This window comes from Lactiplantibacillus daoliensis, from assembly GCF_005405005.1.
GTDB classification, from domain to species: domain Bacteria; phylum Bacillota; class Bacilli; order Lactobacillales; family Lactobacillaceae; genus Lactiplantibacillus; species Lactiplantibacillus daoliensis.
The window spans coordinates 1-57,671 of record NZ_BJDH01000003.1; the positions used below are offsets into that span (position 1 = coordinate 1).

At 43.1% G+C, this 57,671-nt stretch carries 46 protein-coding genes, 1 tRNA gene, 1 pseudogene, 2 CRISPR repeat arrays and 1 riboswitch (1 of these 51 running past the window's edge); of the genes and pseudogenes, 11 read left to right on the top strand and 37 right to left on the bottom strand.

Translation table 11 applies throughout. The features are described 5' to 3' along the window. Nucleotides 1-99 precede the first annotated feature (99 nt). Nucleotides 100-1,461, bottom strand: a complete 1,362-nt coding sequence (locus tag FFM64_RS04370) for an amino acid permease (RefSeq protein ID WP_137606796.1) — start codon at nucleotides 1,459-1,461, stop codon at nucleotides 100-102. Nucleotides 1,462-1,690: 229 nt separating this feature from the next. Here FFM64_RS04370 and FFM64_RS04375 point away from each other — a divergent pair, with 229 nt between their 5' ends. Next, a complete protein-coding gene (locus FFM64_RS04375) occupies nucleotides 1,691-2,149 on the top strand; it encodes an NUDIX hydrolase (RefSeq protein WP_137606797.1) in 459 nt (152 codons plus the stop codon). Between the two features lie 44 nt (nucleotides 2,150-2,193). Here the strand turns inward: FFM64_RS04375 and FFM64_RS12375 are convergent, their stop codons facing one another. From FFM64_RS12375 to thiM, 8 genes are all read right to left on the bottom strand, one after another. Next, nucleotides 2,194-2,718 (bottom strand): hypothetical protein, encoded by a 525-nt coding sequence (locus FFM64_RS12375; RefSeq protein WP_223876887.1) that lies wholly within the window; start codon nucleotides 2,716-2,718, stop codon nucleotides 2,194-2,196. Nucleotides 2,719-2,751: 33 nt separating this feature from the next. Continuing rightward, the gene (locus FFM64_RS04380) at nucleotides 2,752-3,789 is read right to left on the bottom strand and encodes an HIRAN domain-containing protein (protein WP_223876888.1); all 1,038 of its coding nucleotides are present in this window, start codon (nucleotides 3,787-3,789) and stop codon (nucleotides 2,752-2,754) included. Nucleotides 3,790-3,914: 125 nt separating this feature from the next. After that, on the bottom strand, nucleotides 3,915-5,312 hold the full coding sequence (locus FFM64_RS04385; RefSeq protein WP_137607056.1) for a flavocytochrome c: 1,398 nt from the start codon (nucleotides 5,310-5,312) through the stop codon (nucleotides 3,915-3,917). Between the two features lie 158 nt (nucleotides 5,313-5,470). Continuing rightward, nucleotides 5,471-7,102 carry a peptide ABC transporter substrate-binding protein gene (locus FFM64_RS04390; protein WP_137606798.1) on the bottom strand — a complete coding sequence of 544 codons (1,632 nt, stop codon included), beginning with the start codon at nucleotides 7,100-7,102 and terminating at the stop codon, nucleotides 5,471-5,473. A gap of 19 nt (nucleotides 7,103-7,121) precedes the next feature. Continuing rightward, a complete protein-coding gene (locus tag FFM64_RS04395; protein WP_137606799.1) occupies nucleotides 7,122-7,856 on the bottom strand; it encodes a gamma-glutamyl-gamma-aminobutyrate hydrolase family protein in 735 nt (244 codons plus the stop codon). Nucleotides 7,857-8,460: 604 nt separating this feature from the next. Then, the gene (gene thiE / locus FFM64_RS04400; protein ID WP_137606800.1) at nucleotides 8,461-9,111 is read right to left on the bottom strand and encodes a thiamine phosphate synthase; all 651 of its coding nucleotides are present in this window, start codon (nucleotides 9,109-9,111) and stop codon (nucleotides 8,461-8,463) included. Continuing rightward, nucleotides 9,101-9,925: a bifunctional hydroxymethylpyrimidine kinase/phosphomethylpyrimidine kinase gene (gene thiD, locus FFM64_RS04405; RefSeq protein ID WP_137606801.1), complete on the bottom strand. Its 825-nt coding sequence runs from the start codon at nucleotides 9,923-9,925 to the stop codon at nucleotides 9,101-9,103. Before thiD ends, thiE begins: the two co-directional genes overlap by 11 nt. A 17-nt stretch (nucleotides 9,926-9,942) precedes the next feature. Further along, complete coding sequence (gene thiM / locus FFM64_RS04410) at nucleotides 9,943-10,734, bottom strand: hydroxyethylthiazole kinase (RefSeq protein WP_137606802.1); 792 nt, start codon at nucleotides 10,732-10,734, stop codon at nucleotides 9,943-9,945. A gap of 68 nt (nucleotides 10,735-10,802) precedes the next feature. Continuing rightward, nucleotides 10,803-10,909, bottom strand: a riboswitch (TPP riboswitch). Nucleotides 10,910-11,136: 227 nt separating this feature from the next. On the opposite strand from thiM, the gene FFM64_RS04415 reads away from it, so the two are divergent. Beyond that, the gene (locus tag FFM64_RS04415; RefSeq protein ID WP_137606803.1) at nucleotides 11,137-11,370 is read left to right on the top strand and encodes a hypothetical protein; all 234 of its coding nucleotides are present in this window, start codon (nucleotides 11,137-11,139) and stop codon (nucleotides 11,368-11,370) included. Nucleotides 11,371-11,457: 87 nt separating this feature from the next. Here the strand turns inward: FFM64_RS04415 and FFM64_RS04420 are convergent, their stop codons facing one another. From FFM64_RS04420 to pepI, 7 genes are all read right to left on the bottom strand, one after another. Then, complete coding sequence (locus tag FFM64_RS04420) at nucleotides 11,458-11,889, bottom strand: pyridoxamine 5'-phosphate oxidase (protein WP_137606804.1); 432 nt, start codon at nucleotides 11,887-11,889, stop codon at nucleotides 11,458-11,460. A gap of 51 nt (nucleotides 11,890-11,940) precedes the next feature. Continuing rightward, entirely contained in the window at nucleotides 11,941-12,837 is an 897-nt protein-coding gene (locus FFM64_RS04425) for a LysR family transcriptional regulator (protein ID WP_171000284.1), read from the bottom strand. A 187-nt stretch (nucleotides 12,838-13,024) separates the two neighbouring features. Beyond that, nucleotides 13,025-13,843, bottom strand: a complete 819-nt coding sequence (locus tag FFM64_RS04430) for an ABC transporter permease (protein WP_137606806.1) — start codon at nucleotides 13,841-13,843, stop codon at nucleotides 13,025-13,027. Next, nucleotides 13,843-14,931, bottom strand: coding sequence for an ABC transporter ATP-binding protein (locus tag FFM64_RS04435; RefSeq protein WP_137606807.1), 1,089 nt, complete (start codon nucleotides 14,929-14,931; stop codon nucleotides 13,843-13,845). The genes FFM64_RS04430 and FFM64_RS04435 overlap by 1 nt, the downstream gene beginning before the upstream one ends. A 176-nt stretch (nucleotides 14,932-15,107) precedes the next feature. Continuing rightward, the gene (tagD, locus tag FFM64_RS04440) at nucleotides 15,108-15,503 is read right to left on the bottom strand and encodes a glycerol-3-phosphate cytidylyltransferase (RefSeq protein ID WP_137606808.1); all 396 of its coding nucleotides are present in this window, start codon (nucleotides 15,501-15,503) and stop codon (nucleotides 15,108-15,110) included. 218 nt (nucleotides 15,504-15,721) lie between these two features. Further along, nucleotides 15,722-18,082 carry a CDP-glycerol glycerophosphotransferase family protein gene (locus tag FFM64_RS04445; RefSeq protein WP_137606809.1) on the bottom strand — a complete coding sequence of 787 codons (2,361 nt, stop codon included), beginning with the start codon at nucleotides 18,080-18,082 and terminating at the stop codon, nucleotides 15,722-15,724. A gap of 651 nt (nucleotides 18,083-18,733) precedes the next feature. After that, nucleotides 18,734-19,624 (bottom strand): proline iminopeptidase, encoded by an 891-nt coding sequence (pepI, locus tag FFM64_RS04450; protein ID WP_137606810.1) that lies wholly within the window; start codon nucleotides 19,622-19,624, stop codon nucleotides 18,734-18,736. 101 nt (nucleotides 19,625-19,725) lie between these two features. Here pepI and yaaA point away from each other — a divergent pair, with 101 nt between their 5' ends. After that, nucleotides 19,726-20,472 carry a peroxide stress protein YaaA gene (yaaA, locus tag FFM64_RS04455; RefSeq protein WP_137606811.1) on the top strand — a complete coding sequence of 249 codons (747 nt, stop codon included), beginning with the start codon at nucleotides 19,726-19,728 and terminating at the stop codon, nucleotides 20,470-20,472. Between the two features lie 30 nt (nucleotides 20,473-20,502). Here the strand turns inward: yaaA and FFM64_RS04460 are convergent, their stop codons facing one another. Next, complete coding sequence (locus tag FFM64_RS04460) at nucleotides 20,503-21,543, bottom strand: zinc-dependent alcohol dehydrogenase family protein (RefSeq protein WP_137606812.1); 1,041 nt, start codon at nucleotides 21,541-21,543, stop codon at nucleotides 20,503-20,505. A 184-nt stretch (nucleotides 21,544-21,727) separates the two neighbouring features. Here FFM64_RS04460 and FFM64_RS04465 point away from each other — a divergent pair, with 184 nt between their 5' ends. Then, the gene (locus tag FFM64_RS04465; RefSeq protein WP_137606813.1) at nucleotides 21,728-22,129 is read left to right on the top strand and encodes an ASCH domain-containing protein; all 402 of its coding nucleotides are present in this window, start codon (nucleotides 21,728-21,730) and stop codon (nucleotides 22,127-22,129) included. A 36-nt stretch (nucleotides 22,130-22,165) separates the two neighbouring features. Here the strand turns inward: FFM64_RS04465 and FFM64_RS04470 are convergent, their stop codons facing one another. Genes FFM64_RS04470 through FFM64_RS04480 form a run of 3 tightly spaced genes read right to left on the bottom strand, consistent with a single transcriptional unit; the run spans nucleotide 22,166 to nucleotide 26,288 of the window. After that, on the bottom strand, nucleotides 22,166-24,127 hold the full coding sequence (locus tag FFM64_RS04470; RefSeq protein WP_137606814.1) for an elongation factor G: 1,962 nt from the start codon (nucleotides 24,125-24,127) through the stop codon (nucleotides 22,166-22,168). A gap of 14 nt (nucleotides 24,128-24,141) precedes the next feature. Continuing rightward, nucleotides 24,142-25,689 carry a hypothetical protein gene (locus FFM64_RS04475; RefSeq protein WP_137606815.1) on the bottom strand — a complete coding sequence of 516 codons (1,548 nt, stop codon included), beginning with the start codon at nucleotides 25,687-25,689 and terminating at the stop codon, nucleotides 24,142-24,144. Continuing rightward, on the bottom strand, nucleotides 25,686-26,288 hold the full coding sequence (locus FFM64_RS04480; RefSeq protein WP_137606816.1) for a uracil-DNA glycosylase family protein: 603 nt from the start codon (nucleotides 26,286-26,288) through the stop codon (nucleotides 25,686-25,688). Before FFM64_RS04480 ends, FFM64_RS04475 begins: the two co-directional genes overlap by 4 nt. Before the next feature lie 184 nt (nucleotides 26,289-26,472). Between FFM64_RS04480 and FFM64_RS04485 the strand changes: the two genes are divergently transcribed. Beyond that, complete coding sequence (locus tag FFM64_RS04485; RefSeq protein ID WP_171000286.1) at nucleotides 26,473-27,888, top strand: 4-hydroxyphenylacetate 3-hydroxylase N-terminal domain-containing protein; 1,416 nt, start codon at nucleotides 26,473-26,475, stop codon at nucleotides 27,886-27,888. 270 nt (nucleotides 27,889-28,158) lie between these two features. Further along, nucleotides 28,159-28,818 (top strand): FusB/FusC family EF-G-binding protein, encoded by a 660-nt coding sequence (locus FFM64_RS04490; protein ID WP_137606817.1) that lies wholly within the window; start codon nucleotides 28,159-28,161, stop codon nucleotides 28,816-28,818. Between the two features lie 189 nt (nucleotides 28,819-29,007). Continuing rightward, nucleotides 29,008-29,889: direct repeats of the CRISPR family, unit length 28 nt; unit sequence GGATCATCCCTACATACGTGGGGAATAC. A gap of 29 nt (nucleotides 29,890-29,918) precedes the next feature. Here FFM64_RS04490 and cas2e read toward each other — a convergent pair. The 10 genes and pseudogenes from cas2e to FFM64_RS04540 form a co-directional block, all read right to left on the bottom strand. Then, on the bottom strand, nucleotides 29,919-30,815 hold the full coding sequence (cas2e, locus tag FFM64_RS04495) for a type I-E CRISPR-associated endoribonuclease Cas2e (RefSeq protein WP_137606818.1): 897 nt from the start codon (nucleotides 30,813-30,815) through the stop codon (nucleotides 29,919-29,921). Next, nucleotides 30,812-31,765 carry a type I-E CRISPR-associated endonuclease Cas1e gene (gene cas1e, locus FFM64_RS04500; protein WP_137606819.1) on the bottom strand — a complete coding sequence of 318 codons (954 nt, stop codon included), beginning with the start codon at nucleotides 31,763-31,765 and terminating at the stop codon, nucleotides 30,812-30,814. Before cas1e ends, cas2e begins: the two co-directional genes overlap by 4 nt. A gap of 4 nt (nucleotides 31,766-31,769) precedes the next feature. Then, nucleotides 31,770-32,441 (bottom strand): type I-E CRISPR-associated protein Cas6/Cse3/CasE, encoded by a 672-nt coding sequence (gene cas6e / locus FFM64_RS04505; protein WP_137606820.1) that lies wholly within the window; start codon nucleotides 32,439-32,441, stop codon nucleotides 31,770-31,772. Nucleotides 32,442-32,455: 14 nt separating this feature from the next. Beyond that, nucleotides 32,456-33,157: a type I-E CRISPR-associated protein Cas5/CasD gene (cas5e, locus tag FFM64_RS04510; RefSeq protein ID WP_137606821.1), complete on the bottom strand. Its 702-nt coding sequence runs from the start codon at nucleotides 33,155-33,157 to the stop codon at nucleotides 32,456-32,458. Continuing rightward, the gene (gene cas7e, locus FFM64_RS04515; RefSeq protein WP_137606822.1) at nucleotides 33,138-34,211 is read right to left on the bottom strand and encodes a type I-E CRISPR-associated protein Cas7/Cse4/CasC; all 1,074 of its coding nucleotides are present in this window, start codon (nucleotides 34,209-34,211) and stop codon (nucleotides 33,138-33,140) included. Before cas7e ends, cas5e begins: the two co-directional genes overlap by 20 nt. Beyond that, nucleotides 34,211-34,813, bottom strand: coding sequence for a type I-E CRISPR-associated protein Cse2/CasB (gene casB / locus FFM64_RS04520; protein ID WP_137606823.1), 603 nt, complete (start codon nucleotides 34,811-34,813; stop codon nucleotides 34,211-34,213). The genes cas7e and casB overlap by 1 nt, the downstream gene beginning before the upstream one ends. 9 nt (nucleotides 34,814-34,822) lie before the next feature. After that, nucleotides 34,823-36,523 carry a type I-E CRISPR-associated protein Cse1/CasA gene (locus FFM64_RS04525; protein WP_137606824.1) on the bottom strand — a complete coding sequence of 567 codons (1,701 nt, stop codon included), beginning with the start codon at nucleotides 36,521-36,523 and terminating at the stop codon, nucleotides 34,823-34,825. After that, on the bottom strand, nucleotides 36,513-39,278 hold the full coding sequence (gene cas3 / locus FFM64_RS04530; RefSeq protein ID WP_137606825.1) for a CRISPR-associated helicase Cas3': 2,766 nt from the start codon (nucleotides 39,276-39,278) through the stop codon (nucleotides 36,513-36,515). Before cas3 ends, FFM64_RS04525 begins: the two co-directional genes overlap by 11 nt. A gap of 494 nt (nucleotides 39,279-39,772) precedes the next feature. Then, nucleotides 39,773-41,754: a CRISPR direct-repeat array (repeat unit 29 nt; unit sequence AGGATCATCCCTACGTATGTGGGGAGCAC). Nucleotides 41,755-42,254: 500 nt separating this feature from the next. Beyond that, a pseudogene (tnpA, locus tag FFM64_RS04535) lies at nucleotides 42,255-42,527 on the bottom strand (IS200/IS605 family transposase); the annotation flags it as partial. A gap of 1,021 nt (nucleotides 42,528-43,548) precedes the next feature. Continuing rightward, entirely contained in the window at nucleotides 43,549-44,262 is a 714-nt protein-coding gene (locus tag FFM64_RS04540) for an SDR family NAD(P)-dependent oxidoreductase (RefSeq protein ID WP_137606826.1), read from the bottom strand. A 70-nt stretch (nucleotides 44,263-44,332) separates the two neighbouring features. Here FFM64_RS04540 and FFM64_RS04545 point away from each other — a divergent pair, with 70 nt between their 5' ends. Continuing rightward, a complete protein-coding gene (locus tag FFM64_RS04545; RefSeq protein WP_171000288.1) occupies nucleotides 44,333-44,713 on the top strand; it encodes a MerR family transcriptional regulator in 381 nt (126 codons plus the stop codon). Nucleotides 44,714-44,826: 113 nt separating this feature from the next. On the opposite strand, the gene rlmH is transcribed toward FFM64_RS04545, so the two are convergent. From rlmH to yycF, 7 genes are all read right to left on the bottom strand, one after another. Beyond that, nucleotides 44,827-45,306: a 23S rRNA (pseudouridine(1915)-N(3))-methyltransferase RlmH gene (gene rlmH, locus FFM64_RS04550; protein ID WP_137606828.1), complete on the bottom strand. Its 480-nt coding sequence runs from the start codon at nucleotides 45,304-45,306 to the stop codon at nucleotides 44,827-44,829. Between the two features lie 547 nt (nucleotides 45,307-45,853). Then, nucleotides 45,854-47,116, bottom strand: coding sequence for a S1C family serine protease (locus tag FFM64_RS04555; RefSeq protein ID WP_137606829.1), 1,263 nt, complete (start codon nucleotides 47,114-47,116; stop codon nucleotides 45,854-45,856). A gap of 115 nt (nucleotides 47,117-47,231) precedes the next feature. Then, entirely contained in the window at nucleotides 47,232-48,047 is an 816-nt protein-coding gene (locus FFM64_RS04560; protein ID WP_137606830.1) for an MBL fold metallo-hydrolase, read from the bottom strand. Nucleotides 48,048-48,210: 163 nt separating this feature from the next. Beyond that, nucleotides 48,211-49,077 (bottom strand): two-component system regulatory protein YycI, encoded by an 867-nt coding sequence (locus FFM64_RS04565; RefSeq protein WP_137606831.1) that lies wholly within the window; start codon nucleotides 49,075-49,077, stop codon nucleotides 48,211-48,213. Nucleotides 49,078-49,090: 13 nt separating this feature from the next. Then, nucleotides 49,091-50,416 carry a YycH family regulatory protein gene (locus FFM64_RS04570; RefSeq protein ID WP_137606832.1) on the bottom strand — a complete coding sequence of 442 codons (1,326 nt, stop codon included), beginning with the start codon at nucleotides 50,414-50,416 and terminating at the stop codon, nucleotides 49,091-49,093. Continuing rightward, entirely contained in the window at nucleotides 50,397-52,271 is a 1,875-nt protein-coding gene (gene walK / locus FFM64_RS04575) for a cell wall metabolism sensor histidine kinase WalK (RefSeq protein ID WP_137606833.1), read from the bottom strand. The genes FFM64_RS04570 and walK overlap by 20 nt, the downstream gene beginning before the upstream one ends. A gap of 13 nt (nucleotides 52,272-52,284) precedes the next feature. Continuing rightward, nucleotides 52,285-52,992, bottom strand: coding sequence for a response regulator YycF (gene yycF, locus FFM64_RS04580; RefSeq protein WP_137606834.1), 708 nt, complete (start codon nucleotides 52,990-52,992; stop codon nucleotides 52,285-52,287). A gap of 319 nt (nucleotides 52,993-53,311) precedes the next feature. On the opposite strand from yycF, the gene FFM64_RS04585 reads away from it, so the two are divergent. The 4 genes from FFM64_RS04585 to pgmB all read left to right on the top strand — a co-directional run. Further along, a tRNA-Lys gene (locus FFM64_RS04585) sits at nucleotides 53,312-53,384 on the top strand. 93 nt (nucleotides 53,385-53,477) lie between these two features. Then, entirely contained in the window at nucleotides 53,478-53,963 is a 486-nt protein-coding gene (locus tag FFM64_RS04590; RefSeq protein WP_223876890.1) for a pyridoxamine 5'-phosphate oxidase family protein, read from the top strand. An 823-nt stretch (nucleotides 53,964-54,786) separates the two neighbouring features. Further along, the gene (locus tag FFM64_RS04595; protein ID WP_137606835.1) at nucleotides 54,787-57,510 is read left to right on the top strand and encodes a glycoside hydrolase family 65 protein; all 2,724 of its coding nucleotides are present in this window, start codon (nucleotides 54,787-54,789) and stop codon (nucleotides 57,508-57,510) included. A gap of 13 nt (nucleotides 57,511-57,523) precedes the next feature. Next, a protein-coding gene (gene pgmB, locus FFM64_RS04600) for a beta-phosphoglucomutase (protein WP_137606836.1) crosses the window boundary here: on the top strand, nucleotides 57,524-57,671 show its 5' portion. 524 nt of this gene lie beyond the right edge of the window; only the first 148 of its 672 coding nucleotides appear in the window; its start codon is at nucleotides 57,524-57,526; the stop codon falls past the right edge of the window.

A 57,671-nucleotide genomic window follows, 5' to 3' on the forward strand; every position in this document is an offset into this window, starting at 1 on the left:
AGGCATAATAAAATCCCCTTAAGCATTGATAGATGAATTATTGTTTTTCATCTGTCAACCTTAAAGGGACTATAGCAATTTCACTGGTAAGTGCTGATTCTAGTTGTCAGCTTTAGGCTGACGGTATTTGTGGAAATAAATCACGGTCATAATCACCAGGAAGACCACCCCAACCAAAATTGAATAGCGGGTTTCCGGGTTGATGAACATGAAGACTAACGTTAACGCTAAAAATGCCAACGTTAAATAATTAGAATATGGCGATAATGGCATTTTAAATGGGTGATCAACCATCTTATCGGCATTTTGCTTGCGGAACTCAATCTGACTAATTAGGATAACAACCCACGGTACCATCCCTGGTAACACACTTGAGCTATAAACCATTACGAAAATTTCGCTAGCATCCTTGAAGAACATTGGCAAAATCACATTCAAAACGACACCAATTAGAATTCCGGCCGAAATTGAAATCACCGCGTAGAACGGTACGCCGTGGCGATTTAATAGTGTCATCCGATGCGGCAACTGTTCATTTTCAGCCAAAGTATACGTCATCCGACTAGCACTATAAATACCAGAATTGGTCCCGGACAATGACGCCGTAATAACGACGAAATTAATAATTGAGGCCGCCGCAGTGATCCCGATTTTAGCAAAAGTTTGGACAAATGGTGATCCGATTTGACTCAACTGATCCCAAGGGTAGATGCTGACAATCACAAAAATGGCGCCAACGTAAAAAATCAATATGCGCGCAACCGTTGACCGAATGGCTTTGACCAAGGTACTCTGTGGATTTTCAGCTTCACCAGCCGTTACCCCAATGAGTTCGATGCCTTGATAAGAAGCTAACACAATCGACAAGGCGAAGACGAAGCCTTTTACCCCACCGGTAAAGAAGCCGCCATGCGACCATAAATTGCTGATCCCAATGGGTTGACCATGATTCCCAAAGCCAAATAGAATCAGTCCTAATCCGGCAATAATCATCAACACAATCGTGACGACTTTAATCAATGAGAACCACGTCTCCAGCGTCCCAAACATTTTAACCGAGATTAGATTGGCCACCGCCAAGAAAACAATGGCAATCAATCCCGGAATCCAGTCCGGCAAATTCGGCCACCAGTATCGACAATAGCCACCTAAGGCAATCATTTCACTCATCCCAACGACGACGAACTGGAAAATATTGCTCCAAGCCGTTAAATAACCAAAAACAGGATGTATGTATTCGGAAGCAAACTTAGCAAACGATCCGGTATTAGGATCCACATACAGCATTTCGCCAAGCGCTCGCATAATCAGATATAGAAATGCACCTGAAACGACGTACGCGATTAAAACTGACGGTCCGGTCCACTTGATGGTCGAGCTAGACCCCATAAAGAGCCCTACCCCAATCGTGCCACCCAATGCAATCATCTGCATCTGGCCCGTACTTAATTTTCTCTGCATAACTTTCTCTCTTTTCATTAATTCAAAGAACAACTTGTGACCTGTCACAAGTGTTAACTTACATCTTAGCTAAAATTTCACTGTGGTGCAAATGATAGTTTTCTAATAAAGTGTCACTAACACCTATTCTGACTGTGATTCTGGTAACTATGTAGAAGTTCATTAACATAGGATTTTGTCGCTGTAACCGTTATACTAGTAAAAATAAGTCAAAGTGAGGTTAAGCATCATGGCGAATTACATCAAAGAGTTACGTGAATTGGTCGGGCATAAACCGTTGATCTTAAACACTGCCGCGGGAATTTTAGTCAATGAGCAGCAACAAGTCTTGTTAAATCTTAGAACGGATACCCATAATTGGAGTCTTCCTGGCGGTTATTTGGAATATGGCGAGACCTATGCTACCGCCTGTGTTCGCGAATATAAGGAAGACAGTGGCATCGACGTCAAAATCGTCGCTCCGATCGGGATCTTCGATCAGGGTGAAACCGTCTATCCGAACGGTGATGTGGTCCAAACGATTACTGAATTGTTCTTAGTTGAAGCAATCGGAGGCCAACCGCTCCAAACTGCCACCGATGAGACTCTTAAACTAGCTTACTTCGACTTTGACAATTTGCCACCCTTACTGAATCAGCAGACCGCGGACACATTAATTGCCGCAAAAGAATTTCTAAAGCATCATTAAAAAAGCCGTGGCCTTCACTGGTCACAGCTTTTTAATTTGACTAATTAGTCCATATCATTCCAACTATTTAAAAACAACGGTAACCAATCCAATTCTTCCGGCGCCATCAGCCGTTGGGGATGTTCTGGATTTTCAATGATTGCAACACTTGAAATCGCCGTTAACGGGACTTGTTGAACCTCAAAACTCTCGAAATTGTAAAAGGCTAACCAGCCGATTTCCTGCGACTCATGCTCGCCTAAAGTTGCGCTAAAAATCTGACAAGGATAAACTGGCAAACTGATAATGCCAAGATCTGGCGAGAAGTAACGCAGCGTGCTAATTTCGTGATAGATCGTTGCATGAATAAGCGTCTGGAGCAGCCCTGCGTCCACGTTGGCCAAACTACCCTCGACTAACTGGACCCGATCTTGATAACTGGCTAAAGCATGATACGCCTGATCGCCCAAAACGGAACGTAATTTGGCGACAGTAACCTCACTCACACTTGGCGCCAGCTCTTGGCCGCCTTGAATATTCGGCCGTGGTGAAACCAGCAATGTCGCAAGCTCCGCACGTGTCAAGCTCAATTGTGACTGCTCAGCTACTTGGGCTGCGTATGGTCACCACGCCGGGATGCTCGGGTAATGTAACGCTTGCTGCATCGTTGTTTTTACCTGCAAGGCACCAAAAGAGACCCAACTCACGACAAAACCAGCCGCTTGATGCGCGGCAACTTGACCAACTCGATAGAAAGCCTTGGGAACCGTAGCATCCGTAATAAAGTTATCATTATCAGCAGTATACGTCTTCGCGCTCAGCCCAACCACATAAAAGCTGTCACTATTGGCGAGCACAACTGCCTGTTCCGTGGCGTTTTGCCAAGTTTCGATCACACTAGTTTCAGCACTCAATTCACAAGTAACCAAACTCTGGTCCGTGACCGACGTCCAGTCCGGCGTCACCAAATAACGCCGAGTCACTGCCAATCGATCATCTGGCGTCAGCCAAGGCGTCAACTCGGTTAGTTGATATTTCAACGGACGCTCGTTACTCTTAACGATTAGATTTCCCAGCGGCGTGTTCAATAACGACTGTGGCAACGCTGCGGGACCAGTCATCGGCATTTGCGCTAAGCGCTGTTGAATTCTAATAGCCGGATTTTCTGCGATGCCTGTTACGCGAAATAACGTCACTTTTAATTTTTGTGCTTTCTGATCAAGATGACAGACTTGCCCATATAAATAGGCCCCTTGATCCAACAACGCCGCATATGGCGCATTTTGATAGCGAGATAGATAGCCTAAACGCGCATGCGCTAGGTTCCAGACAGAAATTGCCTGATCATCGTATTGGTTATTTGCTTCACGTTGTAGTAAGACCGTCGTACCATCAACCAGTGTGGCTAAGTTTCGGTCAATATCGTCAATGTATCGTTCACCGACAACGTCAACCATAGCTAATTCTTGATCTCCAGTTGCTTTTTCTGTCCTCAGGCCTTGTTCAGTTATCTGAACGATATCAGCTGTTGCAATAATATCGACCACTGCATCAGCTTGTAGTTGTTTAGCCAAGCAGTGTTTTCCCTGATCAATTACAGCCAATATCTGATAACTGACTCCAGTTGACAATAATACTTGCATGCCACTTTGAAGAGACATACCGCCTCACCGCCTTTTAATTGTTTTAATTATAGCTTACTTGCAGCCCCTAATGAAAGCCTTCCCATAAAGCAAGTCAAAAAAACGTTGATGCCAATGATACTCAGCTTCAACGTTTTATTCAGCTAATTTAATGCTGTTAAATATCGATAAACTTGCTGACCTGCTTGACGCCCAAATACCACTGTTTCAGCAATGGAATTACCACCAATACGATTGTTACCATGCAGACCGCCAGCGATTTCACCCGCTGCGTATAGCCCTGGAATCACTTGACCAGTTGTTGCAAGCACTTGCGTTGTGGGTTTAATCTTGACCCCGCCCATGGTGTAATGCACTGCCGGCGCAATGTGAATCGCATAGAAGGGACCAGTCGCTAGCTTATGACCCATCCCAGTCGTACGACCATACTGTTTGTCTGTCTGAGTCGTCACAGCCGTATTCCAGTCTGTCACCGTTGTCATTAACTGTTCAGCCGGAACTTCAATTTTATCTGCAAGTTCTACTAACGTTGATCCCGTCACGACTAAACCAACTGAGTCATAAAAATTGATTGCTGGCACTCGTTCACGTACGGCTGCATCCAAAATTAAATAAGCATGTTTTGTCGGTAACTGGTCAATAGCGGCAGTGACGGCCTTGCGGGTGGTCAACTCATTCACAAAACGGTTCCCGTCTTCATTGACTAAGATTGCCCCTTCACCACGAACTGCCTCTCCAATCAAAAAGGCATGTGCCGTATCTTGTTGAACGGTCGGATGTACCTGAATCTGTGCCATATCCACTAATTCGGCGCCTGCTTTAGTGGCCAAACTAATCCCATCACCGGTAGCACCCGGTTGATTAGTCGTGCGATAATCCTTTAGATCTGGCCGATATTTGGCAATTAAATCAGGATTGGCCCCAAAGCCACCGGTAGCGAGGATAACTGCCGGTGCAGCTAACTGCCGCTGCTGCCCCGTCGGTAACTTAACAGACACACCTGTGACTTTCCCATCAGATTTTGCTAACTCGGTTACCGTGACTTCCGTGAATAATGGAATCTCTTCAGCAGCCACTACTTTCAGTAATTGTGTCACCAGAAAGCCACCAATTGGTGCCAAACTGCTAGGCCGATGCGTTCGTTGCACCCGCATCCCACCAGTAATCGTCAATTCATCTAATTCAATCCCATGAGCGGCCAACCAATCAATGGCAAGCGCGCCATGTGATGCAAAATAATCCAACATTGCGGGGTCGTTTTGCTCACCGCCCCCCACCAACGTTTCATGATAGAAATCAGCGTAACTGTCCACCACGTGTTGTTTTAACTGAACCAAAGTTTCCGCCGCATTCATCCCCGATGACGCGCGTGTTGTGTTACCACCAATCTTTGGCATTTTTTCTAAAATAACCGGCTTTAGCCCTAACTCATGCGCCTGAACAGCACTTACTAAACCAGTACTCCCAGAGCCGATAATAATCACATCATATTGATCATGTAAAGCAGCCAACGGTGTTGCTTCAAATTGAAATTTAGCCATGTACTTCCCCATCCCTTCACCAAATCCGTGTGACATATCGCATGTTTCACGTGAAACATTTTTTGTTAAGTTCTATTTTACTGGTTCAGTCTTAAAATAAACAGTGCAAACTCAAAAACGGTTCCGACAAGTTATCAGAACCGTTTTAATAACACTATTTATTTCCAATAAGCGTATCGATACAAAGCATCCCGCAACAAAGTGAAATGGACCCCGCCGACTTTATTGCTAATTAAATGGGCCGCTGCTGTTTGATACAACGGTGTAACACCTTGTTGTTCTGCAACCAACTTAGCCGCCTGTTGCATACTTTGATAACGAGCAGTTTTGGTCTGGTCGCCAGCAGTGATTGTGGCAATCAGCTTTTCATAGCTAGCATCTTGAAATTTCCCAAAATCAACCGAATTAGTGACCGAAGCTTTATTTAAGAAATCAATTGGATCTTGAAAATCGCTGGACCAAGACAACGTGGCAAAATCAAAATTACCCTTGCTTAACGTTGAGATTTCATTTGTCAGTGGTACGGATTTGACATTGACTTTAACACCATCTAAATGTTTCTCAATTGCGGCTTGAATATATTCGGCAACCGATTTATTCACATCATCATCACTAGTCAGTAGTTGCAGTGCCAGCGTCTTTTTACCCAAGCTCGCCTGTGCCTTTTCCCAATAAGTTTTCGCCTTGGTTGGACTATACGGATACAGATCTCCCGTGTCCTGATTAAAATCCTGTCCAGTACTTGGATTCTTAGTATTACCCGTCGGCACTAGTGACGTGGCCGCGAGGGAGCCATCCTTCAAAACGTTCTTGATCAGTGATTGGCGATCTAAAGCGTAGCTCACTGCACGACGCAGATCAACATTTTTCGTCGCCGACCGCCGAGTGTTCCACGGCATAAAGTAAAGCTGATTGAGTTTCGTCACTGTTAACTCTTTTTTCAAAGCCCCTTGCTTGGCATCCGCCACTTGGGTTCCTGTAACTTGAGTCACTTGAACTGCTTTGCTTTCAAATAAATTTTGGGCCGTGCTATTCGTCTTAACGGTTTCAACTTTAATGTTGTTAATATGAACATTTTTTTGATCATAATAATTAGGATTTTTGACGTATTTCCAAGTATCGCTGGTGCCATCCCAATCTTTGAGCATATATGGCCCATTCGACAACGTTTTGGCTGCCGTCGTCCCATATTTATTCCCATACTTTTGCGTAAAAGTTGGATTAAGTGGGTATAGTTCAGTCGCTAACCGATAATTAAAATACGGCGTCTTTTGAGATAAGGTAATTTGTAACTTATATTTTCCCAGTGCCTTAATCCCTAACGACTTAACTGGCTTCTTTCCAGCCGTGATAGCGGTAGCATTTTGAACTTCCGTTAGATGTCCGATTTCTTGTGACTTCGTTGTTGGATCAACTTGTCGCTGGAAAGCATAGACAAAATCTGCCGCCGTCACCTTCTGACCATTGGACCATTTAGCATTATGTCGCAACGTAAAAGTGTATCGTTTGCCACCATTCGTGGGTTTCACAACCTTTGTCGCGATGGCCGGAATGACTTTCCCCTTGGTATTGGTCGTATATAGTCCTTCCATAAACTGTGCAATGGCGGCCTCACTGACGACATCATCAGCTTTATTGGGATCAGCCGTTGCAATTGCTTGTGAAGCCGTGACTGTCAATGTTTTGTTACTAGCCTTAGACTTTGAATGCGTTTGTGTGCCACAACTAGCTAATACTAAGCCCAATGCCATAATTCCTAGACCACTTAACCACTTTTTTGTTGCTTTCATACGCTATTCCCCGTCAATCTTAACTGTGACTGGTTGCAATAAATTTGGCAAATAAGCGTGCCATGACTGGATTAACTGCCTGCATTTCTTCTGGATGCCATTGAACGGCTATCTGTAAGCCGCCAGTGGTCGATTCAATCGCTTCAACGACTTCATCTGGTGCGGTTGCGACAACTTGAAATCCCGGTGCAATTTGGTGCAACGTTTGATGATGGAATGAATTCACCGCTAACTTAGTTTCACCTAAGAAGTCGGCCAATACTGATTTTTCTGCCACTTGGACGTGGTGCATACCATACGCGGGCAATTGTGCTTGTAAATGCTTGATAGTTCCTTGGTTAGCCGGCATATAGGCTAAATCTTGATAAATCGTGCCACCATAACAAGCATTCAGGATTTGTAACCCACGACAAATACCAAAAATCGGCTTATGCGCGCCATGAACAGCTTTGATTAAAGCAATTTCATAAGCATCTCGTTGCGGATCAATCCCGCCGAGCTTTTCTAATGGTTCTTCCCCATAAATTAATGGATCCACATCTTGACCACCACAGAGCAATAACCCATCAATCAGGCTCACATAACGCGCGATCGTAGTAGCATCCGTGGTTACTGGCAAGACTAGTGGTATCCCCCCATTATCAGTAATCGAGCGCAAGTAAACCCGATTGACGTAGTCGCGTTGCCGACCAGGAAACATCTGACTATCAACAGCCAGCGTCCCAGGTGCTACCCCAATAATTGGTTTTGTCATCTTCAACAACTTCTTTCTTCGCTATTTATTGCAAAAGTCTCCATACGCATTGCATACAAAAACAATTGATTTCGTACCACCACCCCGATTTTACGGCAATAACTGGCACAGAGCCATATGAATCTATCTGATTAACACTTTCTATTCATTACCTTTGATGGTTAATTAGAAAATAATGGCAATTAGATTAATATAAGATTAGGTTTCTTCATACAAAAAGTCAACTGCTAAGTTAGTGAAAAAACTATCCACAATTATAGCAGTCTATAATTGATTCATATTAAATGCGATCTGGTTATCATTAGTCTTCAAAGAAAAAAGCTATGGTCACATTTTGATTGTGAGCACAGCTTTTTAATCTATTTCGTATCGTCTTTTTACAGTTAATGATAAAAAAGTGTTTTAAGATAGTCTTCCAAATCGTTCCGGTGATTTTTCCGATTTTCAGTTTGTCTCTTTCTTCACAGCAGGTCTGATACTAAAGTATTGGAATGCAACTTTAGTATACGGCCGGTTAATTATTTTACAAGCTGAAAACTAGAACAATGTTCAGTCATTTCATGAGTTCACGGCCACTGATTATGTTATTTCCCGGGAAATCATTTTACGCTATCGTCACTGCTAACATCTTTTGTACCGTTGCAACCATATTATCGCTCTGCGCTAGTAAAGAAATTACAGCGGAGCCCCGTGCACCTGTTCCGACAACGGCCGCCAATTGTGTCGTCGCGATACCACCGATCGCCACAACTGGTCGCCGAGAAAGGCTGACTAACGTTGCTAACCCCCGCAAGCCGATGACTGGATCAGCATCCGACTTAGACGTCGTTGGGAAAACTGGCCCGCTGCCTAAGTAAGCAATCCCAGCTAACTGATTGGCCGCTTCAACTTCGGCTGGTGTCGAGCAAGACAGTCCAACAAACATTTTCCCTCGCACCTGGTCTAAAACCTGCTGAATTTGTTGGTCACTCTGGCCAACGTGAATCCCATCTGCATGCAAGGCTAATGCTAACGCAACATCATCATCAACAATAAATGGCACACGATAGGCTGCACATAACTGGTGTAATCTTTGACCCAATTGTCGTCGTTCTAAACCAGTTAACCGACTGCTCCCTTTGTCTCGAAATTGAAAGGCGGTAATGCCAGCTTGCAACGCGGATTCGACAACAGCTACTAAGTCACGGTCACCAACATCTTGGGACCCGCAAACAAAATATGCACGTAATTGCGTTGGTGAGAAATCAAGCGTCATAGCGACTCACCTCGTCATTTGGATTGACCCAATGATTTAGTGGGCCATGCCCATGACCAACTTGAATCGTATTTTTGATTGCCGCGGTCACATAAGCCTTAGCTGTTTGAATCGCAGTAGCCATCGAAACTCCCTTGGCTAATTCAGCGGTTAAACAAGCGGACAGCGTATCGCCGGTCCCGTGAGTCCGAACTGTCTCTATCCAAGGCGCAGACAACCAGAATGCCGAGCCATCTGCCAGGATCACATAATCAGCCGCAGTAGTCTGATTATGCCCATGCCCACCTTTAATGATGACATTTTTAGCTCCTAATGCCTGCATCGCTTGCCCAGCGGCAACCATATCATCAGTGGTCGTGATTCCCAACCCAGTTAACCGTTCTGCTTCTGGCAAATTAGGTGTCACCACCGTTGCTAGTGGCAATAATTCGTCACGAACGGTCTGAATCGCATCATCCGCTAACAAGGGTGCGCCACCCTTAGCAATCATTACTGGATCAACCGTCAACGGGCCAAAATCATATTTCTTTAACGCTTCAACAACCACATGAACATGTTCCGCATCGGCCAACATGCCAGTCTTGCAAGCACGAATACTAAAGTCAGCCGCCAATGACGCAAATTGTTCATTAATCAGCTTCTCTGGCAATGCCATAAAGTCTTGAACCCCTAATGTGTTTTGAGCCGTTACCGCGACGACCACTGCCGTGCCAAATACATGGCGCATCTGCATCGTTTTCAGATCTGCCATAATGCCGGCACCACCGACGCTATCCGTGCCAGCAATCGTTAAAACTTGTGGATAATCAACCATTTGTGTCAACCTTCTTTTCAACGAACTGAGGCGATTTTATTAATTTCCTTAACCGTAATTAAATGTAATTTGTCTTGTAAGTCAATCCCAAAGGTCCCAGGACGATCAGCTGTCATTTGTTTGGCCACCAATTGACCAGTCGCCGCTAAGACCAAGCATGCCGTTTGAGCAGCTTCAAAATAGTCATCTGGCGCGACTGCCGTAAATGCCGCAACTAAACTAGAGAGCAGATCTCCCGAACCAACATGTAATTGGAACAACTGGGTCCCATTGTTAACTTGACCCATGCGCTGCCCATCGGTAATCAAGTCAGTCGGCCCCGAAAGCACCACGATACAGTGATACTTCACAGCGCAGGCTTGCGCGATACTGACTAGATCACCCGTGCCAGTTCCGGCGTCAATTCCCTTGGCTTGCCAAGCACTACCAACAAGTGCGGCAATTTCACCAGCATTCCCTCGAATAACCGCAACCTGAAAGCCAGTCAATAATGCTTCCGCCACACTCTGACGATATGAACTGGCGCCAACTGCGACTGGATCGAAAACAATCGGCTTTTTCTGCTCATTAGCTAGTTGACCGACAACTTTCATCTGTTCAATTTGTAGCGCCGTTAAAGTCCCTAGATTCAGACAAACTGCACTCGAAATCTTAACCATATCCGATGCTTCTTGAATTTCCGCAGACATAATCGGCAACGCACCAATCGCGTTTAAGCCGTTAGCAACATCCTGTGCGGTGACAAAATTAGCAATATTGAACACGATTGGATTTTCTGACCGTAACTGTTTTAACAAGTCTAGCTTCATTACAAACACCCCCAAAAAGGACAAAAAAAGACCGACTCAACTTTCATTGAACCGGTGGTCGCCAATTTGACTCAGCTTCGACACTTTCCCTACGCGAGTCTGAACTCACAGGTTCAAAGGGATTAGTAAGTACATTACCATCTCAGCCCATCTATGGACACCCCTAGTGTTTATTTTAATTACTCTAAGTGTAATAGTTGAAAGCGCTACCGTCAACTAACCGTTGCAATAATCTAATAAGACTTGTCATTGATTATTCTAACCAAACTTTGCTATGATTAAGTGTGAGCTTAATTTGGTTAATTCTGTTGCTCCTTTTATTAGAATTAGCTAACACTGTCCATCAAGGTGACATTACTTATGATAATGCAATTGATGACTTCAAAGTGAGGAGTGAAGAATTTGATTAATCCAAATGGTGCTGTTCATCGTGGTTGGAATCGTCGAGTCGTTACTGGTAAGACTTTGGCTGAATGTGACGAACGTCTTGTCACTTATTTAAATGATCAAGACTACGGTTCTGGTGAATTTGTCGTTTTACATGAAAACGATGGTTCTAACCAAAATACTGGTTATGATTTACCTGATGGCGATAACTGCTATATTAGTTTCTTAATTTATAATAGCCGTCTATAATCATGAAAAGACCCAACTGAGCTGTCTAACTCGGTTGGGTCTTTCTTTTTCAAAAAAGCACGATATTACTGGATCAAGCCAATTCGTTTAAAAATGCAAGGTTCCTTTTTCCTGACCAAGACCTGGATCAACATATAATGTTTTAGGCTTTAGTTCAAAAACGACTAACTTCGGGCCAATCAAATCCCAGACTTTTTGGTAATTTGGCACGGTTTCTAAGTACCGTGGCAATAAATCAGCCATCGTTTTATCAGAACGCACCAATTGCACATGTTGCGCTCGAATATAAGGATTACCCACTGCGCCATCACTAGGAACAGAGATAAAGGCAACATCGGGTTGCTGAGCATACGTCGTCAAGGCTGCACTATCCTTAACAGACGAGAAAAATAACGTCTCCGGTGATTCTGGAAACCAAACGAAGTTAACAATCTTCACATCTGCCTGGCTATCTAAGGCCGTCCCCAGGGCAATTTTATTAGATGTTGCGATCACTTGTTGCAGTGTTTCAAGATTCATTTTCCGCACCCTCTTGCTAATTGATAGCCCTAATTATACGCTACTTCACCGTTAAATCAAACGTACGTTCGGTTTAATTTCGATTTTTTGTGCCTGAATCAATTCAACAAAGTTTCGCGCAGCTAACGATAGCTTCTCAGTTTGCCAAATAACAGCTGTCGGTCGGGTCAATTCCGGTGCGGCTAAGATTTGAACCTGACGTTGCCGAGACTGAACTAAATCCAGCCAATCCTGTGGAATTAAGGCCGTTCCTAGCCCCTGATTAGCCAATCTTAAAAGTGTCAGTGGATCGTCAACCTGCGCTAAAAAGTTAGGCTCAAACCCAGCCGCGTGACAGAGCTTCGCAATCAAATTAGCATGGTAGCGATGCACTAATAAAGGTTGACCTTTTAGGACAATGATTGGCACCCCTTTATCTTCAGCAGTTGTTGCTAATTGATGCCCGACCATCACAATTGGCACGCTAGGTAACTTCAACATTTGAAAGCCTGCGATGGGACCAGTTGCCCGAATAATCCCTAAATCAATACGCTGTTGTGCTAACATTGCCGGCATCTCACTACCAGACTGTTCCTCAATAATAAATTGTACTTTAGGATACTGTTGATAATACTGTGCCAGCCACGCGGGAACTAGCCCATTGTTAATTGAGGCCGTGACCCCAATCTTCAAGGTACCTAGTTGACCATCCGCAACCGCTGTCAATTCTTGTAGTGATTGTTGTCGTAACTCGAGTAACTCTTGTGCCCGTTGTTGTAGTACCCGACCGGCCGCAGTTAGTTGCATTTCACGGGTCGTCCGTTTCAAAAGAGTGACTCCTAAGTCATCCTCTAGTTGTTTTAACTGGCGACTCAGGTAAGGCTGGGCAACATGCAACTCGGCCGCCGCTTTAGTCATACTTTTTAATTTCGCAATCATTAAATAATATTCCATCTGTTTGAAGTCCACGATGTTAACCCCCTTCATAAACGATATTCGATTAGTTAACACATAATACCGTATTTTCATTGCGATAACATCAAATCCGCTCAAGCGTTTTCATTGACGAATTGACCTAGTTCTGGCTCATTTCACGTGAAACATCTCTAATATATGAAAAAAGCAGCCCTCTTTTTAAAAGAAGACTGCCAGTAATTTAAATATAGTCAACAAAGCGACTACGGAATTTCAAATGAATATGACTCCCAAAGATCAATAACATTAGTGTGATCGACCAGAAGATAACAAAACTCTTAATATCGTGGAAGAACCAACCGGTACCCAAGAAAGCCTCCCGCATCCCCGCAATAATATAATAGAACGGATTAATCTGAATGATATGAATAATCATCGGATGTTGTTCAATGATTGCGTTGGCGCTAAAGTTAAAGATGGCACCACTCACCCAGAACATCAACTGCATGGCACTGTTCAATAACGTATGGAAGTCACGAACAACAACGGTAATCGTTGAAGTAACAAGCCCCAGCGCATATAAAAAGGCAATCATACAGAAAAAGTAGTAGAAGAACTGAAGCCAATAGAGCGATGGTCTGACACCATACATAAACATGATGACCATACTGATTCCCAGCATCCACCAATAATTAATCAGCTGACTAGCCAGCGTCATACTTGGAATGGTTGAAACTGGAAATTGCATTTTGCTGACCATCTGCACCCGGCTGACCATACTACGACTAGCGCCCAAAATTTCTGCGCGCATAAATTGCCAAGCGATAAACCCAGGAAGTAACCAGGCAATGTATGAGTAACCATCCATTGGTTTATTGCCATACAAGACCATCCCGAAGACGAACCAATATATCGCAATATTAATCGCTGGATCCAAGATTTGCCAAACATTACCTAACATATGGGCTTGGAAAGTCGACTTTTCTTCGTACTTTGCAAGTCGATGAATCACGTTTAGATTTTTAAATTGTTCGAGTAAAACTAACCAAGTTTCTTTCATTAGTCGAGTACATGCCTTTCCTTACGATGCCGCGTTAAAATTCCGATGCCAGCAATTACCACAATGACTGCAACAATCACAAGCAACCAGCTTGCCGGTATGATATAGAGCGGGTGCAAGACTGCCGTCCGCAATGGCACTTCCTTCAAGGTCGCGACAATCGTAAAAATTAGCAACAAGGTCAAAAATCCAAGAACACCTTGAGTCGGCCAACTAAATGGCTTGTCATATAGTTTTTTCTGGAAATAACTAATTGGATCGTCAGGATGTTCTTCATGTAGTTCTTCCAAACTGAAATTTTGGCCGGAATCACGCGTGATTTTAGCTCTTTCAGCTTTAGACTTCTTATTATAGGTACGCTGAAACTCTTCGAACTGTGGTAAAACTTCAGCCGCAGTCCCTTCCATCACAACCCGACCATGATCAATCCAAACAACCTTATCACAAAGTGTTTTGACCTGACTCAGGCTATGACTGACAAACATGATCGTTTTGCCTTGCTCTTTAAAGGCTTTCATGCGAGCAACACCCTTTTCAAAGAATGGGGCATCCCCAACACTAAGCGCTTCGTCAATAATCAAGATATCAGGATCTTGATGAACTAGCACACTGAATCCCAGACGACTCTTCATCCCGCTTGAATACGTCTTAACTGGTTGATCAATCTTTTTAATCACTTGGTCGCCGGCAAAATTGATAATGTCGTCCATTTTTTCATCAATTTCTGCCGGACTCATCCCAAGCATTTCACATTTCATAATAATATTTTCACGGCCTGAAAGTTTACCGTTTAAACCGGCGCCAACCGAAATAATGTTGGTCGTCCCATTAACTTCCAGTTCACCGGAAGTCGGCGGAATAATCTGCGACACAATATTGAGCAAGGTGGATTTACCCCCACCATTTAGCCCAACAATGCCGACACTATCGCCTTCATAAATATCAAAGCTAACGCCCTTCAAGGCCCAGAATTTTTCGATATTAGTATTCCCAAAAGGCATCAGTGACTTTAACTTGTCGCTTTTGGTTTTCATCATATCGTATTCTTTAGTCAGATAACGCGCACGAATTTTGAGCTTCTTATCCAATCTGTTAGCAGCTCCTTCCTAGTACAGTAGTTATAATCGAGCTTTTTATATTATACTCATTCCCGATTAGGTTGTCCTTTGTCAGTGGTCAACTTAAACGTAAGTTAACGACTTATTCATAAAAATTTCACTTAAACAAATATTGGCTACAACCACTTGGATTGTAGCCAATCGATTTACATCTTCAAATCTTTTTTAATCTTAGTCGTTGAAATTTCTGGCGTCCGTGGCAGATAGATGACATCAGCATCAGTCTGTTCGCCAACAAAGTCAAATTGACCTTTCCAGTCATCACCCATGACAAAGGTATTAATTTCGTATCGTTTAATATCACGAACTTTTTGATCCCAAGATTCTTCAGGAATAACTAAGTCAACATAGCGGATGGCTTCAAGGAGGGCCTTACGTTTCTCATATGAGAAGTAAGCCTTCTTCTGTTTACTATCCCAATTAAATTCATCAGTAGACAGAGCCACAACTAAATAGTCGCCCAAAGCCTTAGCCCGTCTCAATAATTCAATATGTCCATAGTGCAAAAGATCAAATGTCCCATACGTGATTACACGTTTCATGTGTACATCCTCCTGAATATAAGTACCGGATTCGCGGTGTTCAATAATAGCCCCAATTATAGCACGTCATTACGGTGTTTACCAAATACGGCCAAAAACTAGCTGTCGGAGGATATCATTAAAAAATAATACACCTAGATAATACTTTTTAATAAAAAAATCTGTCATTAATTATCAATATAAGCGTTGACAATTAATGGCAGATTCATAAAAAACAATTAATCAGATCCTGACATGATAATCTTAAGTGATTCGTCAGTGGAACCAACATGTTCATTGGTCAAGAGTCGTTCCTTGATCAATTTTGAAGCCGTAGTCGTATCTGGCGCTTTTAGAATTGCCTGAACTAAACCATTCGTGTCATAATTTTCGGCATGCAGACCAACTTTGTCTTCAATATTAAAGTACCAGCCAATACTTTGGGCATATTCTGCTTCATCCTCTTGCATAACCACAATCGGCTTATTCAACAGTGAATAGTCAAAGATCGCTGAAGAATAGTCAGAAATCAGTAGATCAGACAAGATATACAGTTCTTGAATATCCACTAATTCATTGTAGAAACAGAAGATTCGTGGATTCAAATCAGCATATTGTTGCCGCAAGTGACTTTCCAACGGATGTAACTTCACAATCATCAGATAGTCTTCCGGTAACGCCTGCATAACAGCCTGCAGATCAAGATCAGACACGTCCTTACGCTTCCCTTTACGCCAAGTCGGGCAAAATAGCACGATTTTCTTGCTTGCGTCATAAGGCCGGTTAAAGTACTTTTCAAATATTCGCTGTTTTTCAGCCGTATTAGTACTGTTTTTCAATAAATATTCATTCTTAGGCGTCCCATTATCAAAGACTTTCAAGTTAGGGTTATCATCCAAACGAAAGGCCGACTTTAGCAAATCAACATTATAAGCCGAAGAAGTCGTTAAATAGTCCCACTTTTGCATCCGTGGGGCGAAAGCTTCTGATTCCTTCTTCCGTTGATCGGCATCCGCCAAATCATTGACCATTTGCTTCATTGGAAAACCATGCCAAGTTTGGATGAATACTTGACCTTCTCGTTTGCCAGCCTTATCAAGGCTATTACCATTAATAAAGATATATTTACACTCTTGGAATTTTTCAAGATATCGCAAACTCCCCACTCGAATCGGTGTGAAACCATAAGATAGGATTTCCATATCCACGAGCTGATTTCTGGAGCTAACAAAAATTTCAGCGTCCGGATTTTGCTGCTTCATTTCTAATGCAAAATATTTAGGGTCACCAGAGAAATTTATTCCGTGAAATGATTCAATAAATACTTTATTCTCGTCAATTGGCTCATTCGAAGTATAGTCCGGAGTCTTCCCAACGATTTTACTTAATAACTTCATAGCAGGAATACGAATCCAGTCTTGCTGCACAATAGCCCCAACTGCTGGCACTTTGCGAACTTTGTAATAGACTCGGCGGAAGCGCCGCATGCCATCAAACTTGGTTCGTTTTTGAACATCTTCCCACATCTGATCATAAGTAACCTTTTCATTATCAATACGACCTATGTTTTCCTTAAACTTGGCAGTCGATGACTCAAAAATAGCAACATAGTGACCTTTTTTCTTGGCAATTTGTGCTAGATTGTATCGATAATCCTTTTCCGTTCGTGGTTGCTTGATAAAATCTATGATTTTTGGTGCATCAATCTCTGGATCCTTCTTGATCCAAAGAACATCTTTAAAATCGTCAAAATTTTCTCGTGTTACATTATCATCACCTGGATAGGCGATAACTGGGTGCCCACCAGCAAACTCCTCAATAATTGAATAACCAAGCGTTTCATAAAACGCCGTTGAAACATAAATATGCCGATTCGGAATCGTTCTACTATTGAAGAAAATATAATTTTCAAGCCCGTAATAACTAACCAAATTATGATACATCGTCCCACTAGGTCCATAACCAGTAATATATAAACGAAACTCATTGTGCTGAAGATAGTGAACCATATAGTCTAACAACTTGATAGTTGCAGGAATATCTTTTTGATGGTCAAATCGTGAACGGACGATCAAATTAACATTGCCATTTTCATCAATAATTTCAGGATCAAATTTTGCTTGTTCGTTCGCAATATGTTCCAGACTTACCGTTTGAACGTAGACCCGATCATAATGAAAACGACGCATAATCTCAGCTTTGATTGACTCCGTAGCGACCCGTACACAACTGAAATATTGTAAGTAATCAGTTAAGTCGGTCTCTTCAATCAACGCCAACGGGGTATGGATTTCACCAACAATAATCGCATTACTGTTGGCACGAATATATGGCGCCACACAGAAAAAGCTCTCTCGAGTAATAAAAAAGTAGTCAAAATCAATATGCGTTTCTAAATCTGCGACATACAAAAACTCAACATTATTAACGGTAGGGTTTTCTTTTTTTAATTTGCGCAAATCCCGGCGTGTAAACTGTCTAAAATTAAAAAAGGTAATTTGATAGCCAGCTCGACCAAATTCTTCCAATAAATTAATATTGCTGCGGGAAGTCCCCCCGGGAGCAAAAACATTAAATCCTAAAATAGCAATTTTTTTCATTTATAAACAATCCTCTACTTGATGTTATCATTCTTTTAATTTTTGACTCATCCGACAAAATTACTCATCATTGAGTTACCAAGCCAACTTGCTATAGACACCATTATACACTCGCGGTCATTGGCTCACTATCCAAATAAACAGCGCGTTAGGACAAGCCTTTCACATAATTAATGACAATCGAAGCCATAAAGCCGCCTTAATGACTATTACAATAAGGTTTCTTGCTGTTTCTTAGATAATATCACTACTTACTATGACCAACAACTTTATACTAACCTATCGACACTGACCATGACTGCAAAAACAGTCACATCAGCCATACGGTCGTCAACATTACCATCAAGACTATTACCCGGGAAATAGTCTCTCTCAAAAAAAGCCCAGTTTAATTACTCCGATTGAAGGTCACATTTGCCAAATTACGACACTGTCTGCCGCGCCTCAAAGGACGTGTGCCATCAAGTTTTCAATTGACGACACCGACACATCATGCGATAATACTCTCGGTGCCAAACCATGATGAGGGTACGTGATCGGCGCGCAAGCGTTCAGAAGGTCGCCGCACCTCATCAAGAAGACCGCCTGACGTAACTGCGTCGGGCGGTCTTTTTTATCATCATTTTTCATTTGATAACACTGAGTTCAGTATTATGCTTCATCCTGTTGTATTAGCCAAGTTGTCAGCCGTTTGAAATAAGCGGGCGTTTCATCGATAAAGGCCATATGTCGACTGTGCGCAAATAACGTCCAATCAGCCTCCGGTAAATGATCGACCATTGTTTTTGCAATCAACGGTGTACACAAATCGTTCACACCACTAGTCACCAAGGTAGGGCAACTTATGCGAGCTAACTTTTCCGTATAGTCATAATCGTGTAACGTCCCAGTTGGACAATACTCATTAGGACCCCAAGCTGTCTCATAAGCAACTATCCCGGTGTTTTTAGGTCGACGCAAGAATTCTGGTGATGTCGGTGTAATTGGACCAGCGGCATGTAGTGTCATAAAATGCTTATTAGCTGCCAAATAATCTGGCCTGGTAAAATCACCAGTGGCTTCCGCTTGCGCAATGGCTGACCGTTCGGCGAGCGGCATAAATTTAATCAGTCGATGCTGTTCTTGTGCCCACAGTTTCGCCGACGACAACGTGCTTGCTAAAATCAGGCTTTGAATACCTTCTGGCTGATAATCACATAAATAGCGAATTGCCAGCATACCACCCCAAGATTGACCAAGCAGATGAAGTTTGTCTAAGTGTAAATAATCGCGCAACGCTTGCAATTCCGCCAACCAAGTTCCTGCTCGCCACAAGCTTGGCTCATCTGGTATTGACGACAAGCCACAACCAATTTGATCATACATTACGACAGGGCGCCCTGTTTGCGCGACAAATTGATCGAAGACTTCAAAATAGTTATGCGTTGACCCAGGGCCGCCATGTAACAACAATAATGGCGTGAGCGAACTATTTAAATCACCCACAATGCGATAGGCCGTTTGATAGCCTCGAAGCGGCATCTTTCCCGTCTGAATTTTCATGCATTCACCCCTTGAATCCTTTCATTTAAATCTACTTTATTACAATTAGCGATAATATGCTAAGCTAAGCATAATAATTTCCAATGAAAGGAGTTGTTCGCATGAAAATTATTATCGCTCCAGCTAAAAAGATGATCGTCGACACCGATACATTTGCGATTCAAGGCCACCCACAATATCTCGCTAAAACTAAACAGCTTCTAACACGGCTACGTCAACTATCCTATACCGATGCCAAAAAATTGTGGCATTGTAGTGATAAAATTGCCCAACCTAACTACGCATGGCTTCAACAGTTAGATTTAAGCCACAATTTAACGCCGGCGATTTTAAGCTATAGCGGTATTCAATACCAATACATGGCACCAGATCTCTTGACTGACGCTGGACTTGATTATATTCAACACAACTTACGTCTTTTATCCGGCTTCTACGGTATCCTGCGTCCCTTTGACGGTATCGTTCCTTATCGTCTAGAAATGCAAGCTAAGCTCCAAATCGAAACCAGTCAAAATTTGTACGACTTTTGGGGTGACAGTCTTTACCACGCCTTAACGCCACAATCAGAACCAATTATCAATTTGGCATCTCAAGAATACGCCAAATGCATCATACCCTATTTAAAACCAGGCCAACCATTTGTCACCATTGTTTTCGCTAGCCTAGTTGACGGTAAATTTAAAACTAAGGCCACGCTTGCAAAAATGGCTCGCGGTGCCATGGTGCGCTTTTTGGCTGAAAATCAGGTAACTGAATTATCTCAGATTGAGCAATTCGATCATCCACACTATCAGTTTGACGCAGAACGTTCAACAACGACAAAATTAGTCTTCATTCACATCGACTAAAAAAGGCTAGCACTAAGCCAGCCTTTTTAACTACTCACTAATGACTAAAAGTGACTTAATTGCACGACGCTGACCCATCGCTTCATAGGCAGCTTGAATCTCGTCTAATTCAAAACGTTGCGTAAAGACTTTACCAGGATGAATCTCACCTTTTAGGACGGCATCCAATAGCACTTGACGGTCATCCGTCGTCACGGAAGCAATCCCACCACGTAAGCCAATGTTACGCCAGAATAAGTTATTGGTATTCATTTCGGTCTTCTGAGGAACCCCGACACGACCCACAACTGCTCCCGGACGGCCAACTTTAATGGCCGTATCTACTGATAATTCCGTGCCAACACACTCTAAGACTGCATCGGCACCTGCACCAGCCGTGAGTTCTCCTACTTTTTGAACCGCTTCATCACCGCGTTCAGCAATAATATCAGTCGCACCAAATTCTTTGGCTAAAGCTTGGCGGTCAGCGTGGCGGCTCATCGCAATAATCCGAGTTGCCCCTAATAGTTTCGCCGCAATCACACCACAAAGCCCAACAGCCCCGTCACCCATGACCACAACCGTATCGCCAGCTTTGACTTCGGCACTCGTAGCAGCGTGGTAACCCGTGGCCATCACGTCTGACAAGGTTAATAAATCATTTAACTGGGCATCGGTATAATCAGCTGGTTGACCAGGAATTTTGACTAAGGCCCAGTTGGCATTCTTGAAACGTAAATATTCGCCTTGATAGCCCACGATTTCATCATCGGTTTTGTTCATGCAATCACCGTCAAAACCAGCTAAGCAAGCCGCACAATGCCCGCAACCATGCGTAAATGGTGCAATGACAAAATCACCAGGTTTAACATTAGTAACAGCGGAACCGACCGATTCGACAATTCCAATTGCTTCATGACCAACGGGACTATTTGCTTGGCGTTTCGAAATTCCACGATACCACCACAGATCTGAACCACAGACACAGGCGCGAACAATCTTCAAAACGGCATCTGTTGGCTGCTTAACTTGTGCTTTTGGCAAGTCCTGCACACTCATTTTCCCGGGTTCAATAAATACTGCTGTTTTCATCAATACCATCTCCATGTTTAATTAAATTAATTGTAACGAGTTAGTGATCACTCGTCGAGAATTGCAACTTTATTTACTATCACCAGTCTATCCCTTAAAGTCCACTTCAAGGCAAGACCAAATCCCATGTTGTTTCACGTGAAACATTTTGCCGTATACTTAAATCATGATTGGAGGACCCAAGATGACTCCCGAAAACTTCTTTGAACAAGCAAAAGCAACCCTCAAGTTACCTGCCGATACGCATCTACAAAGCGCTTATCAGTTTGGCGTTGCTGCTAATAGTTTGGCACAGTTGGTCTTAACTGGTACTAAAACCGCCACAACTAGTGCTTATGATGTTATTTTAGATACAAGTAATAATCCAATCTGTGTCACTAAGACTGATAGTGTGGTAATCACCCCATACAGAGAAATCGGGGCGGATCACGCCTACCATGAAGGTGAAGGCGACCGCAGTTATGCCTATTGGCGAAAAGCACATGATGCCTTCTTCACTCAAGAATACGCAACGGTGGGAAAACAATTTGAGCCGGACCAAGCTAAAATGGTGCTTGAAAGATTTCACGTCGTTTATCCACTATAAAAAATCAGGCCAACTTTTAAAAGCTGACCTGATTTTTTAGGTTGTTAAATTTTTTAGCTGCGTCCCATTATAAACATACGGAAAGTGGGCCATCGCTGGAACCTGATCCCACGGCACTGGATAGCCCGCGCCGTGCGCACAAAATACCGAATCCGGCGTATTTTCCAGATCACCAACTGGATCATAAGACTGGTTGGCTAAAACAGCATCCTGATTGTGGCACGGCCGATACCCATCAATCAAACAATCCAATTGACCTTGCCCATGGGTATAGGCCCGCACTTCCTGCGCGTAAGCCTGCATTTCCGAAACTGGTGCAGTCCCCATCAACGTTGTGACTCCCGCGGCATCTGTCACTGGTGGTTCAAATTGACCATGCATCCGCTGAATATCCGTCATTGCACGACCAATCTGTTCCTGACCCACCGTCAAACGGAACTGATACCAAGGTTCTAACAACTGGCAGCCATTAGTTTGCTTGAGCATCATCAGCCCTTGACGAACGGCCCGCCAAGTTGCCTCACGAAAGTCGCCACCAACCGAGTGAACGTTACTGGAACGACCACCAACTAGGGTAATTTTGACATCCGTCAATGGTGACCCGGTCAGCACCCCTAATTGTGTCTTAGCCTGCAAATTTGACAAGACTTGATGTTGCCAATTTTTGCCTAACACCTCCAACGAACAGTCTGTTGCAAACGTTAATCCACTGCCGCGCGGTGCCGGCTGCAGCAATAAATGGACCTCAGAGTAGTGGCGTAAGGGTTCAAAATGTCCAACGCCTTCAACATCCTGCGTAATCGTCTCCCGATACAGGATACTTCCCTCAATAAACTTGACGTCTAATTGGAAACGATCGTGTAACAGTTGTTGCAAGACCTCTAATTGAATCGTTCCCATAATCTGCACACGAAGTTCTTGTAACTGGCTAGACCAAGTCACTCGTAATTGTGGGTCTTCATCCTCTAATTGGCGCATCGCAGCTAAACAAGCATGCAGCTCTTCACCATTCGGATCTAGCCGATAAGTCAACACTGGTTGCATCACTGGCCGTTGTCCATCGGCTAAAATTCCTAAACCTTGTCCTGGATACGTGTCGGTTAGTCCTGGAATGGCACACACCTCACCGGCTTGAATCGTCGGACGAATTTCAAATTTCTCACCATTATAAACTCGGATTTGATTAACCTTTTGTTCACCTAAGATGACCGTTTTATTGGCCAATTGACCACCCGTCAGCCGCAACCAAGTTAAGCGTTCACCGGTCATATCGTACGAAATTTTGAATACCCGTGCCCCAAATTCAGTGGCATAAGATGGCACGGCTGTCCAACGCTCAAGCCCAGCAATTAAGCCGTCAACGCCATTGACTTTCAACGCTGAACCAAAATAACATGGAAAAACCTGCCGTTGTTGGATCAACTGTTGCACGGTCGAATCTGCTAACTTTCCGTTGGCTAAAAAGTCATCTAATAGCGAATCATCTTGCAAAGCCATCGCTTCGTAAGTTTCCGCGGACAGCTCACCTTCATCAAAAGCGACACACTGATCTGAAAGGCTGGTTTGTAGTTCAGATAAAACTTGTTCAGCAGCTGTTCCGGGAACATCCATTTTGTTCACAAAGATGAACACGGGTACTTGATAACGTGCTAATAATCGCCAAAGTGTCCGCGTGTAGCCCTGAATACCATCGGTCGCTGACACCACCAAAATCGCATAATCGAGCACGCTCAAGACTTGTTCCGTTTGGCTGGCAAAATCCACATGTCCTGGCGTATCTAATAGCGTCATTGTCAGTGACGGCGTTTTAAAGCTCGCCTGGTGTGAGAAAATCGTGATGCCACGTTGCTTTTCCAAATCATCTGGATCTAAGAAAGCATCACCATTATCAACTCGCCCTAGCTGACGCAAGGCACCCGTTCGGTAAAGCAACGCCTCTGAAAGCGTTGTTTTCCCAGCATCAACGTGTGCAATCACACCAGCAACTAATGATTTCATGTTAGTGCTCCTTTCTAACGGCGTCTCTTGTTTTTAAGTAACTTACGCGCTTGTTTCATTGAGATGACTTTACCCTTAACCTTTTTCGGTGTTTCGACTATTGGAATTGCTTCCCCGGCAAAAGCGGCTGGTAGTTGCCCAGCTTGCTTCTTGCTTAAAATGCCATCGTTATACATGCTATCCACCAAATTTTTGACAAATTTTTTCATCTCATCGTATTCAGCTACTTCATAACTCTGAAACCATGCACCCATTTCACGGAGAACAGCAACGGTCCATTCTGCCGGTGTGACCAAGCTTTGCGCATATAACACATCAATAAAGTTCATTGTATTTGACATAACATCTGACAACTCTGAACCAGCTGGAAAGTGATAACTGTCGCGATTCAGCCATAGTCTCAAACCAGTCTGCACCGCTAACTCATGGACTTTAACAGCCGTTTTCCGTTGCCAGCCAACTTCTTTTGATTGATGACTAGCCATTAAATAATCAGCTTGTGGATCTGGATCATAAGCCCTTGCCACTTGAGCAAACTTAGTTGGGTCAGCCATAATTTTCTTGAGTTCATCCACGTCTGCGCTCTGATCGTCATTCTCATCAGACAGGTCGTCTTCATCATATAGACTATCGACACCACCGTCGGCATTAATTTGTTGAATAAAATCGTCGACCGCTGCACGATCCGACAAATCAATCCCACTCGCCTGTAGCTTCTCGCCAATCAACTTTGCTGGGCCGAAATTTTGTCTATCTTGCGATAATGCAATCATTTCAGGTGCGGCCGCGTTGATGAATCGTTGATAATCACTGACTCGTTTCGCATTCAACCAACCATTTTGACCAACAAATGCTAGGAATTCCGTCACTGCTGGTGCTAAAGCTTGATAATCGGTAGCTATCAAATTGACATTGCGGATTAGTCGGCCAGTCATCACACCAGTAATTGCCTTTTTCGTCCAGCTTTTTGGCGTTTTTCGATACTCGTCATAAGCCGTTCTGACCAGCGTTTCAATAATCATTTCCAAGGTTCCTTGATCAATGTCACTGGTAGCATTTTGCCAAGTCGGTGTTTCAAAATAGGCTCGTAACCACTCCTGAGAATAGGCCATAATATCGTTGGCAACATACTCGCGCCATTCTGGTAAATCGGCTTGGTACGAGCGCTCCCCAGGATCTGAGAATAGCGTATCTGCAGGTAAAACCGGGCCTTGTAGGTCTTCCTTTTCTTCAAAATCAATTAACACAGTCTCTAGATCATCGAATGATACCCTGATTTTTCCTTCTTCAGCTAAATACCGTAAATAGGCTGCCGTAATATCATAAGTGATGATCAGACCTTCATTATCCTCATCAGACGTTGCATCTGCCAAAGCCGTTAACCCGGCATTGATTTCTTTGGCACCCCAACGCTTGATTGGTTTGGTCGTGACACTAGTCATCACTAGCTCAAAACAGTCCAATGCCTCAGTTAAGATTTGTTCAGGATAGCCCGTAAAATCGGCATATTCAGGATAATTTTTGAAATCTGTCCAATACTTCGTCAATTTTTCTTTCGTCATGTAGTCCCGCTCCTATCGTTATTGTCTATAATTGTCGCAACTCGCCGTTGTAGTACCGGAACAACAGCCGTCATAAACCACGGATGTTGTTTCAACCAACCGTAATTCAGTGGTGACGGATGGACTAGTGGAAAATAGTCCGGTAAATAATCGGCGTAATGTGCAACCGCTGCCGTTAAAGTTTTAGGCCGAGTCGACAAGTATGCTTTTTGTGCGTATGCACCAATCAGCACTGTTAATTGAATCTTCGGCATTAACTTAAGTAGTGCCGGATGCCATTTATCGGCGACCCCTTTGCGTGGCGGAAGATCCCCACCATGAAGTTGTTTACCGGGATAATAGAAATCCAATGGCAGGACAGCGATTTTACCAGAATGATAAAACTGATCTTTAGTCACACCCATCCAATCTCGCAGTCGATCCCCACTAGCATCATCCCAAAAGGTCATCGTCGCCTGTGCCTGTCGACTAGGTGCCTGACTGATCAACAAAATCTCTGCGTCAGGGTCAACATGATATAACGGCTGAATACCTTGTAACGTGAATTTTTGATTTTGTGGATCTGCTTGAATTGCTTGATAAATTTCATCAGCCGTCATTCATGGTACCTCCGCAGTTAGCTCAATTTCAGCTCGTAACTAGCGTACCATAACTTCCCCTTCCAACCGTGAAATTACACAGGTTTCAACGAAAAAACAATTATTTTCATCGTTTATGTCTACCGGTGATTAGAAAGCGCTTTATTTGATATGCTAGAACTAAGTCTCAAGAGGGGGAACACGCATGCATACGATTGAAGAACTCGATGACGGTCGCACCGTCTTTTTGAATGGTCAACAGATTAAGGTTTCAGATATTCCAATTTTCCGCAAGACACTGGCATTGAATAATCAGTACTACAACTTACAAAAGGAACATCCTGATGTGCACACCTATGTCGAAAACGGTCATCGCTACGACATCGCCTATAAAGTCCCACGTAATGTCGACGATTTACGTCAAAAACACCAAGCCTATCAAGAAATTGCCCAAACGAACAATGGGATGCTTGGCCGCACACCTGACTTTTTAGCCACAGGGATGGCAGTTTTAGCAGAACGTAGTGCCTTTTTAGGTCACAATCAATATACCGACTTTGGTGAGAATGCCAAACACTACGCTGAATGGGTCAAGACAAATGATATCTTCATTAGCCACGCACTTCAAAACCCACAACTTGACCGAAGTAAACCGATTAACGCCATTCCAAGCGGTTATGCCGGCGTCCATACGATTGAGCGCCGTTCCGATGGGATCGTTGTGTCTGGCGCCAAAATGGTGAACACGATGGCTCCCATTGCAGATGATTTATTGATCTTTAATCCACCTGAACTGTTACTTGAAAAAGGTGATACGAGTTACGGAGTAGCCTTCGCCACACCACTGAATACTCCCGGTGTGAAAATCATCTGCCGTAAATTACTCGATCATCCTGGCTATACCGAAGACGATTACCCACTCAGCAACGCACTAGACGAAATCGATGCCTATATTGTCTTCGACCACGCCTTCATTCCGTGGGAAAAGGTCTTCGTAGAAAACGACTATGAAATGAGTAATCGTTTCTTTATTGAAACTGGGATTTTCGGCCACACGTCACATCAAGATGAAGTCCGCGGCATTACTAAATTAGAGTTTGCCACTAGCTTAGCGATTCGGGTCGCACATACACTTGGACTGGACCATTTCTTAGGTGTTCAAGAAAAATTAGGCCACTTAACCGCTAATCTAGAACTAATCAAAGGCACTATTACCCGTTCTGAAGATAATGGTAAACTGGACAAATTTGGTATTTATACGCCCAACCTACAAGCATTGCTAGCCGTTCGCGCCACCTTACCAGGATTATTCGAGGAAGCAATGCAAGTCACGCAACGTTTAGCAGCCGGTTCAATGGTAGGTGTCCCTGGATTTGCAGAATTTGACGGTGAAAACGGCAAGATTTTAAACCAAGCCTTGTCGACCTCTCTCGCAACTGCCAAAGATCGTTCAAAATTATTGAATTTAGCGTTCGACTTATCCAGTTCCGGATTTGGTCAGCGTCAGTTGATGTATGAATACTATCATGGTGGCGATCCAATGCGGATTCGGTCAAAACATTACCTAGATGAGGATTTGAGTGCTGGGAATGCAATGTTGGACAAATTACTAGGAAAATAATGATAAAAATGACGAAGCTGATTAACTGGCCTCGTCATTTTTTAGTTGTATGTTTCACGTGAAACAATCTAACTTGTGATTAGCTAGGTAGTTGATAATCCAGTTAATCTTTTGTATACTACTATCACTTCAGTGTTTTTGGCTGAAATAAGGAGATGATTGACGATGATGGCGTCATTATTAGTACGGAAAAGTGCTGCTTGTTAGCGACACTTTTCTGCAACACCTTTCAGAGAAGTGTCTGGTTTGAATCTGAAAGGAAATTTATTTATGAAACAAACAATTACCACCTATCAATATAATTTTATCACCCAACAAGTTAATGATTTGACGAGTGCCTACTTGTCCGTCAATGACCTTCAAGTTCGTTTAGCCATTCGCGCTAAAGTTTTAGAGCAAGTTACACCTCTGCTACCAAGTGATGAGCCGAATACGCAACTCTTTTTAACGGGTCTTGAAACTGACCGCTTATCGCGAAAGTCTGCTGCACAGTTGCTTGAATTACTCGTCCCAATGGTCGAACCGTTCCCATTACTTTCAGCAAAACAACTATCGAAATTATTTCGGAAAGTAAAAAAGTTGAAACAACCAGAATGGTATGGCCTGAAACGGTATGAATTAACTTACTTGGGCTGGAATGATGGTGGCAATCAGAAGAAATATCTCGTGGCACCCTATGAGGACCGGTTAATCGGTATTCAAGGTGAACTCGCACCCGAAACTGTGAAAGGCGTTTGTGCAATCTGCCAAACAATTGGAAATGTTGCGCTCTTTCTATCAACAACTAAGTCATCTGGATTGGGTACCTATACCAAGAAAGGTAATTATATTTGTCGTGATAGTAATCAGTGCAACCGACAATTGACTGATCCACAAGCCTTGGCAGACTTTTTGACTATCGTGCAGCCACAGCGTAAAAATCGAAAATAATTAAAAAATTAGAATAGCATACCGAATATTCTTAACAGAAAACTCAGTATGCTATTTTTTTACGTTCCTAATATGTCAACATCCCTCTCCGTTAGAACAACACACGAAAGCTGGACAGAAATTACTTCACAGAACATAACATACGTTGTAGATACTATGAATTTTTTGCAAATCTCGATTACCTATAAAGGATCATCCCCATATATGTGGGGAATACATCGATTTCCATTGCCATTTGTTACGTCATACCGGATCACCCCTACATACATGGGGAATACGGTCCATTAAAGATTCAACCATATGACCAAACGGAATCATCCCTACATACGTGGGGAATACTAGAAGCTATCCGAGTGATTGGGTGGCTTCTTAGGATCATCCCTACATACGTGGGGAATACCGATACTCTCTCATGAGCTATGACCTTAGCTTGGGATCATCCCTACATACGTGGGGAATACGTATTTACGGTGTGACGCTTAAATTTTCTTCAAGGATCATCCCTACATACGTGGGGAATACGACTAGCGCGAACCCTGAAGAACAAGAAAAAGGGGATCATCCCTACATACGTGGGGAATACACGTTTACCCAACAATATGGAACAATGGCTATAGGATCATCCCTACATACGTGGGGAATACGACTTGCCGACACCCAATGCTAGGGTGTAGTTAGGATCATCCCTACATACGTGGGGAATACTTAAGCGTCACGCCGTAAATGCCATGCGCAATAGGATCATCCCTACATACGGGGGGAATACCTGAAAATGCGCTCGGAAGCAATTATCAGCAAGGGATCATCCCTACATACGTGGGGAATACACCAAGATTTGGCAAAGGTTGATCAAATGTCGGGGATCATCCCTACATACGTGGGGAATACCAGGGTGATCTTCGGTAGCTAAAGCGCCACCCAGGATCATCCCTACATACGTGGGGAATACGGTGAATGACCTGTAAGCATTGATAGAATGTAAGGATCATCCCTACATACGTGGGGAATACATATTTCTAGTTTTGATTCATTTACTGGTAATGGGATCATCCCTACATACGTGGGGAATACACTAAAAAAGTGTTGTTATACCGCGGTTCTTAAATTTTCAAAACCCCGTTTTCAATTAACTTGGTTGCTAGTTTAAAGGTGGCTTCAGCATCCGATAATGAGTTGTGTGGCTCTTTATTTTCAATGTTGTACTCGTTCAATACAGTTTGTAGTCGATAATTATCCAAAAACTTATCCGACTTCTTAACCATCGGCATCAAATCTAATATTTGATTAGCCAAATCCGGCTGATCAACTTTTTTAAAGCTATTAGTCAAAAATAGTTCATCGAAATGTGAGTTATAGCCAACTATCGCTAAATCACCTAAGAATTTTTGTAATGACTGTAGTCCTTCACTTAAACTAACCCCTTTTGAGGCCAACATTTCAGAGGTAATACGAGTTAACTCAACGATATTTTTAGGAATCTTTCGATCACACTGAATTAGCTTGTAAAAACGATCTACTTGACCATCCCCTGATTGCTTGACTGCACCAATTGAGATAATTTCATCCTGCGTTGAATCTAAACCGGTAGTTTCAAGATCAATTGCGACCATCGACGCCTTTTCAGACTGAGACTTGGCCACCTTATCCCCGCGCTTTTTCATCATTACCTTAGCTTTATGGAATTTGGCAGCGTTGCTGAAGCCATGTACCGTCTCTCCTGTGGCAACATTTAAATGCATCATCAGTGGAATGCCATCAAAATCAACGACCTCATGATCTCGGCGGGTGGTTCTAAATTGATAGCCTAATTCGTTATTTGCATTATAGACCATGGTTGCTTCACCCTGACCAATATTCTTCATGATTCGGTCCCATAACAAATCACGGATTCGAGCACTAACATTACCCACGTAAACATTCGTTTGAATTTCTTGATACCACTTAGTCAAGTCTCCTCGTAATGATCTTGGTACCTTCGTCAAAGTAATCACAATCATGGCTGATCACCCGCTGGTAACTCTTGATATTGGACCCCAAACTTTTGCAGTCCCAAACGGTCATCCCATAGGTTAATTGTCTCAACCTCATCGTCTGCTTCGGTCACGCCTAAAAGGGACTTTAAGTCTTTGACCATTCGGACGAGCAGCTTACCATCTTTAAAAGCATCGCGCATTGCTAATCGCGTCCGACTGCCAATGTCTGGATCATCACTATATTCAGAAGCCACTTCAAAAGCAATCGGGATAGAATACTCCGCTTTATACAGATCCGCAAAATCGTAAACAAATGATAAATCGTGACCGGTATGCACAAAACCTAATCCAGCAGAAGCACCTAAGGCCGAAATTACACTATAGCTCAGCCCATAAAGTGCCTGATGAGCGGCCGTCAACGCCTTATTAATCGGTGTTCCAGAATCAAAGTCATCCGGATTGTACTCCCGCCGTGACCATGGCACCCCCATTCTTTCCGATTGCTCAAGATAAACGCGCCGAACTCGAGCACCCTCTTTACCACACAAAGCTTGCATGGTTAGCTTTGAAACATCATCATTTGGAAATCGCATCTGATACATCCGACGAGCAACAATAACTCGCGACCGTTGATTTGAAACCAAACTGGCCTGGGCGACAAGTAATGCCGATGAATGATTCAATGACCGTCCATAGGCATATTGCCGAACACCATACTCACCAACCCAGACAACCCCTAGCCCAGATTCGCCAATTAGTTCCATCGCCCGATGAGTCACGTCAACTCCCGGTCCAAGCATCAGCACACTGATCATTGCTGCAGGTACGTAGACAATACCACGACTATCAGTCACTTGAATCGCACTATCTTGACGATTTAACTTGGCATGCTCCAAGTATAAAAACGTGATGCGATCACGAACACGCCCCAATTCATATCGATCCGGCTTCTTTGCGCCCATTTTTTTGCTCATTGGTCTAAGCCTCCGGAATAACGGTCATTAAACCCATTCCAAATGCTTTTTCTCGACCAAGCCCGTTGCTCAACGTTTGCTTAAACTCAGCAACATCTTCGACTCGTAACAAGCCTTCAAAAGTGACTCGGCTAAGCCGAACACCACGACCCACTTTACGATGTAACATCGGCCATTCGCGATTGACAATATCAAAGGCTAATATTGCTGGCTGTTCCGGTCCATCTGCCGGAACTTGTTCAACTAATTGAAAACCGGATTTTTCAGCACGCTTAACCAACCATTCGCGTTGTTGTGCGACTGTTATATGTGGCATCACACGGCCCTGTTTTTCGCCCGGACGCGTCACTGTATGGGTAGGATTGGCCGTTAATCGAAATTGCATGATTTGACCCACTTGAATATGATCTAACAATTTAGCATACGATTTAGTGACTGCCGTTCCTGGTACGCCATACTGGGCTAACAACTCAAGATCTGGTTTTGACTCACTCAACACCAACAGATACTTTTTTTCAGCTAAAACATCAATCCGCCATAAATGTCGAGACTGCGTTTCAGTTGCAATCTCAGCCGGAAAACTTTGTTCAACCCAATTATGAAAAGCACCAAGATGTGTTAAATCTTTCGTTTTATATCGATTATTAGTATCAATTTGAACTCTTGATAAATACATACACTTGTTCCTTTCTATAGATATTTCATCGGATCATGCTGTGTTTCAGGTTCGTTTACCTGCATATCCAGCTTGTCGCGATCAACTCTGATCTTAGTAATAGCGCGTAAACGATGACTACGATGACGTTGGTCAAATGAACCAACCTGATCTTTCACCATGGCACTAGCAGCCGTTGGTATTAAATTCGCATCAGCAACAATCTCAAGTGATTGACTATGACAATTTTTTTGATACCGCTTAGTCGCTTGCCAAGTTAATTTTTGAAGAACTGTAACTGGCGTTTCATCCGAAAAATCACGAATATCTAGTACGCCAGCAGGTGCATTGGAACGCCGGCCTAAAAACAGTGGAAAATACGGATGCTTTAGGGCAAACTTGATATCATCGATTAATTGATCATCTTGACTTCCTAGTGCCACTACAAAGACTGCATCTTGAAGATAGTCTCGATACGTTATTTTTCGTGTATTTTTCTTCCATTCGACCGTTTGATAATCCGTCAGATTTTTCCCAACTTGATCGATTCTGACCGCAAAATCTAAGTCATTCAGGTCTAAAATTCGTTCATCAGTGCGACGATAGCCTAACGCGGCCGCGGCCATCCCAATCATGGCACTTTTGGTTGGGTAGTCATTCGTTGTCCGGCGTTCAAAAGTCGCCTCATTACCATATGACTGCAATGGCGCTGTTAATTTAATCGTTAATGTTTTCATCCTGAACCGCCTTCGTTAAAGCCGCCGTGACTTTCTCTAAAAGTTCAGTGACATTGGCAACTCTTTCACCAACTTTTGAGTCATCCTTGCTTAATACGAGATTTAAAATTGGTTGGTCGACATATTGTAAAGTGTTTTTATATTCCTCTTCGAGCCGCTTAATCGAAGGTTCAACGTACCCATTTCTCGACGTAACCGGTTCTTCAAATGCCGACACTAAGTTGACAGGGGTATCCGTCCGAATTGTAATCATGACATAGCTTGGTAATGTTTTATTGGCAAACGTATTCTGCTTACCATTTGGCATGGATAACAAGAAATCCTTAATAAAGGCGCTCGCACCTTGAATCGCATCCTTTTCATCCAAGTTATGCACCAGTTCAACCATATTTAAATTAGCGTAACGATATAATGTTGCCGAGTTAAAGTTAATGGTTCCTAGCATTGCCGCACCAGTTGAATCATCTGATTGTTCATCATCCAAAGCCGTAAAGTAATCATATTCGGGAACTACTTCATGCGTTGAAACGGCATGTGCCACTTGTGCGGAAGCATCAACATTCAATTCGGGATTATCCGCGACCATCCGACCAAATAAAGCTAAATCAACTGATTGATCACCGTTTAAAACTGCTTTGACTTCTTTTTTATCCAAAGTTTCATTGTCAATGGCATATTGCGCTAACTTCGAAATTTGGCCGGGACTGATTAGCAATAATGCCCCCGTCTCATTATCTTTATTCAACTTAATCCCAGCGGCTTTAAAGAGTTCACTAGTTTTATCCGCAGCAACATCTTCAGTCATCGCTGGATCAAGTTCTTTTAACTTAGCCGTCACTAATTTGGCCGCTTCCTTGGTGCGTTTTCCGACAGAAACATTATCATCCTTGAAAGCTAATCGCACGGCCCTTTTCCAACTTTGTGAAGAAACACGTGCTCGTGTCACGCCACCGTATAACGCCGTTTTGGGTGCACCAGCATCGTCACGATTAATATTTGATGATGGTACTGTTTGTAAGACACTTAAGTCAACATACAAATTTTTTTTAGTCATTAGTTTTCTACCCCTTCAGTTTTGGTTGTTGGTTTCATACTAAAATATTGTTGTCCCCAAAGTAATCGCACTTGTGTTGCTTGTTCGTAACTGGCTTGTAACCGATATAAATCTTGTGCGAGCCAAGCAAAGTCTATTTTTTGTGTCCTGTTACGTCCCTTTAGCAGACTGTTTAAATGTGAAAGACCGTTAATCACACTAGCTGCATTAGTCGTTGCTAGGATACTTTGAACACGGCTATCCAATGCTTTACGTGTCTCTTCTTTTTGACGTAAAATCGCTAACGCCGTGAAAAACTTAACGCCATCTGGTTGGTCACCGCTAGCTTTAGCGTAAACAAATTGTTCCTGACCTTGCTGATAAATCGCATAAAAGCGAATTGCCGTATAGACCGCAATTTCACCTCGGGTTGGCACACCATTATGACTAAGCTGAGTTTCGTCTAGATTGGCCAGCAAGATGGGCCAAACCGCCTGTGCACGCTGACTTGTAATTGTCGGCGCATTAATTAGGCTACTCAAAGTTGCTTTGTCGCGGTTACTACCATCCCGATTTAACAACTTAATGATTCGATTGGTTGTTGCTTCAATTTCATAAGTCATTACTTTTCATCACCCTTTCTCTGGATCAAGATGCGTCCGTAAATTAAACATTAAGCGGTTTTTAGCCGTAAAAATGTTTAACAGTCCTTTTTCACCTGAAATCCCCTTAATATCGCGTGGTGAAGGCGATTGCATCACATCCGCCACTGCTTGGGTCGTGATTTCCTTAAGTTGGTCTTTCCACAAATTGATCTTTTCGTCTCGATCATCCTCACCAGTCAAGCCTGCCAACCATTGCTTAAAAGGTTCATTTAAGCGATCATAAAACTTAGCACTCAGGGCACTCGCAAATGGTCGTGTTTCAACGTTGCGAATCGTTGCAATGTCACTGGCAAAATGATAATAATCTTTACCGACCGTTTGTGTCTGCTCAATAACGCCCTCAATTCGTGTTGGCCAATAGTCCGCAATTTCTGGATCAAATAGGACATCTGCTTGCAATTGCATATCATCGATCAATTCAACTGCTGGTGACTGCGAAGTGGCGTTACCATCACTAATCAAGGCAATCGAATTTAAAATCAATGGGGCATTCCGCGCAATTAAGTGCTCTTTTTTAAGTTTACGTAGCCAAATCACCATTCCTGGCTCATGAATATCATCCGCTTGCTTAACCTTGACATACTGTCCAAAGTTGCGCCACATCGAAATTTCGGCTGATTGTAGACCTTTAAGTGCTGGCCGATATTCATTGGTTTTCTTATCCAGCCGCCAAGTGGTCATCGGTTCAATCAACGCACTATCCGCCGCAAACATTGGGATGCCCGCACTGAATATTGTAGGGTGGCCACTGTCACGCCACTCGATATGCAAGAGCCGTGACCAAGCAGTGTATAACTCGGCTAAATTATCTGGTAAAATCTGCTTTTTACGCATTTCAACATAGTCGTGGACTGTTGGATACTCCCAAACCGGCTTCTGAAACACATATTCAGCATCACTTTTTCGAGTATTAATTAAGACCAGATTTAACATCAGGGTTTCGAATAATGATTCTCCTTTGACAAAAACTGGATTAAGCCGGTAAAGCCACCCGGCCGGATTAGAAAACTTCTCAGCCGTAACCACTTTAGTTTTATCAGTCACACCGGTAAAATTCTGATAAGTAATGACCCAGCGCACGAGTTCATCTAACTGAATCTCATTTTTAGCTTTTCCTGATTTGGGAGCGAAAATAGCTGGCGTATTCGCACTTTCAGAAACCTGTCGATTAATTTGTTTAATCGATACTTGGCCTTTACCCGCCGCAACCCGCTTATTTTCAGGCACTAAAGCATCATAATCTTCAGTCGTGGCTTGATAAAAAGGTTGCTCACCAAAGAAATCAAACCGCTCCTGATGCTGCTCCAAATATTGCACAACGACCTCAGAAAAATGACCGGCTTGATGTAAACTTTTCCAAGTCGCTAGCAAGTCATGTTGACCATTGTCGTCGTACATTTCCTGATCAACCCTTAACTCGTTGGTTTCCTTCTCTAGCCATGAATAAAGCTCACCATTTGCGTCAAATCGCGTATAAACCGTAGTTAAAATGGCCAATAGCAACCGTAGAAGCGCTAAATCCTGACTATGCATCTCACCGGCAAGCTGCCGATAATTTTGACTATTTTCAAATAACTCTGTAAGTGAAACTGTGCGTTCCTGATTAGACTGTATTTCAATCACTTTTAGCCACGGATCAGTAACCAAGTTAAACCTTTTATTGTCCATAATCATCCTCCTTTACATAACTAAGTCCCAACCGCGATGAATAAGTTAGCCGCCAGCCTTCAAAACTCATTGAAAGATCCTGATCTAACGGTAAAGCTAAGGCACCCTTTAGCCACATATTACTTTGCCAACCAGCAAAGTAACGACTAGTCAATTTTTCCAAGTCATTGATGGCTTGCTCAATTTTATCTGGTCCTGGTGTCACAACAAAGGGAATTCTGACCAGTTGTTGTGCAATCTCTTGCGGTTGAACGCCTGTCAAGTTACGACCGTCGAGCAAGAAATTGCCCTCATTGGTGCGTTGCACAAGAATCACTTCCAACGTTTCTTGGATATCACGAACTGCCGCACTCGCCTTCTGTTCATCCTTATCAACGTTGCCGAGACTACGCCCTAGCCAATCATGAATTGTCTCGCCAAACCTAAGATCTGGATCATCAATTTGAAAGACAGCCGCTCTGTCTGTTTTTTGAGTTTTCTTATCATCAAACTCAGCTCGTACCGCAGCAATACCGGCAATTTCAGAGTCCGTTTTCGACTCATAGACTCGCTGTACAAGTGGCGAAATATCATCGGGTAACGTAATTGTATTTCCTAAAAAGTGATCCGTTTTCGCCAGTAAATAGTTGCCGTAAACTGCTTTGTTACCAGACCCATAATCATTTGGACCTTGAATTCCCATAATGAAAAGCTGGGGCTGTTGTAAGTCTTTTGGCCGCGCAATCTGATGTCGGTGCAAGCGACCGGCTCGTTGCAGAATCAAATCCATCGGTGCAATGTCTGTGTAGAGTACATCAAAATCAATATCTAACGATTGTTCCAAAACCTGCGTCCCGATGACAATCATTTTATCGGGACGTTCACCATTTTTTCCTATTGCCGCCTGTAAAGCTGTTTCCTGAGCAGTCCGGTCAGTAGCCAAAAACGCAGAGTGTAACACCATGAGTTTGATGTCAGACGGAACCAATTTCGCCAATGTCTGCGCACGTTTAACCGTATTAACAATAATGCCGGCAATACCACCATCACTAATCTTTGCGACAACCGCAGAGATCAACTCATCGTCAGGTTCATTCAATCGTTGAACATGTAATGTCTGGGGCTGCTGGTCACTCAGGCCTGGGAAATCTTTAACTTGCTTAAGCTGGTGACCATCTAGAATACTGAGTAATGGATAGGCCTCAGTCTCTCCCCAATCGGCTGGCGCGATTAATTTTTTCTCATAGAATTTGCCATATTTTCCTTTTAAATAAGCTCGTAATAAGATATTCCGCTTATCCTTAGGCAGAGTCGCTGACAAGATAATAATCGGCACATGATAAGTGCCTAACCATTCGATTGCTTTGCACAGATAAGCATCCATGTAACAATCGTACGCATGGACTTCATCGATGATGACAACCTTGCCACTAAAGCCTAAATGCCGTAAGAAGAGATGTTTCTGCTTCAATCCCATTAACAGGAGATTATCTATCGTCCCCACCGTAAACTTCGTTAAAATTGATTTTTTACCGGAAAACCACGTATTTAGGACGACCGAACCAGATTCTCCTTCGTCAGCATAAACATTTACCGCATTAGGCAAGGCTAAATATTTCCGATTAAACATTTTTTTACCATGCATCAGATTAATCTGGAAATTTTCGTCTTGCGATTTAGCCAAAATTTCCACCCAAGCTTCAACTCGATCAAACATTGCATTGGTTGTTGCTTGGGTTGGTAGCCCCATAAAAATACCATCTCGACCAGTTTTATAGGCTAGCTGTTCGGCCGTAATCAATGCAATTTCAGTTTTACCTAGTCCCATTGGTGCTTCTACAATCACCATGCCAGGGTCGGTGGTTGCTTCGATTGCTTGCGTCATCTTTGCTTGCACGGGACGCTCGTCAAATCCCCATCGCGCTTTATAAGGATCATCCAGACTAACCTTTTGTGGTTCCCATTCTCCACCTAAGTCCCAGGCTGCCATCGCATCACGAAAACGTTCAGTCATATTAATGTCTTGCCAAGTTTGATCAAGTTCAATCAGTGGAAATAACGGAATACTCTGATCCTGAGTTAAGTATTCACTGGACGCTACCCAATCGGCCATGATAAGCAACCCTTCTAAGATCACTGCTTGTGGTTGCTTGATATCAGGTACATCACTAGCAACCTGATATCCCGAAGTAACCAGTCCATAATTAAATAATTCCTTTTGAACATGTTTCCACGGTGCCTGGAGCGCCGGCTTATTGTCGCTTTGAAAGTAATTCGCTGTATAGTCATCTAACTGATCGTACGGGCTTTCAAATTCTGGCTTACCATGGTGTCCGCCGATAATCGCCCCAATTGATTCTGGAATTTCAAAATTCTCAACAATGGCTTCACCAGCTAGTGCATGTGGCGACTTGTTGGCTGAAGCTAAGCGTAACTCATCAAAATCAAGGAAACCGCCACGGGCTAATTGCGATTTCAATTGTTCATCTAGTGAATCATCACGATCATACGCTGGTTTCGCTTGAAAAGCGGGCGTTGCCTTCCCGATATCATGGATGAAGCCAACGAACTTAACTAGTTTTTGCGTCTCCTCTTCCGATAAAGTTCCCTGTAATATTTGCCGCTGACCGTCACACAACCACTGGTTAAAGAGCCAATTAATTGTCTTTTGGGCATCCGTCAAATGCACAATTAGTGGCAACCAATATTGTCGACCATCTTCAGATCGTTTTTTCGCCCATAAAACAGATGCTTGTTCAGATAATTTTATGTCCATAAGTATTTCCCTACCCTTCGTAACTGTTTGCTATGTTTATTTAGTAATTCTAAAACATGAAGATGTTCCATTGCTATACAAATACGAAAACTGCTGAAAAAATTTTTACTGGTACTTTGAGTAAGATTACAATACCGTTTACTTACTTCACTTTTTGTAAGCGAATACATTTTATGGTGAACTTATCACTTCCTGACATACAAGTTTAGCCATCACTGGCATGTTTTCGTAGCACATTCCCCTTTAAGACTATCCTAATCATAATGCAAGCGTTTCCAAAACAACTCATTATACAACTTTAGTAATTCAAAGTTTAGGTCTGTCCTATCCCAATGATGTACTGACTTATTTTTCATCACTAACGCTTGCTATTTTTTGGTCGCCATTTCCAGATTTACCTTGACCACATTTATCACAATTTTATTATTTAACAAAATCAACCCCACACTGTGTGGGGAACACATAACACGCAACTCAAATGGCAACGTGGCATGGGGATCATCCCTACGTATGTGGGGAGCACTGATAGGTCATACTGTTGTCACTAACTACCTCAGGGATCATCCCTACGTATGTGGGGAGCACGAAATGGTACGGTTCAGTGCCGCCAAGGATATAGGATCATCCCTACGTATGTGGGGAGCACTTTCATTCTTTAAAGCCTGAAAATTTTTATCAGGGATCATCCCTACGTATGTGGGGAGCACAAAGCTATAACGAAACAACCGGTGGCCTAACCGGGATCATCCCTACGTATGTGGAGAGCACTGATCACATCGGTAAGAGTCCGCCAATCAGTCAGGATCATCCCTACGTATGTGGGGAGCACAATTAGTTTTCAATCCAGATAAGACACGAAAAAGGATCATCCCTACGTATGTGGGGAGCACTCTTTCTTTCGAATTTTAAAATCAATTTAGCCAGGATCATCCCTACGTATGTGGGGAGCACTTGAACTTTTTCTAATTTGGGTAGTTGTTGATAGGATCATCCCTACGTATGTGGGGAGCACAAATCGTCAGTGTGCGCATTGTTATCGTATTGAGGATCATCCCTACGTATGTGGGGAGCACGCGCTGCCAAGAGCTGTTTCCAAAATAACATCGGGATCATCCCTACGTATGTGGGGAGCACGATAAAACGTCTTGCATGGGTTGATGGTCTGAGGGATCATCCCTACGTATGTGGGGAGCACTTCGGCAAAGTTTGAAAATGCCTCTGTATTAAAGGATCATCCCTACGTATGTGGGGAGCACAAATTACTTTTAGCTCACTAGTTAAAAATGCTGGGATCATCCCTACGTATGTGGGGAGCACTCCGGAAGCTTAGCCACCTTAGACACGCCGTTAGGATCATCCCTACGTATGTGGGGAGCACGTTTCTGGTGAACGTGCCAATGACTTTGTAGCAGGATCATCCCTACGTATGTGGGGAGCACCATAGGCCGAAAGTGTCTTCTTGGCGGCCTCCAGGATCATCCCTACGTATGTGGGGAGCACGATTCAAGTTGCGTCATGACAGGTTTATTGCCAGGATCATCCCTACGTATGTGGGGAGCACAAGTATTGCAATGGTGTGTGCTTAATCGAATTGGGATCATCCCTACGTATGTGGGGAGCACAGCTACTAGCGCACAAAGCCAAGCAACCAATGAGGATCATCCCTACGTATGTGGGGAGCACGTCAGGTGGCTTAGATTATGTTGAAAGTGACGAGGATCATCCCTACGTATGTGGGGAGCACAATCTTTAACGCCGTCGATGGTGTGATTGCGTGGGATCATCCCTACGTATGTGGGGAGCACACAACAGCAATTCTTGTGTTATTTGTTGTCTTAGGATCATCCCTACGTATGTGGGGAGCACGCTAATGCCTGATAAAGAGCCAGTTGACGTATAGGATCATCCCTACGTATGTGGGGAGCACGTAAAGATTTTTATCGTTTACAAGCTATTTTAAGGATCATCCCTACGTATGTGGGGAGCACAGAAATGCTTTAGATCATGATAATGAAAAAACAGGATCATCCCTACGTATGTGGGGAGCACTTATCATTATTCATAATTTCAAGCCCTAATTTAGGATCATCCCTACGTATGTGGGGAGCACTAAAAACTCGATATTAACTCAACTTTACCATAAGGATCATCCCTACGTATGTGGGGAGCACAATTGTTTGCATTTCTGAAAATTTAGAAGCATAGGATCATCCCTACGTATGTGGGGAGCACTTTACCTCTGGTTAAAAAAATGCTTGGTGGGTAGGATCATCCCTACGTATGTGGGGAGCACTGGTAATGATCGCACGATCACAGGTCGCATTAAGGATCATCCCTACGTATGTGAGGAGCACTTATTATTGATTGTCGTTAGTTGGTCGCCTTGAGGATCATCCCTACGTATGTGGGGAGCACACACTTATTAAATATGAAAACGCGCCCGACACAGGATCATCCCTACGTATGTGGGGAGCACACTAAAAATTCATTGATATAACGGCATTTTAAATTTTCAATATCAACAATTTACATTAACTTGCATCCTGACTTTCAAATCACATTTCAAGCATACAGTAGCAATTAGACTTTAACAATACACAAATCTAACAACACATCAGATTGTCGTACAAGATACCGATAAAATAGCAAAATTCTAATTCCTATACTCATATTAAAAACCTTTCTAACTTAACAGAAAATACAACTAAAAAAGGCAACCCGTGATGACAATTATCTCTGGAGACCTGACTGTACCAGTCAGTAATAAGTTTATAACCGAAGACAGCTTAACAGGTGTCCCTCAGAAAACAGCTATCCATATAAAATTGGCGTTTAACACCACACATCAAATATGGCTACACACCCAAATCGGAAAACAACTCGATCATAATAACCACCCGTCAAACGAGTGATTTGCTCCAGACCTATAAACCAAATGTACTGACCAACATTTCAGGGCGCTGACTTTTGTGGGCCAAACATCATTAAGACACTCTTTCCCTCCAGATATCTCGTAAAGCTTAAAACACTCAATTTTAGTGGGATACTGACCAGCAAATGAACATGATCTGGCATCATATGTCCCTCAATTATTTTGACACCTTTGTACTGACATAACATTCTAATATCCGTTTGCAAGTCACGACGATATTGATTATAAATTATTTTTCTCCTATACTTTGGAGTGAATACAATATGGTATTTGCACAGCCATTTGGTATGTGCAAGACTGTTTAGCTTATTCGCCATTTCAAGCGTCCCCTTTCGATTTAGCAATGTTGGCTTCGACACCTACATTCTAAGTCAATCGGAGGCGCTTTGGTTTAACCACTTTGCCATCCGCCCGCATAGCGGGTGGTTTTTTGTTTCGCACGCTTTAGCGCGCTCAACTCGGCCTAAAGGCATAATCAAAATAGCGCATTAAATTTTCACAAAAGAAAATTCAATGCGCTTGTTCGTTATATGCTCAATGTACCAGAGGGCACAACAAATTTATATCTGACCTAAGACACTAATAAGTGCTCCTATCAAAACAATGCAAACCGGTATCATTATAAGTAACTTACAAATGAGTGAAAATAAATTATCGTCATCATTCATATTTGTCCCCCCACTCAAAGGATTATGAAAAATGTTGATCACCAATAATCATAGCCCATCAATAATTCTTTAACAATAACTATCAGGATATTAGGCCGCTCCCTACCTCTATAGTAAAATACTCAGTCTACTCCCCACACAAGCTTAATCTCCTAAAACTATGTAAAACTCAATTGCAACAATCTAAGAAATGAACGCGTCATGTTCTTTCATAAGGAACAGAAGTATCGGCACTCTGACGCGATAGCTAAGATGGTTCTAACAAATCTACAAAGATAATCAAACTAAGTCATTCCCGACCAATCATCTAAGATGAATTAGCGAGTTTTATTAAAGCAGAGTTCAGATCAATTTTACAAACCAGGATACTTGGCATCGAATTAACCAGCACTACGCATAAAAGAAGACTTAGTCGAAAAACTAAGTCCCCTTTCATATATTCTAAACCGAAATTATTTTCCAGGAATTAAAGCTACACAAATAGTCGGATAATCAATTTCTAGGTTTCGAGTATCATCTGACATAAAAAAAAGTAATCTCCTCGTAAACAACTACGTTGAGATTACTTTCATTTTGGTCTGAAGTTGTTAAGATACCTTGTCTAAAATATTGATTTTCCCTTCTAGAGACGACTTTATCTTCTCAGTTTGTCTTACTTGATATAAGCAGGTTACCAAGGAACAATACCATCAATATCTGAAAACGTACCAGAATCAGTTAACACATCAGAAGTGGCCAATTCCACGGTCCGCGCCACACCCACTTGCACGGTCCGATTACCACCGCCACCACCAAAACTGGTGTCTACCCAGCCAGGATTGACGGCATTTACCGTGACAGGCGTTCCTTCAAGTTCTGCGGCGAGTTTAACGGTGAACATATTGACCGCCGACTTAGAAGCCTGATAGCCTGATGCTTGTAGCTTGTGAATGCTGGTACTGGCATCGCTGGCCAAAGTCAATGATCCCACCGCACTGGAGATATTGATAATCCGGCCAGCCGGCGCTGCCTTCAAAAGTGGTAAGAAGACCTGCGTGACGTCGATCAAGCCGAAATAATTTACGTTAAAATCTTGCCGAATTGCGTCTAGTGACAGTTCTGATGGCTTAGTCTCATGATCAACGGCAATACCAGCATTATTGATTAGAATATCTAAATTATCAGTGATATTCGCTTTCGCGGCAACAATCGACTCATGATCGGTCACATCTAACTGTACTGCCTGAGCTTGAACACCAACAGCCTCGAGCCGAGCAACCGCAGCCTGTCCACGGGCTAAATTTCTAGAACCAACATAGATGTACTGGCCTTTCAAACCAAGTTCTAGGGCTAATTCGTAACCCATCCCGCGATCAGCACCAGTAATTAATGTCTTGATAGTCATATCCATAGCTTCCTTTTCTGTTATGATGAATATACTATATCAGCCTAACGTAACGAGAGGTCAAGCCGAAATGGATAACAATAAATTGATGCGAATCGGTGAGTTTGCTAAAGCCGCTAATGTCACTATTCGAACAGTCAGATATTACTTAGAGTGTGGCTTATTACCACCAGAAAAGCGCAACGAAAATAATCAACGGATCTTTAATGATGAAGACCTACACTGGATAACTAATTTACATTATTTGAGAGAAGCTGGCATGTCGATTGCCGAATTGCAACACTACACCACCTTAGTACGTGAAGGCGATAGCAGCTTACCTCAACGAATTGAATTAATGCGCAAACAGCGTAAGCAAGTCATCGCTTCAATTGCTGATAAGCAGGAACAGCTGAAAGTAATTGATCATAAACTTGAGCGGTATTTGGCTGGAGACAGTGCGGTGATGTGAGCAACATAAACAAACAGGCCTCGAAATCGCCGAGGCCTGTTTGTTTATGTTGCTTATGGTGTAGGCTTCCGTAACTATACCCCACTTAACGGTCAATCCTAAGAAAAATCGTCTCACTTGTGATACGGAGACCCAATATTAATCATAAACGCCCGATAAACCTGTTCCGTCAGTACCAACCGCATCAACTGATGAGGCAGTGTGAAGCGGCCAAACGAAATCTGCGTATCAGCACGTTTTAATACTTCCGGCGCTAATCCCAACGAGCCACCAATCACAAAATCAATATCACTGTGCCCATAAGTCGTCAGCTTATCAATTTCGGCCGCGAATTCTTCACTCGACCGCTCTTCCCCTAAAATCGCTAACGCATACACGTAATCGCGATCCTTGATCTTATCCAGGATACGAGCACCTTCTTTTTCCATGACGTTAGCCATCTCTGCGTTACTTAATGACTCTGGCGCCTTTTCATCTGGAACCTCGACAATTTGGAATTTTGCAAATTTACTCATCCGTTTCGCATATTCCGCAATCCCCTGTTTGAAGTATTTTTCCTTTAATTTTCCGACACAGATAATTTTGATGTTCATAATTTACCACCTTTACACAAGTTATCAACAAAGTTATCCACAGGTGCATAACTCAATTTTCTATATGTTGTGTTGAACGTATGTTTGCCACAACATTTATTTAGACCCTTTTTGTCAAGTTCATCCGGACTTATCCACAGTTTTCCACAGCAACATTTGTTCGTAGTCTCCGGTTGTAAATCCTATTATATCAACAATCGTTCTTGATTAAAATATATTTTAAAAATTTAGTCCACAGGTAAAAGGTCGCCCTGTGTATAACTTCTGAACAAGCCCAATTGCCGCTCTGACGCTTGTTAATAAATTACCACAACCAAGCACAAAAGTTATCCCCGAAGTTATGCACAATTATGCACAGATCCCTTGGCTGGTAAAAAATGGTCAGTCGTGCTTGCAACTGCTTCGTTCGGATTTTATTAGCCTTAGTCCCGTGAGATCGTCACAACCGCAACTTTTGAAAAAACTAGTCTTCGGTTTTTCATGATTCAACGCAAAAAGCGCGCTAGGACACGATTGCATCCTAGCACGCTTATGAAAGCTTCATTTTTTAATTCGACTGTTTGGTTAACGTTTTGGTCGTTTCCGTTAGTTTCATGTTGGCGGTCTTCAACGACCCTTCATGATAGTACTTCACCGTTACCGTATCGTTAACTTTGTGGTCATACAATGCCGTCCGCAAATTAGCTAAACTGGTAATCTTCTTACCACCTAATTCCGTAATCACATCGTATTTGGACAATCCCGCTGCCTTGGCCGGTGAACCAGCGTAAGTCTTCATAATGACGACCCCTTTAGTCACACTAGTTGGGAGCTTCAAGACAGATTTACGATCACTCGCTGAGATACTTGAAAGGTTATACGTCGCAACGCCCAAGGCTGGTCGAACAACTTCACCATTTTCAACTAACTCATTGATAATCTTCACAACTTCATTACTTGGAATGGCAAAGCCCATCCCTTCAACACTCGTCCCAGAGCTATCGGAAGATAATTTCATTGAGTTAATCCCGATCACTTGGCCAGCTAAGTTAAAGAGTGGCCCACCGGAGTTCCCAGGGTTAATCGCAGCATCGGTTTGAATGACTGTCGCATACCCCGTCTGTTGACCAGACGTGTTGGTCGTGGCAACCGTCCGTTTCTTAGCGGAAACGATCCCTTCAGTTAAAGTCGTGGCGTAGTTCGAACCCAGTGGCGACCCAATCGCCAACGCGTTTTCACCAACTTCAATGTTATCAGAATTACCGAAGCTAGCGGTCTTCGTCACTTTAGCAGAATTAATCTTTAATACCGCCAAATCGGTAACGGCATCCGTACCGACTAATTTAGCAGACAACTTCGTCCCATTACTCATAATGACCTGAATGGCATTAGAACCGCTCACCACGTGATTATTCGTCACAATATAGGCTGCGTTGCCACTCGTCTTATAAATAAGCCCAGAGCCTTCGCTGTACTCTTGTAACTTACTATTGCTAGAAGAACTGGAATTAGAGCTATCATCGTCCGAACCATCGGCACCACCCAGAATTCCGCTCCAGCCACTAGTCGTACTTTGCTTCTGTAAGTTGATAACGGAGACCACGGCAGCCTTATTGTCCTTAAAGACTTTCGTGGCTTGGGAACTGACATTAACTTTCACATTGGCCGTGGAAGTTGAGCCGGACTTATTGGACCCAGTTGGTACACTGGTCGAAGATGTTGTGACATTATTATTGCTTAGATAATTGATACCACCATAAGCGATCCCGCCACCTAACAAGCCGGCAACAAGAGCGGTTACAGCGACTTTGACTAATGAGTTATTTGCCATAATTTCGCGTCGAAACGCGATCCCTCCCTACATAGAACTAAGTTTTAACTTCATTTTAGCTAAAAAATATGATTTTTCTATGACTGAACGATTGTGTAACTGTAAAAATCGTTATTTAGAGCGTCACTAACTTTGTCGCGGTTTCTGGATCGGTATCATAGAGTTGAAAATCATGTTCAACCCCGAAGTCATGCTCTTTCATCATCGAAGCAACCGTCAAATGAGCCAAAGTCTTCATATTGTTATCTTGACTCCGATGGCCTAAATAGATGCGCTTCGTGTGCTGACCAATAACATCCATCAACGCATTGGCACTATCTTCATTTGACAAATGCCCCTCGTCGCCGAGAATCCGCTGTTTTAAAGGCCAAGGATAACGGCCCATCCGCAACATTTCCAAATCGTGATTACATTCAAATAAATAACCATCGGCATCGCTGATCACGCCTTCAACATGTTCCGAAACATAGCCCGTATCGGTGATAATCACGAAGGATTTCCCCGCGTGGTGCAGTTCATAAAATTGTGGTTCCGCGGCATCATGTGAGACGCTAAAGGATTCCACATCCAAATCACCCAAGCCTAAAGTCGTATCGGGATCAAAAACGTGTTTCAATTCAGTTGGAACCTCGCCAATTCGATGAGCCATGGCATCCCAAGTCCCCTGATTGGCATACACGTCTAGGCCGTATTTCCGGGCCAAGATGCCGGCCGAATGACAGTGATCGGTATGTTCATGTGTGATGAAAAGACTGTCCACTTCATTAATATCGCGTCCAATCGAAGTCATCAGATTCGCAATTTTTTTACCACTCAAGCCCGCATCAACCAAGACTTTGTGTTCAGGTGTTTCAATATAAGTCACGTTGCCGGTACTCCCGGAAGCCAACACACTAACTTGCATTTGATCTGTTGCTAATTTTAATACCATTATTTAGGTTCTTCCCATCTCTGAAATTCAGCTACTACCGTTGTTATGATACACGCTTTTAGGGCCGGAGTGCAACTGACGGTGTCCAGCGTATCAGACCTGACACGTTACGATGATAAAAAAAACGTCTGGAACCAAAATTCCAGACGTTATCTCATCATTGTTATTCAACATGCCAGATCATTCCGGCGGTACTGCTCTCGCTACTTGCAGCATCCGTAGCGTTTTCCGTACTACCGTTCTTCATCGCAGCTCCCGTAAAAGCATTGATGCGATGCAAACTATAGTTGGAACTGTTCTTACTCTTAACCGCAAACAACCACGTTGGCACGTACACACTACTATCTTTCAACTTCAGCAACCGGGTATAGCCAAGCTTTCCCCACACAATTCGTGAGTTATTAGAAACTTGATTGTATTGGTATAACGCGACTAACGCTTTCTTTTCACTGATCGTGACGGCTTTTTCACGTAACGTTTTAACATTGCCGACATACGATTGTGTATAGCTGATTAACTGCCGATTCTTATTGACCATCAAATGTAATTGACCAGTACCCGTCAGAATCTCACCATCAGCCACTTTTTGAATATACACATAGTCACTTGAAGACGATAATGCCGCAGAATAAACATATTGATCGCCATGAATCACATTCGCTGCTTGTTTTACAAAATGATCCAAGTCGGCCTGTGGGTGATTCTTATCTACCGCAACCGTCGTGTGTAACAAACTCGTTAATTTGCTACTCGTCATTAATCGCGCCGTCTGTTCAGTTAACTGACCCAAATGTTGTTTCAAGCCACTGTCGTTATTGCCGGCAATATAGTAGCCAGTCCCTTCATTGCTACTAGGATTACTGAAACTAATATTGTCATCTCGCATTTCACGAATCACGGTCGTCGCCGTATCGCTCGACGATTTTGTACTCGTATCACTCGAACTGGTCTGGACAAACATGTAGACCAGAAAGATATCGAGGACCACGAACGCCGTCACGAAAATCCATTCAATTCTTCGAAAATTCACTGCGTCCGCCCCCTTATGATTCGTTCAGCATCGACGTATACGTCCGCCAAGTACCATTATAGTAGACGTAATAAGTCGGCGTTAAGTCGATCACGAGTTTGGATGACTTATTTTGCGACCACTGATAGCCGAGTTCAATGCTACCAATTTTATTATTTTTATAACCAGCCCCGACCAATTGTTTCAAGACTGCCGTGGAACTCGGCAGCGTCACCGCCGTCTGTTTCCCAGTAGTTGGCACCGGAACTTGCAAACTATCGAGTGAGAAGTAATAGCGATCCAGGCCATTAGAGGTCATCTGAATCCGCACATCCCCATTTTCCGTTTGATTGAAAATCGGGAACCCTTCCACGTAACTCCGATAAATGACACTACTACTCGTGGTGTCGTAACCATAATAACGAATATTATCCATTGGAACGCCGAGACTAACTAAGTGACTATAGCTTTTCTGCAACTGCGTCGTAAATGAAATCTGACGCGTATCGCCTGAATCACTATAATCCTCAAAATAAACCGTGCCGAGCTTATTATTCACGGTCATCCGCTTAAATGCCCCGGTCGTATAAATCTGTTCACCATTATGCGTCCGCACTGAGACTGACGAATTACCATCGGAATCTAACAACCGGTTGGCTAACTGGCTAGCCGACTGTTCATTCATCAGATAGCTATAATGTTGCATCGTCACCGGCTGCGTGTAATCTAAATACGTATTATTAGCTTCATAGGTCATCTTCACCGCAATCGCAGTTACCTTGTTGGCCTGTAAGACTTTCCGCATCATTTTTAAGGATTTCTTTTTTAAGCGCACACTGTAAATCTGATGTTTACTATCATTCAGCAAATACAAATGATCGGTATCATTAACCGGAATCACAATGCGACTAAATTCAGATGAGCGATAGTTCTTCAAATTCTGATTAAAAATCGTGTTAAACATGGCAACCGTCACACTGTCCGGAAAGTTTAGCACATAAGAATCCTGGCCATTTAGCAAGGCTTCATAACTCTTAGCGGACGTGATCCGAGCCTTAACAATACTCGTCGCATCCCACTTACTAATCTGCGCTTTAAATTGAGTGACCAAACTGACATTTTTATTGATCAACAAGGTCTGTTTTCCGGCTGAATCAGTATGCACGAGCTGCGTCGGCAAATAAATATCATCAATCGTTCGAGTCGCTAAGGTTGAGTTTGAAGAGGCGGTGCTAACCTTATTTTCACGTTCATAGCGCGACGGATTGGTCCAAATATAGATGGACAGTCCCACACTAAGAATAATCAAAACTGCTAAAGTGATGGGTAAAATGAGGCGTCTAAGCTTGCGAGTCGTCATCCCAAAGATCCTCCTCTTCATAAGGTTCATATGGCAATGAGATATAGAAGGTCGAACCTTGACCTTCGACACTATCGACCCAGATCCGGCCACCGAGCAATTGCACGACTTCTTTCGAAATAGCCAATCCCAGGCCAGTCCCACCTTGTGCCCGCGACCGCGCCTTATCTACCCGGAAGAATCGGTCAAAGACGTGATTCAAATCGGCCCGTGGAATTCCAAGACCCTGGTCACTAATACTGATAATGACCTGATTATGGGTCTCGAGTAAACGACAGGTCACCACCCCACCATCGGGCGAGTATTTGATGGCGTTATTCATAATATTATCGAGCACTTGGGTAAATTTATCGGTATCAATTTCTACCCAGAGGTCACGCTTCGTAAATTCCCGTTTGATCGTATAGTATTTGGCGGGATTATCATCCTTTTTCAAAATCATATCAAAACGATTCAACACATAGTTGAACATTTCATTGATATTAACGAGTTCCATATCGACACGTGTCGTCCCAGAATCCATTCGTGACAAGCTTAACAGCTCATTAATCATCCGAATCATGCGATCCGTTTCTTCCTGAGTTACCTTTAAGAAACCAGGCGCAACCTCTGGATCTTTCCAAGCGCCGTCACTCAAAGCCTCAATATAACTCCGTAGACTCGTCAAAGGTGTCCGTAATTCATGCGACACATTTGAAACGAACTGCTTCCGATCATTATCGATCTTCTGCTGTTCCGTAACATCGTGCAAAACACAGACTAACCCACTGATAAACCCAGATTCTCGTTGAATCAATGAGAAGTAAGCATTCAAAATTAAATCACGTTCATTTGACGAAAAGTCCAACGTCAATTCATCTTGATTTTCAATCAAATCACGCAACGAATAGTCATCACGAATCTGTAACATATCCAAAATGGAATTACCAATTGCTTTTTCAGCCGTAACATCGACAAAATCGGAGGCTGTTTCATTAATAATCGTGATATTTCCACGTCGATCGGTCGCGATAACCCCATCGCTCATATGTGCGAGGACACTATCCAATCGCCGCCGTTCCGCTTCGGTCGATTCTTGCGATTCTTCGACCCGAATCGACAAATTATTGATGGCACCAGCAAGCTGTCCCAATTCATCATCACTGTAAACGCGAACTTGTCCCGCATAATCCCCACGAGAAATCCGTTGGGTCTGCCGTTTCATTTCTTCGATTGGTCGCGTTATTGCCCGGGCAATGATGATCGCAATGCCTAAGCCTAGGGCCATCGCCACGAGTGACGCGACCGCAAAAATCTGCATAATTGAATTAATCGTATTATAGACAGACTTCATATTCGCCCGCACATACAGGACACCAACTAACTGGCTATTATTGCCAGTCGTATTTGAACTGTATAACGGCACTATCGAGATGTAGTACTGACTATTATTCGAAGTATCATAGGTATTTTTAGTATACGAACGATTATTATAGATGGCATTCTTAACATTTCTGTCCGTGGTCTTTTGCCCAACGATAGCCTGATCATTCACATCATTCGTCCCGCGAATGGTCCCTTTGCTATCAATGACGCGAACTTCATCAATATTAGAATTGTTAATATCTGACAAAATCGTTTTCAGCTGCGTATTGGCTTTCGTCGTATTACTGGACGACAACTGCTCTGCCAACGAGTTGTCAACATACGTTGGAATCTGCACCTGGGTCTTAAATTGTTCCAAGTTTTTCGTTTCCAATTGACGCACAAAAATTGCCCCAACAATCTCCAGCGTAATGAGTAACAACAATGCGAAGACGAGCGCAATTTTAAAATTAATCGACTTAAAAAAGTTCTTCCGCTTAAGTTTAAACACGGTTTAACGACCTCTACTCATTTTCAGGATTGCGGAGATAGTATCCGACACCACGCCGCGTCACTAACCACTTTGGATGACTAGGATTATCTTCGACCTTTTCACGCAAACGCCGCACAGTGACATCAACTGTCCGCACATCGCCAAAGTAATCGTAGCCCCAAACTGTTTGCAGTAAATGTTCACGCGTCATCACTTGACCGATATGTTGCGCCAGATAATGGAGTAATTCAAATTCACGGTGGGTCAATTCAATATTGTCCCCACGCTTTGAAACCATGTAAGCATCTGGATGGATCACTAAATCGCCAATTTCAATATCGGAGTTTGTTTCTTCTTCAGCCGGTTGCGCTGCTGGCGTACCTTGACGCCGCAAGTTCGCTTTTACCCGGGCAACTAGTTCACGATTTGAGAATGGCTTAGTGACATAATCATCCGCACCCAGCTCAAGACCCAAGACTTTATCCAATTCAGAATCCTTGGCCGTAACCATGATAATTGGCATGTCATAATTCTTCCGCACTTGACGAGCAACTTCCAAGCCGTCCATTTTTGGCAACATTAGGTCTAAGAGGATTAAATCTGGATGGACTTCCTCCACTTTTTGTAAAGCTTCTTCACCATCGGCCGCGACATGGACTTCGTAACCTTCCTTGGTCAAATTAAACTTCATAATATCTGAGATTGGTTTCTCATCATCAACAACTAAGATTTTTTTCATAACGCTACTTCCTCCTTAGGGGAATACAGGTTCAAGTCAAATTTTAAATAATTTCGATTAATACAGGCCTAATCAACCATGACCTGCGTCTGGACTGCTGAAAAACACTTTTCAGCGCTATTTTTAGTATATCACAAATAACTATGGCTTTCTTCGTTTGCCAATCCGCATGATACCGCGATTTGTTACAACATTATCGCGGTTTAAAAATGGTTATGGGAGACAAATTTTACAGAAAAAGTCACTTTTTTTGAAAAAAAAGCGAAAATAGTGTTGTCAGCGTCCCCGATTCATGATATTATATTTTTTGTTGAGTTATGGGCAGTTAGCTCAGCTGGCAGAGCAACGGACTCTTAATCCGTGGGTCCAGGGTTCGATCCCCTGACTGCCCATCCATAACCACTAATCAGTTTTCACGCCGTGATAATCCACCGTGGAGGCTGATTTTTTTGTGTCCTAAAATAAGTCATTTTTGAGCAGAACACATGACAACACCGGTCCATTTCCGGCATACTAAAGGGACAAAGAAGGTGGAACACATGCAACATACCACGCGTCAGGCGGCGCAAAAAATGATTCAAGCCACAGCGGTGTTCACCGTTGCCACAATTGATGAGAATGGCTTCCCGACGACCGTCGCGCTAAGTCCCTTACCCTCAGACCGCCACATAGAACAACTTTTCTTCTATACTAGTCGGCAAACAACCACGGTTAAAAATATCCAGCGTTGCAACCGTGCAACGCTGTTTTGCTATAACCTAACTGACTATTCTTCATTAATGTTGAAGGGCCACTTAACGCTCGCGGGTCACGAAGCCTTTACCACCGATTGGCGTAACGAACTGACACCATTTCAGAAACGATTGGCTTATCATGACCCAGTTATTCTGAAATTTCAAACAAATAGTATTAAGATTCGTCAAATGATGGCCATGGATCACTTAGAATTACTGCCAAAATTAGATGACTAAGAAATTACACCACTTCATCAGACGACAGACTCATTCCGCGGTGAAATCTGGCCTAGAATAAGTATCTAACATAGCACACTAAAAGCATCTGGTTTTTCCAGGTGCTTTTAGTGTGTCTACTTTATTACCCTACACTCCTGAAATCACTGTCCTCTAAAGGTCATAAGTAAAAAATTGCGGGCCTGCGATCACTACACCAATAATTAGGCAATGAAAATTTAGTCGACTACTGCCGCTTCCGGTGGTTGCCGATAACATGCGAACGAGGGACCGGTCCAAGCCTTAGGAACGTCTTGAACCTCGCCCGGAAGCTTTGCCAAGACCGCAAATCTCCCGAACCGTCCGTGGTGTAAGTTCGGCAAAAAGCGCCGATCAAACGCCACTTGCACGTTCGATGCTATCGCCAACAGCCTCCAGCTAATCAGTGGTTCTATTTTATAGAGCTGTTATTTACACTTAGCTGAGTCAGGTGAAAGTGGAATGCAGTGTCGGCAAGATTAGTTGGCGTTTTTAGCTGACTAATCTTGCGGGGCACTGAATTTGGGCAAGTCTACTTTAAACGTAACGTTACTAGCACTGCTAAAGTACTAATATTTTTAATTCTTTCAAACATTAGCTGTCCTGAAAAACACCTCTGAAAGCAAGTAAAGACACTAGTTTATTCAACTTAATTATTAATTTCATTTTTCTACCAGAGTGGCTGTGCTTACGGCGACAATATTTGAAACACCTAAAAATCTGGTCTAGGCTTGAAAGTGGGATAGAACTTTTTTGAAATATTTATGACGTTTTTTCAGTCAATTAACTAAGGAGTGGTTATTCGATGCAACTGATTAAATTACGAATTGAAAATGATGCCATGGACATTGCTTACTACCCAACCGCAAACGAGCCAGCAACAACTCGCTATGCGATTGCCTACAATCCTGACCAATCAATCAACGATAACTTAGAAAACATCAAAGTTAGACTAGCGGGGCTTAAATTTGATGCCGCCATTCTTGAAAACGGCTTAGATTACTCATTTTCCGACACAATTGTGGGGGTCAATTATGATCGGATCGACGTTGGGTTAGCGTTAACTAATCTGCTAAACATTCCAGTTGTAAGTCGGGCGGCCGTCGACCGTGATGGCTTAATTGCTGCTGTGAAAGCGAAGAAAACCTATTTAAAATGGCATCTCGACTACTATGGCAAATACGAAGGTGTCCGCAATAACGGCCAAGAAGCGATGTTAACCGTCGGCAACGGTTACTTCGGTCTACGTGGCGCTTACGTTGAATCTCGTGCCGATAAGAATAATTACCCAGGGACCTACGTTGCCGGTATTTTCGATCAGGAAACGACGAAAATCAAAGATCACGATGTCGTCAACGAAGACTTAGTCAACCTTCCGAACGCGCAATACATGACGTTTAGTGTCGACAACCAAGAACCTTTCACCATTAACGATCGTGACATTCAAGATGTCTATCGCAGCCTTGACTTGAAGACCGGCATCTTGACCACGACCATGCTAGTCCAGTTACAATCTGGACATCGATTACAGATTCAATCACAAAAACTCGCAAATATGCAGGCTTGGCATCGATTCAGCATTCGTTATCAGGTCACACCACTGAACTTCTCTGGTAGCTTACAAATCATCTCCGAAATTGATGGAAGCGTTGTCAATAGCAACGTTAGCCGGTATAATGTTTTTGACCAGCATCATTTGCAATTATTAGGACTGGAATCTTGTGCTAACACCATGTTTCTCGCCGGCCAAACAAAAACGTCAAAGATCAACTATACTTTTGGCGCTAAATTGACGAGTCCGGATTGCAACACCAGCGACCTGATTGAGCTTAAACACCAACCGCAAGGCATTCAACAAGTCTTGTCACTCGCTGTGCAAGCCAACCAGACGTATACGTTTGATAAAGATGTCGTCATTGCTACCAGTAACGTGGCTAACGACGCCTCGCTGACACAGATGACGACAGCGCTGGCACAAACCAGTTTCGATGATACGGTTAAAACGAGTCGCGATTACTGGGATCAAACTTGGCAAGATGCGGACATTAAAATCCGTGGTGACTTGACCAGTCAACGGTTGACACGAGTGAATATTTATCACAGTTTTGTCTCCACCGCTGCGCTAGAAAGCGGTCAATTAGACGCTTCTGCGGGTGCTCGAGGATTACATGGTGAAGCTTATCGTGGGCACGTTTTTTGGGATGAGATGTTCATGTTACCCTTCTTCACGCTGCACCGGCCAGAATTAGCCAAACAACTCCTGTTGTATCGCTATCGTCGGTTACCAGCAGCCCGTGAAAATGCTAAAGCAGCGGGGTTTGCCGGCGCAATGTATCCTTGGCAATCCGCGCAAAAGGGTGACGAGCAATCCCAATTCACTCATTTAAACCCAATTACGCAAGCTTGGGATCCCGACAACAGTCGGTTACAGCGTCACGTCTCCTTAGATATTGCCTATGATGTCTGGACTTACTACCATACCACGCTGGATCGTGATTTTCTCGCCAAATATGGGATGGAAATGCTGCTATCAGTCGCCGAATTTTGGATTAGCAAAGCCACTTACGACGACACAACCGGCCGTTACAGTATTGCTGGTGTCATGGGTCCTGATGAATTCCACGAAAATTATCCTAATCACCAAACGCCTGGTTTGAAGAATAACGCTTATACCAATATTATGGTGGCGTGGTTATTTGATACCATCGCACAATTGCGAGATCAATTGGACAATGCAACTTATCAAAAAGCCGCCGCGGCAGCCAACTTCAATACCGATTTGGCAAATAAAATGGCTGACATTAGCCACAAGTTAACGTTGGAAATCAACAATAGCGGTATCATTGCGCAATTTGAAGGCTATTTCAACTTACCAACGCTCGACTTTCAAGCTTATCGCCAAAAATTTGGTAATATTTCGCGGATGGACCGGATTCTTAAAGCGGAAGGCAAAACGCCTGACGCCTATCAAGTTGCTAAACAGGCTGATGCGCTAATGGCTTTCTACAACTTCGACGTGCCGACCGTGCAAAAGCTGATTAAACAGCTTGGGTATACGTTGCCTAAAGAATATTTGACACATAATATTCAATATTATTTGGAACGGACGACCCACGGCTCCACCTTGTCACGGATCGTGTATGCCGTTTTAAATCAACTGGATGAAAACTACGACCAAGCTTGGTCACTGTTCTCAGAGGCACTTTTCTCGGACTACTACGATATTCAAGGTGGGACGACGGCCGAAGGAATTCATTTAGGCGTCATGTGTGCCACCTTGCTCCTTGAGACTCGGAACTTTGGGGGCGTTAGCGTCTTATCCCAGCAGCTTCAGGTCAATCCACAATTACCAGAACATTGGCAATCATTGAAATTCAAGCACACGTTCCGTGGAACTCACTATACATTTGTGATTAATCACGAAAAAATCACGGTCACCGCTGACCAGAAACAACCAATCACCATTGCTGGTAAGAATTATCAATTACAAGCTAAAAAGCCGCTCACTGTGGCGTACGACCATAATTAGGAGGATGTTACAAATGGCAAAATTTGCTGAGATTAAAGGATTTGTTTTTGATTTAGATGGGGTTATTACGGATACATCAATTTTTCACAGTCAGGCTTGGCATCAAGTCGCTGACAAAGTTGGTGTTAAATGGGATGACAGCTTAGCTGATGCGTTAAAGG

Coding starts and splice junctions, on each gene's coding strand:
- FFM64_RS04370 (WP_137606796.1), bottom strand. CDS start 1,461: ATGCAGAGAAAATTAAGTACGGGCCAGATGCAGATGATTGCATTGGGT.
- FFM64_RS04375 (WP_137606797.1), top strand. CDS start 1,691: ATGGCGAATTACATCAAAGAGTTACGTGAATTGGTCGGGCATAAACCG.
- FFM64_RS04380 (WP_223876888.1), bottom strand. CDS start 3,789: ATGTCTCTTCAAAGTGGCATGCAAGTATTATTGTCAACTGGAGTCAGT.
- FFM64_RS04385 (WP_137607056.1), bottom strand. CDS start 5,312: ATGGCTAAATTTCAATTTGAAGCAACACCGTTGGCTGCTTTACATGAT.
- FFM64_RS04390 (WP_137606798.1), bottom strand. CDS start 7,102: ATGAAAGCAACAAAAAAGTGGTTAAGTGGTCTAGGAATTATGGCATTG.
- FFM64_RS04395 (WP_137606799.1), bottom strand. CDS start 7,856: ATGACAAAACCAATTATTGGGGTAGCACCTGGGACGCTGGCTGTTGAT.
- thiE (WP_137606800.1), bottom strand. CDS start 9,111: ATGACGCTTGATTTCTCACCAACGCAATTACGTGCATATTTTGTTTGC.
- thiD (WP_137606801.1), bottom strand. CDS start 9,925: ATGGTTGATTATCCACAAGTTTTAACGATTGCTGGCACGGATAGCGTC.
- thiM (WP_137606802.1), bottom strand. CDS start 10,734: ATGAAGCTAGACTTGTTAAAACAGTTACGGTCAGAAAATCCAATCGTG.
- FFM64_RS04420 (WP_137606804.1), bottom strand. CDS start 11,889: ATGAATCTTGAAACACTGCAACAAGTGATCGCAACATCTAATAAAATT.
- FFM64_RS04430 (WP_137606806.1), bottom strand. CDS start 13,843: ATGAAAGAAACTTGGTTAGTTTTACTCGAACAATTTAAAAATCTAAAC.
- tagD (WP_137606808.1), bottom strand. CDS start 15,503: ATGAAACGTGTAATCACGTATGGGACATTTGATCTTTTGCACTATGGA.
- FFM64_RS04445 (WP_137606809.1), bottom strand. CDS start 18,082: ATGAAAAAAATTGCTATTTTAGGATTTAATGTTTTTGCTCCCGGGGGG.
- pepI (WP_137606810.1), bottom strand. CDS start 19,624: ATGAAAATTCAGACGGGAAAGATGCCGCTTCGAGGCTATCAAACGGCC.
- yaaA (WP_137606811.1), top strand. CDS start 19,726: ATGAAAATTATTATCGCTCCAGCTAAAAAGATGATCGTCGACACCGAT.
- FFM64_RS04460 (WP_137606812.1), bottom strand. CDS start 21,543: ATGAAAACAGCAGTATTTATTGAACCCGGGAAAATGAGTGTGCAGGAC.
- FFM64_RS04465 (WP_137606813.1), top strand. CDS start 21,728: ATGACTCCCGAAAACTTCTTTGAACAAGCAAAAGCAACCCTCAAGTTA.
- FFM64_RS04470 (WP_137606814.1), bottom strand. CDS start 24,127: ATGAAATCATTAGTTGCTGGTGTGATTGCACACGTTGATGCTGGGAAA.
- FFM64_RS04475 (WP_137606815.1), bottom strand. CDS start 25,689: ATGACGAAAGAAAAATTGACGAAGTATTGGACAGATTTCAAAAATTAT.
- FFM64_RS04480 (WP_137606816.1), bottom strand. CDS start 26,288: ATGACGGCTGATGAAATTTATCAAGCAATTCAAGCAGATCCACAAAAT.
- FFM64_RS04485 (WP_171000286.1), top strand. CDS start 26,473: ATGCATACGATTGAAGAACTCGATGACGGTCGCACCGTCTTTTTGAAT.
- FFM64_RS04490 (WP_137606817.1), top strand. CDS start 28,159: ATGAAACAAACAATTACCACCTATCAATATAATTTTATCACCCAACAA.
- cas2e (WP_137606818.1), bottom strand. CDS start 30,815: ATGATTGTGATTACTTTGACGAAGGTACCAAGATCATTACGAGGAGAC.
- cas1e (WP_137606819.1), bottom strand. CDS start 31,765: ATGAGCAAAAAAATGGGCGCAAAGAAGCCGGATCGATATGAATTGGGG.
- cas6e (WP_137606820.1), bottom strand. CDS start 32,441: ATGTATTTATCAAGAGTTCAAATTGATACTAATAATCGATATAAAACG.
- cas5e (WP_137606821.1), bottom strand. CDS start 33,157: ATGAAAACATTAACGATTAAATTAACAGCGCCATTGCAGTCATATGGT.
- cas7e (WP_137606822.1), bottom strand. CDS start 34,211: ATGACTAAAAAAAATTTGTATGTTGACTTAAGTGTCTTACAAACAGTA.
- casB (WP_137606823.1), bottom strand. CDS start 34,813: ATGACTTATGAAATTGAAGCAACAACCAATCGAATCATTAAGTTGTTA.
- FFM64_RS04525 (WP_137606824.1), bottom strand. CDS start 36,523: ATGGACAATAAAAGGTTTAACTTGGTTACTGATCCGTGGCTAAAAGTG.
- cas3 (WP_137606825.1), bottom strand. CDS start 39,278: ATGGACATAAAATTATCTGAACAAGCATCTGTTTTATGGGCGAAAAAA.
- FFM64_RS04540 (WP_137606826.1), bottom strand. CDS start 44,262: ATGACTATCAAGACATTAATTACTGGTGCTGATCGCGGGATGGGTTAC.
- FFM64_RS04545 (WP_171000288.1), top strand. CDS start 44,333: ATGGATAACAATAAATTGATGCGAATCGGTGAGTTTGCTAAAGCCGCT.
- rlmH (WP_137606828.1), bottom strand. CDS start 45,306: ATGAACATCAAAATTATCTGTGTCGGAAAATTAAAGGAAAAATACTTC.
- FFM64_RS04555 (WP_137606829.1), bottom strand. CDS start 47,116: ATGGCAAATAACTCATTAGTCAAAGTCGCTGTAACCGCTCTTGTTGCC.
- FFM64_RS04560 (WP_137606830.1), bottom strand. CDS start 48,047: ATGGTATTAAAATTAGCAACAGATCAAATGCAAGTTAGTGTGTTGGCT.
- FFM64_RS04570 (WP_137606832.1), bottom strand. CDS start 50,416: ATGACGACTCGCAAGCTTAGACGCCTCATTTTACCCATCACTTTAGCA.
- yycF (WP_137606834.1), bottom strand. CDS start 52,992: ATGAAAAAAATCTTAGTTGTTGATGATGAGAAACCAATCTCAGATATT.
- FFM64_RS04590 (WP_223876890.1), top strand. CDS start 53,478: ATGACAACACCGGTCCATTTCCGGCATACTAAAGGGACAAAGAAGGTG.
- FFM64_RS04595 (WP_137606835.1), top strand. CDS start 54,787: ATGCAACTGATTAAATTACGAATTGAAAATGATGCCATGGACATTGCT.